General features: G+C 44.2%; 41 protein-coding genes and 3 pseudogenes (1 of these 44 only partly in view). 13 read left to right on the top strand and 31 right to left on the bottom strand.

Annotated features, from left to right (window positions below; translation table 11 throughout):
• Positions 1-160 precede the first annotated feature (160 nt).
• Positions 161-1,126 carry an aromatic acid exporter family protein gene (locus FXF62_RS04635; protein ID WP_149517840.1) on the top strand — a complete coding sequence of 322 codons (966 nt, stop codon included), beginning with the start codon at positions 161-163 and terminating at the stop codon, positions 1,124-1,126.
• 277 nt (positions 1,127-1,403) lie between these two features.
• Here the strand turns inward: FXF62_RS04635 and FXF62_RS04625 are convergent, their stop codons facing one another.
• From FXF62_RS04625 to pnp, 7 genes are all read right to left on the bottom strand, one after another.
• Complete coding sequence (locus FXF62_RS04625; RefSeq protein WP_149517839.1) at positions 1,404-3,251, bottom strand: APC family permease; 1,848 nt, start codon at positions 3,249-3,251, stop codon at positions 1,404-1,406.
• Between the two features lie 402 nt (positions 3,252-3,653).
• Positions 3,654-4,046 carry a Mini-ribonuclease 3 gene (locus tag FXF62_RS04620; RefSeq protein ID WP_149517838.1) on the bottom strand — a complete coding sequence of 131 codons (393 nt, stop codon included), beginning with the start codon at positions 4,044-4,046 and terminating at the stop codon, positions 3,654-3,656.
• The gene (gene cysS / locus FXF62_RS04615) at positions 4,039-5,382 is read right to left on the bottom strand and encodes a cysteine--tRNA ligase (RefSeq protein ID WP_149517837.1); all 1,344 of its coding nucleotides are present in this window, start codon (positions 5,380-5,382) and stop codon (positions 4,039-4,041) included. The genes FXF62_RS04620 and cysS overlap by 8 nt, the downstream gene beginning before the upstream one ends.
• A gap of 17 nt (positions 5,383-5,399) precedes the next feature.
• Positions 5,400-5,921, bottom strand: coding sequence for a dihydrofolate reductase family protein (locus tag FXF62_RS04610; RefSeq protein WP_149517836.1), 522 nt, complete (start codon positions 5,919-5,921; stop codon positions 5,400-5,402).
• A gap of 26 nt (positions 5,922-5,947) precedes the next feature.
• The gene (locus tag FXF62_RS04605) at positions 5,948-6,715 is read right to left on the bottom strand and encodes a nucleoside phosphorylase (RefSeq protein ID WP_149517835.1); all 768 of its coding nucleotides are present in this window, start codon (positions 6,713-6,715) and stop codon (positions 5,948-5,950) included.
• Positions 6,716-6,840: 125 nt separating this feature from the next.
• The gene (gene cysE / locus FXF62_RS04600; RefSeq protein ID WP_149517834.1) at positions 6,841-7,458 is read right to left on the bottom strand and encodes a serine O-acetyltransferase; all 618 of its coding nucleotides are present in this window, start codon (positions 7,456-7,458) and stop codon (positions 6,841-6,843) included.
• A gap of 88 nt (positions 7,459-7,546) precedes the next feature.
• Positions 7,547-9,745: a polyribonucleotide nucleotidyltransferase gene (gene pnp, locus FXF62_RS04595; RefSeq protein ID WP_149517833.1), complete on the bottom strand. Its 2,199-nt coding sequence runs from the start codon at positions 9,743-9,745 to the stop codon at positions 7,547-7,549.
• A gap of 383 nt (positions 9,746-10,128) precedes the next feature.
• Between pnp and pepF the strand changes: the two genes are divergently transcribed.
• Positions 10,129-11,925, top strand: coding sequence for an oligoendopeptidase F (gene pepF, locus FXF62_RS04590; protein ID WP_149517832.1), 1,797 nt, complete (start codon positions 10,129-10,131; stop codon positions 11,923-11,925).
• 85 nt (positions 11,926-12,010) lie between these two features.
• On the opposite strand, the gene FXF62_RS10855 is transcribed toward pepF, so the two are convergent.
• A complete protein-coding gene (locus FXF62_RS10855; RefSeq protein WP_149517831.1) occupies positions 12,011-12,355 on the bottom strand; it encodes a hypothetical protein in 345 nt (114 codons plus the stop codon).
• Positions 12,356-12,500: 145 nt separating this feature from the next.
• Here FXF62_RS10855 and FXF62_RS04580 point away from each other — a divergent pair.
• Positions 12,501-12,704, top strand: a pseudogene (locus tag FXF62_RS04580) (oligoendopeptidase F); the annotation flags it as partial.
• A 168-nt stretch (positions 12,705-12,872) separates the two neighbouring features.
• On the opposite strand, the gene FXF62_RS04575 reads toward FXF62_RS04580, so the two are convergent.
• Positions 12,873-13,262 carry a nuclear transport factor 2 family protein gene (locus FXF62_RS04575; RefSeq protein ID WP_000106199.1) on the bottom strand — a complete coding sequence of 130 codons (390 nt, stop codon included), beginning with the start codon at positions 13,260-13,262 and terminating at the stop codon, positions 12,873-12,875.
• A gap of 150 nt (positions 13,263-13,412) precedes the next feature.
• On the opposite strand from FXF62_RS04575, the gene FXF62_RS04570 reads away from it, so the two are divergent.
• Positions 13,413-13,760, top strand: a complete 348-nt coding sequence (locus FXF62_RS04570; protein ID WP_001133065.1) for a winged helix-turn-helix transcriptional regulator — start codon at positions 13,413-13,415, stop codon at positions 13,758-13,760.
• Positions 13,761-13,905: 145 nt separating this feature from the next.
• Positions 13,906-14,574 (top strand): MIP/aquaporin family protein, encoded by a 669-nt coding sequence (locus tag FXF62_RS04565; RefSeq protein ID WP_149517830.1) that lies wholly within the window; start codon positions 13,906-13,908, stop codon positions 14,572-14,574.
• A gap of 95 nt (positions 14,575-14,669) precedes the next feature.
• Here FXF62_RS04565 and trxA read toward each other — a convergent pair whose 3' ends face one another.
• Both trxA and FXF62_RS04555 read right to left on the bottom strand, forming a co-directional pair.
• Positions 14,670-14,984 (bottom strand): thioredoxin, encoded by a 315-nt coding sequence (trxA, locus tag FXF62_RS04560; RefSeq protein ID WP_149517829.1) that lies wholly within the window; start codon positions 14,982-14,984, stop codon positions 14,670-14,672.
• Between the two features lie 14 nt (positions 14,985-14,998).
• Positions 14,999-15,220 (bottom strand): DUF4649 family protein, encoded by a 222-nt coding sequence (locus FXF62_RS04555; protein ID WP_062123090.1) that lies wholly within the window; start codon positions 15,218-15,220, stop codon positions 14,999-15,001.
• A 238-nt stretch (positions 15,221-15,458) separates the two neighbouring features.
• Here FXF62_RS04555 and hslO point away from each other — a divergent pair, with 238 nt between their 5' ends.
• Both hslO and dusB read left to right on the top strand, forming a co-directional pair.
• Entirely contained in the window at positions 15,459-16,331 is an 873-nt protein-coding gene (gene hslO / locus FXF62_RS04550; protein ID WP_149517828.1) for an Hsp33 family molecular chaperone HslO, read from the top strand.
• Positions 16,318-17,295, top strand: coding sequence for a tRNA dihydrouridine synthase DusB (gene dusB, locus FXF62_RS04545; protein ID WP_149517827.1), 978 nt, complete (start codon positions 16,318-16,320; stop codon positions 17,293-17,295). The genes hslO and dusB overlap by 14 nt, the downstream gene beginning before the upstream one ends.
• Positions 17,296-17,506: 211 nt before the next feature.
• On the opposite strand, the gene FXF62_RS04535 is transcribed toward dusB, so the two are convergent.
• The 9 genes from FXF62_RS04535 to FXF62_RS04490 all read right to left on the bottom strand — a co-directional run bounded on the left by FXF62_RS04535 (position 17,507) and on the right by FXF62_RS04490 (position 25,885).
• Positions 17,507-18,268, bottom strand: coding sequence for a hypothetical protein (locus FXF62_RS04535; protein ID WP_149517826.1), 762 nt, complete (start codon positions 18,266-18,268; stop codon positions 17,507-17,509).
• A gap of 390 nt (positions 18,269-18,658) precedes the next feature.
• Positions 18,659-19,447: an NUDIX domain-containing protein gene (locus tag FXF62_RS04525; protein ID WP_149517825.1), complete on the bottom strand. Its 789-nt coding sequence runs from the start codon at positions 19,445-19,447 to the stop codon at positions 18,659-18,661.
• 57 nt (positions 19,448-19,504) lie between these two features.
• Complete coding sequence (gene pnuC / locus FXF62_RS04520; RefSeq protein ID WP_149517824.1) at positions 19,505-20,320, bottom strand: nicotinamide riboside transporter PnuC; 816 nt, start codon at positions 20,318-20,320, stop codon at positions 19,505-19,507.
• Between the two features lie 21 nt (positions 20,321-20,341).
• Entirely contained in the window at positions 20,342-21,400 is a 1,059-nt protein-coding gene (locus FXF62_RS04515) for an AAA family ATPase (RefSeq protein ID WP_149517823.1), read from the bottom strand.
• A gap of 185 nt (positions 21,401-21,585) precedes the next feature.
• Entirely contained in the window at positions 21,586-21,987 is a 402-nt protein-coding gene (locus FXF62_RS04510; protein ID WP_149517822.1) for a DUF4430 domain-containing protein, read from the bottom strand.
• On the bottom strand, positions 21,971-22,453 hold the full coding sequence (locus tag FXF62_RS04505; protein WP_149517821.1) for an ECF transporter S component: 483 nt from the start codon (positions 22,451-22,453) through the stop codon (positions 21,971-21,973). The genes FXF62_RS04510 and FXF62_RS04505 overlap by 17 nt, the downstream gene beginning before the upstream one ends.
• 84 nt (positions 22,454-22,537) lie before the next feature.
• On the bottom strand, positions 22,538-22,978 hold the full coding sequence (locus FXF62_RS04500) for a GNAT family N-acetyltransferase (protein ID WP_149517820.1): 441 nt from the start codon (positions 22,976-22,978) through the stop codon (positions 22,538-22,540).
• 14 nt (positions 22,979-22,992) lie between these two features.
• Positions 22,993-25,422, bottom strand: a complete 2,430-nt coding sequence (locus FXF62_RS04495) for an ATP-dependent Clp protease ATP-binding subunit (protein ID WP_149517819.1) — start codon at positions 25,420-25,422, stop codon at positions 22,993-22,995.
• A gap of 4 nt (positions 25,423-25,426) precedes the next feature.
• Positions 25,427-25,885 (bottom strand): CtsR family transcriptional regulator, encoded by a 459-nt coding sequence (locus tag FXF62_RS04490; RefSeq protein WP_149517818.1) that lies wholly within the window; start codon positions 25,883-25,885, stop codon positions 25,427-25,429.
• Between the two features lie 288 nt (positions 25,886-26,173).
• Between FXF62_RS04490 and FXF62_RS04485 the strand changes: the two genes are divergently transcribed.
• The gene (locus FXF62_RS04485; RefSeq protein WP_062005058.1) at positions 26,174-26,524 is read left to right on the top strand and encodes a hypothetical protein; all 351 of its coding nucleotides are present in this window, start codon (positions 26,174-26,176) and stop codon (positions 26,522-26,524) included.
• Positions 26,525-26,788: 264 nt separating this feature from the next.
• Positions 26,789-27,661 (top strand): AraC family transcriptional regulator, encoded by an 873-nt coding sequence (locus FXF62_RS04480; RefSeq protein WP_149517817.1) that lies wholly within the window; start codon positions 26,789-26,791, stop codon positions 27,659-27,661.
• A gap of 311 nt (positions 27,662-27,972) precedes the next feature.
• On the opposite strand, the gene FXF62_RS04470 is transcribed toward FXF62_RS04480, so the two are convergent.
• The 11 genes and pseudogenes from FXF62_RS04470 to rpsO all read right to left on the bottom strand — a co-directional run bounded on the left by FXF62_RS04470 (position 27,973) and on the right by rpsO (position 39,819).
• The gene (locus tag FXF62_RS04470) at positions 27,973-30,084 is read right to left on the bottom strand and encodes an ATP-dependent Clp protease ATP-binding subunit (RefSeq protein WP_149517816.1); all 2,112 of its coding nucleotides are present in this window, start codon (positions 30,082-30,084) and stop codon (positions 27,973-27,975) included.
• Positions 30,085-30,515: 431 nt separating this feature from the next.
• Positions 30,516-31,280, bottom strand: coding sequence for an amino acid ABC transporter ATP-binding protein (locus FXF62_RS04465; RefSeq protein ID WP_149517815.1), 765 nt, complete (start codon positions 31,278-31,280; stop codon positions 30,516-30,518).
• 12 nt (positions 31,281-31,292) lie between these two features.
• Positions 31,293-31,979 carry an amino acid ABC transporter permease gene (locus tag FXF62_RS04460; protein ID WP_149517814.1) on the bottom strand — a complete coding sequence of 229 codons (687 nt, stop codon included), beginning with the start codon at positions 31,977-31,979 and terminating at the stop codon, positions 31,293-31,295.
• A gap of 3 nt (positions 31,980-31,982) precedes the next feature.
• Entirely contained in the window at positions 31,983-32,675 is a 693-nt protein-coding gene (locus FXF62_RS04455) for an amino acid ABC transporter permease (protein ID WP_149517813.1), read from the bottom strand.
• Positions 32,676-32,696: 21 nt separating this feature from the next.
• The gene (locus FXF62_RS04450; RefSeq protein WP_149517812.1) at positions 32,697-33,581 is read right to left on the bottom strand and encodes a transporter substrate-binding domain-containing protein; all 885 of its coding nucleotides are present in this window, start codon (positions 33,579-33,581) and stop codon (positions 32,697-32,699) included.
• Between the two features lie 15 nt (positions 33,582-33,596).
• The gene (locus FXF62_RS04445; protein ID WP_149517811.1) at positions 33,597-34,595 is read right to left on the bottom strand and encodes a uroporphyrinogen decarboxylase family protein; all 999 of its coding nucleotides are present in this window, start codon (positions 34,593-34,595) and stop codon (positions 33,597-33,599) included.
• 251 nt (positions 34,596-34,846) lie between these two features.
• Positions 34,847-35,836, bottom strand: a pseudogene (locus tag FXF62_RS04435) (LLM class flavin-dependent oxidoreductase).
• A gap of 171 nt (positions 35,837-36,007) precedes the next feature.
• On the bottom strand, positions 36,008-36,538 hold the full coding sequence (locus FXF62_RS04430; RefSeq protein ID WP_262881586.1) for a hypothetical protein: 531 nt from the start codon (positions 36,536-36,538) through the stop codon (positions 36,008-36,010).
• Positions 36,539-36,638: 100 nt separating this feature from the next.
• A complete protein-coding gene (gene glmS / locus FXF62_RS04425) occupies positions 36,639-38,450 on the bottom strand; it encodes a glutamine--fructose-6-phosphate transaminase (isomerizing) (RefSeq protein WP_149517809.1) in 1,812 nt (603 codons plus the stop codon).
• A gap of 223 nt (positions 38,451-38,673) precedes the next feature.
• Positions 38,674-39,087, bottom strand: a complete 414-nt coding sequence (locus FXF62_RS04420) for a YjdF family protein (protein ID WP_149517808.1) — start codon at positions 39,085-39,087, stop codon at positions 38,674-38,676.
• Positions 39,088-39,549: 462 nt separating this feature from the next.
• Positions 39,550-39,819, bottom strand: a complete 270-nt coding sequence (gene rpsO / locus FXF62_RS04415) for a 30S ribosomal protein S15 (protein ID WP_001018251.1) — start codon at positions 39,817-39,819, stop codon at positions 39,550-39,552.
• 274 nt (positions 39,820-40,093) lie between these two features.
• Here rpsO and FXF62_RS04405 point away from each other — a divergent pair, with 274 nt between their 5' ends.
• From FXF62_RS04405 to FXF62_RS04390, 4 genes and pseudogenes are all read left to right on the top strand, one after another.
• A complete protein-coding gene (locus tag FXF62_RS04405; RefSeq protein WP_149517806.1) occupies positions 40,094-41,020 on the top strand; it encodes an aldo/keto reductase in 927 nt (308 codons plus the stop codon).
• 162 nt (positions 41,021-41,182) lie between these two features.
• Complete coding sequence (locus FXF62_RS04400; RefSeq protein WP_149517805.1) at positions 41,183-42,361, top strand: BaiN/RdsA family NAD(P)/FAD-dependent oxidoreductase; 1,179 nt, start codon at positions 41,183-41,185, stop codon at positions 42,359-42,361.
• A 36-nt stretch (positions 42,362-42,397) separates the two neighbouring features.
• Positions 42,398-42,919 (top strand): DUF1697 domain-containing protein, encoded by a 522-nt coding sequence (locus FXF62_RS04395; RefSeq protein WP_149517804.1) that lies wholly within the window; start codon positions 42,398-42,400, stop codon positions 42,917-42,919.
• Between the two features lie 9 nt (positions 42,920-42,928).
• Positions 42,929-43,304, top strand: a pseudogene (locus FXF62_RS04390) (NUDIX domain-containing protein) (it continues 78 nt past the right edge of the window).

The following is a 43,304-nucleotide window of genomic DNA, read 5'->3' as shown; positions in this document are numbered from 1 at the left end:
GGTACTCTTATCATATCAGGGAATCTTCTTTTTGACTTCTAGAAGTCTCACATCTATTGTAACGCTACACTTCAATTTATACATTGACATATTTGTTCTAACAAGTCTTCGACTAATCATGATATAATAGAAAAAACTTTATTTATATAGAAAGAAGCTCATGCCTCTCCTCCAACGTACCATCAAACTAGCTCTTGCAACATGTCTTGCTGCGGCTCTAGCTGCTTTTTTAGGTCTAAGCAATGCTATATCAGCCGGTATCATTGCCATCCTCAGCGTTTCCGACACCCGCAGAAGCACTATCAAACTAGCCCGCAACCGCCTCTTTTCTACTATTTTAGCACTAGCCATTGGGAGTTTATCTTTCATCCTTCTAGGATTTAACCTTTGGAGCTTAGGGATTTATATCCTACTCTACGTTCCCTTGGCTTATCTCTTTGGCTGGGAAATAGGCATCACACCCAGTACAGTTTTGGTCACTCATCTGTTGCTGGACCATTCTGTTTCTTGGTCTCTTTTGGCCAATGAAATGGCTGTTTTCCTTATCGGAACAGGATTCGCTCTCCTAGCCAACCTTTATATGGCTTCGAACCAGCAAGACATCGAGAACTATCGTATTCAAGTCGAAAAGCAACTGAAGAAAATTCTGTTGCGTTTTGAATATTTTTTGAAAGCTGGAGACGGCCGAAACGATGCGACTCTAATCAAGGAACTAGATACTATCCTTCAAGGAGCCTTACAACTAGTTTATCTGGACCATTCCAACCATCTCTTTCATCAGACCAACTACCACATTCACTATTTTGAAATGCGGCAGGCCCAAAATCGCATTCTAGAAGACATGGCAGGCAACATCAACAACTGCCAGTTGGCAGCCAGTGAGAGCTTGATTTTGGCCCGTCTGTTCTCCAAGACAGCCCAACAGCTCAGTCAAGAAAATCCTGCTCACGAGCTGGTTGAAGAAATCGAAACCTGCTTAACTGTTTTTCGCGAACGCCCGCTCCCTAAGACCCGGCAAGAATTTGAAACTCGTGCCACGCTCCTACAACTTTTACGAGATTTAGAGACCTTTATTAAACTTAAAGTGGAATTTTATCAAAATTACCAAAAGGTACAAGCAAGTTAGCTCTGCGCTATTTCCAATAAATAATAAAAAGGAGGCTGGGACAAAAGTCCTAGCCTCTCAATTGTCTTTGGATTGTCGAGCAAGACGCAGTGGTTGAGTGGGCTCTACTACGCTGATTTTATCAGCTTTTACGANGGTTGAGTGGGCTCTACTACGCTGATTTTATCAGCTTTTACGACCCTACTCAACTGTGCGGAGGTGGGACGACGAAATCGAATTCTAACGAATTACCGATTTCTGTCCCACTCTCTTTTTCTCATTAATCAAGAGCAACCGCTCATTCTTTTAAGTGATAAGAATAGCTTGCAACCACGACATCCTCATACCATTTCAGATAGTATTTCAATTTCAAGCTCATCTGGTTATGCAGAACATTTTGCCATCTCTTTTTAGGTATAAACTGAGGTACTAGGACCGTCACTGTTCGGCCTTCTTTTTTGGCTCGTTTGGCCACTTTAATCACATACTGAACTGTCGGACTGATGATATTGCGGTAGCTAGTCGTGACTGTCTCAAAGCGAATATCTGGGAAGTAGTCAGCAAATTCCTCGGCGACTTCAGCATCTTTTTCAGCAGTTTCTGCTGTTGAAACATGCATTGCCACGACTTCATCTCCGATACTGCGAGCATAGCTCATCGCACCAACACTGACTCGGGTGACATTCCCGACCAGGACAATTACTGTATTACCAGTGTAGTTCTGACGCTCGATATGGTCATGCAATCTCAACTGTTTAGCGACTCTATTATAGTGCTGCTTGATAGATAAAAACAGCCAAGTCAAGACAATGATAATAGGGAAGAAAGGCCAAATATCTTGAAGACGGAACAAGAGCAAGATAAGAACAATCCCGTAACAAATGATCGCTCCAAGGATATTCGCAATCGAATGCTTCAAGAAATTATTTCCATATTTTTTCTTCCAATGGACAACCATACCAGTCTGTGAGAGAGCAAAGGGTACGAATACACCAATGGTGTACAGGGGAATCAAGCGCTCTGTATTTCCCTCAAAGATACACAAAAGAGCAATGGCACCAAAAGCCAAAGTGAAAATGCCATTAGAATAGCTGAGACGATCTCCTTTTTCCATGTACATATGTGGCATGTATTTGTTCTTAGCCATATTGTAGGAAAGCATAGGAAAGGCTGAAAAGCCTGTATTGGCTGCCACTGCTAAGATCAAAGCAGTTGACAATTGGAAAACATAGAACAAGATGCGACCAAGGGGAGAGCTTCCCAAAATCGCTTGTGCCATCTGAGCCAATATCGTTACACCTTTGACAGGCACGATGCCAATCCAATAATTCAAGAAGGTAATGCCCGCAAACATGATGCCTAGGATTAAAGCCATAATCGAAAGGGTAGCTGCGGCATTATGAGCTTTTGGTTTCTTGAAAAAGGGAACCGAATTGGAAATAGCTTCCACTCCTGTCAAGGAAGCAGAGCCGCTGGTGAAAGCACGAAGCAGTAAGATCAAACTTACTCCAGCAATCGGACTACCAATCCGCGCGGTTGCGTGATAGTCTAAATTTCCTGTCAAGACCTGCACAAAACCAAAACCAATCAACAATAAGGTGCTGACAATAAAAAGATAGACAGGAATCATCAAGGAAGTAGCCGACTCTTTTAATCCTCGGAGATTCATTAGCATCAACAAGAGAACTAGGAAAATGGAAATATGTAAATTGTAAGGATGTAAGACGGGAATTGCAGAGGTAATTGCGTCCGCTCCAGAAGCGACTGAAACGGCTACTGTCAACATGTAATCTACCAGCAAGCTCCCGCCAGCGATCAAACCTGCCGTTGGAGATAGATTTTCTGTCGTCACCATATAAGCTCCTCCTCCTTGAGGGTAAGCATGGATAACCTGACAATAGGAAACCGTTAAACTCGCTAATAAAACCAATACGACAATTCCTATGGGAAGCGACCACCAAATGGCGCCAATAGAAACAGAAGTCAAGACCAAAACAACCTGCTCTGGTCCATAAGCAATAGAAGATAAAGCGTCACTGGAGAGCATAGCCAAAGCTTGCATCTTGGTCAATAAATGACCATCCTCGCCCTCTTTCCCAGATTTTAATGGGCGTCCAATAAAAAAGCCTTTTAACTTGGAAAACATAAGTTCCTCCTTTAAAAACATGAGCCATTCTACTCCTTTTCGGAAAACATGTCAATACTTTTCCGAAAATAAATTTTCATAAATTTAAACTTCCTACTTTTTATCCAAATGCTTGATGAAAACCATCTCAATAGATATCAACACCATTCTCCAATCTTACTAGCAAAAATGAAGCTGAAGAGGATAGAAATCACAAGAGGAGGAGCCAGAAAGTACTCAAACAATCTATTTAAAGTTTCAAACACACTCTCCTACAAAATCTTCCATTTTTTTCTGGAGACAGCATGCTTGTTTATCAAAAACGAGCTTTATGCCAAGCTCGTTTTTGATATTTAAATTTCTTAAATTTTAGTGATTGTTCATAAAAGAGTTCTATCTCAGAATAAACAAGATGACAATGAATCAGAACGAAGCCTCTATCTTCCGAATACACCAGTCAATCAGCTCCTCCAGTCGCTCAATGGATTCGGTCATATGCAGGTAGCCCATAACCGCCTCAAAGCCGGTCGACATACGGTAGGTGACGATATCTGTATTCTTAGCCTTGGTATGGCTGTTGGCATTGCGGCCGCGCTTATAGATATCCTCTTCCTTCTCCGTCAGAATCCCTTCTTCCAGCATGAGAGAGATGAGATTGGCCTGAGCCTTGGCAGAAACATACTTGGTCGCTTCCCTGTGCAGCTGATTGGGCTTGGTCAGACCTTGAAAAATCAGGTGACGCCGGATATACATGGAGTAGACAGCATCTCCCTCAAAGGCGAGAGCAATACCGTTAATCAGTTTGACATCAGTCACGAGTCCACCTCACTCCGTCCTTGGTATCCAAGAGTTTGATACCCTGAGCGGCCAATTCATCCCGAATACGGTCGGCAGTCGCAAAGTCCCGATTAGCACGCGCCACTTGGCGTTCCTCAATCAAGCGCTCAATGTCCGCGTCCAAGACTTCTTCTACAAAGACGATACCAAAAACTTCTAAGAGCTTGGCAAAAGCTTCCTTAACTTCCGCGGTGTAGTTGCCAGAGTTGATCCACTTGGCTAACTCGAAAACAACTGTGATGCCGTTAGCCGCATTGAAATCTTCGTCCATAGCAGCGGTGAATTTATCCAGAAAGGCCTGAAGCTGAGCAGAATCTGCCTGACCAGTGAAAGGTTGCTCATAGGTATTCTTCAAATACTTAAGATTGGTCGCTGCATCATGAACGGCTTTTTCCGTGAAATTAATCGGCTTGCGATAATGCTGAGTAGCAAAGAAGAAACGCAGCACCTGACCATCAATGGTCTTGAGGGCATCATGAACAGTGATAAAATTGCCTAGAGATTTAGACATCTTGACATCATCTATGTTGACAAAGCCATTGTGCATCCAATAGTTGGCAAAAGTCTGACCCGTCTTGGCCTCTGACTGGGCGATTTCATTGGTATGGTGAGGAAACTCCAAGTCTGCTCCTCCACCGTGGATATCAATGGTAGCACCCAAAATCTCCGTCGACATGACCGAACACTCGATATGCCAGCCCGGACGACCTGCCCCCCAAGGACTGTCCCAAAAAATCTCGCCTGGTTTGGCAGCTTTCCAGAGGGCAAAGTCCACAGGATTTTCCTTACGTGCCGTTTCTTCATCTGTACGACCTGAAGCACCCAGCTCCAAATCTTCCAAGGTTTTATTGGCTAGTTTGGCATAATTGTGCGACTTTTCCACTCGGAAATAGACATCGCCCTCTGACTCATAGGCGTAGCCTTTGTCAATTAAGTCCTCCACAAAGCGGATGATGTTTCCCATAAACTCTACCACCCTCGGATGACGAGTCGCAGGTTTTACACCCAGAGCTGATACATCCTCACGAAAAGCTGCGATGTACTTATCAGCCACTTCTTGGGGTGTGATGCCTTCTTCCTTAGCCCGATTGATAATTTTATCATCTACATCTGTAAAATTGGAAATATAGTTGACTTCAAATCCCCGATACTCAAAATAGCGACGAACCGTGTCAAAAGCTACTGTTGAGCGGGCATTGCCGACATGGATATAGTTATAAACCGTCGGACCACAGACATACATGCTAACCTTGCCCTCCTCAATGGGCACAAACTCACGTAGGCTGCGGGTCATAGTGTCGTAAATTTTAATCAAGCGGTCCACTCCCTTCTCTATTTCTGACTTTTTCGGCTGAAAACCAGCTCTGCAAAAGGACCAAATTGTCTGAGGCTATCCAGTTGGTAAAAGCGCTGCCCTTCCTCTTGGGTAAAGAGGGGAACCCCCTTTCCCAGGATAAGGGGCGCTATCTGAATAATGAGGTGGTCAAAAAGATCCGCATCCAAGAGCGGTCCTACCAAGGAATTACCACCAATCACAAAGACATTTTTGCCTTTGTCAATCTTGTGAACAAAGTCCACCACATCCCCAGCTACTGGCTGGTAATTGCTGACAGGCAGGTGCCTATCATGCGTAAAGACATAGTTTTCCGTAGCTTGATAAAAACTTTCTACATCTTGCAAATCTTGAATTTCCTCAAAGGTCCGCTTGCCCATGATGGTGATATCCATTTGCCTGTAAAAGTCATCATAGCCTGTATCCTCTACAGAACCAAGCTGATGCAGCCAGTCTATCCTGTGCTGGCTGTCTGCCAAGTAGCCATCCATGGTGATACAGCCATAAAAATATACTGCCATTCTTGTAGTTTCCTTTCTAGTTCTGCTCAGTTCCTTTCTAGTTCCTTTGCTATTGCCAAAGCGATAGTGAAAAAAGTCATGGCATCAGCTGTCCGTTCTTCATGGCGGGCATCCCAGGTTCGATTATGATGATCCACATAGTCAGCTGTGTAGAAGAATTGATAGACTTTACTCTTGCGAAATTGGCTCCAAGCCATGATAGCTGAAGCTTCCATGTCCACCACTTGAGCTCCAACAGTCAAGCGACGCTTGACCTTATCAGGCGTTTCCCGATAAAAAGCATCAGTCGTCCAAGACTTGGTACGGATGTGCTCTATATTGTGCTTATCAAAAATAGCTTCCAGCTTAATCAACAGGGATTCGTCATAGGCGACTTCATCACCCGGTGGGGCATAGTGATAACTAGTTCCTTCATCTCGCAAAGCAGCAGCCGGCAGGATAATCTTGTCCGCCTCAATTGAACGATCCAAAACGCCACAAGAACCTAGAACGATGAAATTCTTGAAGCCTCTGGCCGCCAACTCCTCCAGCTGGCCGACTACCATCGGAGCTCCAATAAGCGCAGTCATGATCGCAACTTGATTTCCATCATAATTATATACATACCAAGGGAATTGACCGTTAAGATTTTTTAAATAGCCTCCTTGATAGACTTTTTCTGACTCAATCAAACGTTGTAGAATTTCTCCGTTAAAGGACAGAATGATAGTTTTACAAATCTCACCCTTGTCCATCATCTGCCTATCTGTCGGTTCAATAACTCCAGCTACATCTTCAAATTCCTCTAATAACATAACTTCTCTTTCTTTAGGACTTCAGCAAAGCCTCTTTCATCTTTTCTATTGAGTTACAGTTTGCCAAATTACTCCTTGGCAAGACCTCCTAAAGTATCTTGTTAGCTGTCCAAAATTGGCCTTTCTTAAAGCTCCGACGAATGGTGGCTGGCTTCGCGGGCATGCTCCAGCTTGTCTAGATAGTATTCCCGTTTCTCCTCTACCTCGTGGATGGTTGGCTCATCTTTCCGACCATGAACACGCACGATCTTAGCCGGAATTCCAACTACGGTCACATCACTAGGCACATCCGCCACGACAACTGCCCCCGCTCCAACTTTAGCATTTTCGCCAATTTCCACTGGCCCAATAACTTGAGCATGGGCTGATATGAGAGCTCCTTTACGAACCGTCGGATGGCGTTTCCCAGTATCTTTGCCAGTCCCTCCTAGGGTCACCCCATGATACAAGAGCACTCCCTTTTCAACGATTGCCGTTTCACCGATAACAAGCCCGCCACCATGGTCAATGAAGACCCCAGACTCAATCTGAGCGCCAGGATGAATCTCAATCTGGGTCCAGAAACGCCAGAATTGACTGTGCATGCGCGCCAGCAGCTTAAAGCCTCTCTTCCAGAGGAAATGAGAAAGACGGTGGGCTGCCAAGGCCTTGACACCTGGATAGGTCAGGATAACCTCCAGCGAAGTACGAGCAGCCGGATCATTTTCTTTTACAATCTCAATGGCTTCTTTCCACCAGCCCATCTTCTTCTCCTTTCATTAGGTAAAATAAGGGAGTAGGCTCCATACAAAGAACTTTGCAAGGTAATTGAGCCTGATCACTCCCTTTTCATTATTCTTCTGATTTAGCTTTAGGGGCTTCTTCATGTTTCTTATGAGAATGCCCTTTTCCCTGATGTGTGTCATGGTCTCTCTTTGGCTTGTCAGGCTTAGGCGGACGTGGCAAGAGAGCTTTCATAGAGGCATCTACACGGCCTTTTTCGTCAATCTTAATGACCTTAACATCAACAAAGTCACCAATTTGTACCAAGTCTTCGACATTGTTGGTTCGAGTCCAAGCCATTTCAGAAATGTGAACCAAGGCATCGGTCTTGTCAAAGAGGTTGACAAAGGCACCGAATTTCTCAATCCGAACAACCTTGGCGTGGTAGACTTCATCTACTTTGGCTTCACGAACCAAGCCAGCAATGATTTCTTTGGCACGGTTAATAGCCGCTTGATCGCTAGAGTAGATGGATACATTTCCTTCTTCGTCAATATCAATCTTAACGCCAGTCTCAGCGATAATCTTGTCGATAGTTTCTCCGCCTTTACCGATTACAATCTTGATCTTGTCCACATCAATCTTGATGGTGTCAATTTTCGGAGCAGTTGGAGCCAACTCAGGACGTGGAGCTGGAATAGTCGCTTCGATGACATCAAGGATTTCAAAGCGGGCTTTCTTGGCTTGAGCCAGAGCTTCTGTCAGGATTTCCGCTGTAATTCCTTCAATCTTGATATCCATTTGCAGGGCTGTAATCCCTTCGCGAGTACCAGCCACCTTAAAGTCCATATCGCCAAAGTGGTCTTCCAAACCTTGAATATCGGTCAGAACTGTGTAGTTGCTGCCGTCTGAAATCAAGCCCATAGCAATTCCGGCAACCGGCGCCTTAATCGGCACACCACCAGCCATAAGAGCAAGAGTGCCCGCACAGATAGAAGCCTGTGAGGAAGAACCGTTTGACTCCAAGACTTCTGCTACCAGACGGATAGCGTATGGGAATTCTTCCAAGCTTGGCAAAACTTGCTCCAAGGCACGTTCCCCAAGAGCACCGTGTCCAATTTCACGACGACCTGGTGCACCGTAACGACCTGTCTCTCCGACAGAGTATTGCGGGAAGTTATAGTGGTGCATGAAGCGTTTCTTGTATTCTGGATCCAAGCCGTCAACGATTTGCGTTTCCCCCATTGGTGCCAATGTCAAGACGGAAAGGGCTTGGGTTTGCCCACGAGTGAAGAGACCTGATCCGTGCACGCGAGGAAGGAAGTCAACCACCGCATCCAAAAGACGGATTTCATCGACCTTACGACCGTCAGGGCGGACCTTATCTTCGGTAATCAAACGGCGCACTTCCGCATGCTCCATTTGCTCCAAGATTTCAGCCACATCTCGCATGATACGGTCAAATTCCTCGTGGTCCGCGTATTTTTCTTCATAAACTGCTGTGACTTGGTCTTTGACAGCCTGAGTTGCTGCTTCACGCGCCAGCTTTTCTTCCACCTGAACAGCCTTTTGCAAGTCACTGTTGTAGGTTGCGACAATCTCTGCCTGCAGCTCTTCATCGACATGAAGCAATTCTACTTCTGCTTTTTCTTTACCGACCGCTGCAACAATTTCTTCTTGGAAGGCAATCAATTCTTTGACCGCTTCGTGCCCTTTGAGAAGAGCTTCCAGCATGATATCTTCAGACAGTTCCTTGGCTCCAGACTCTACCATGTTGATAGCTTCTTTAGTACCAGCCACTGTCAGTTCCAAAAGTGAAACTTCTCTTTGTTCCTTGCTAGGGTTGATGATGAATTCACCGTCTATATAGCCGACCTGAACTCCTGCGATAGGGCCATTAAAAGGAATATCTGAGATAGAGAGAGCCAGAGAGCTACCGAACATCGCTGCCATTTGAGGAGAAGCATCTTCGTCATAAGAAAGAACGGTATTGATAACCTGAACTTCATTGCGGAAACCTTCCGCAAACATAGGGCGAATCGGACGGTCAATCAAACGAGCCGTCAAAGTCGCATCTGTTGACGGACGACCTTCACGCTTCATAAAGCCGCCAGGGTATTTCCCAGCCGCATACATTTTTTCCTCATAGTTGACCTGCAATGGGAAAAAGTCACCCGTAGCCATCTTTTTGGACATGGTTGCCGCAGTTAAAACGGTGCTTTCTCCATATCGAACAACGGCGCTACCATTTGCCTGCTTTGCAACCTGACCGGTTTCAACTACCAACTCACGGCCTGCAAAAACGGTTTTAAAAACTTGTTTTGTCATAAAGACTCCTTGCCGAGCATATGCTCTAATTTTTTCATACGCCTTGGCTACAAAGATCAAGATATTAAGACCGTCAAAAGCTCATAGCATAATCACAGCTGACAACTAACCTTCTCAGGATTTTAGCTTTGATATCATGGTCTTAGTAGTTTATTATATCCTCATCTTTGTATCAAGCACGTACAGACCCTATTTTACCACAATTTCAGCCAAAAGAAAAAGGCCGGAAATGGCTTTTTTCTATAAAAGTGCTGAAAATCTATTTTTCTTTTTTCTACTCAGACAGCTAAAGTCATATTTCCTTAATTTTTTCCTATGAGCAAGGTATTCTGAAGGATTTTTTGCTATACTGAATATAGTTATTTAATCAAAAGGAGTAAACTATGGAACAAAAACATCGTTCTGAATTTCCAGAAAATGAACTCTGGGACCTAACCGCCCTTTACAAAGACCAAGAGGACTTCCTGCGGGCAATTGAGAAGGCCAGAGAGGACATCCAGAAATTCGTCCGTGATTACCAAGGCAAGCTTAGTACTTTCGAAGATTTTGAACGGGCTTTTGCTGAGCTGGAGCAGATTTATATCCAAATCAGCCACATCGGCAACTACGGCTTCATGCCACAGACCACTGACTTTGGCGACGAGAGCTTTGCGCAGATTGCCCAAGCAGCCATGGAGTTTGAGACGGAAGCCAATGTCGCACTCAGCTTCTTTGACGACGCCCTGGTCGGTGCAGATGAAGCTGTCTTAGAGAGATTAGGTCAAGAGCCCCATCTGACTTCAGCCATTCGCCAGGCTAAAATCAAAAAAGCCCACTATCTGGGAGCGGATGTCGAAAAAGCCTTGACCAATCTGGGCGAGGTCTTTTACAGTCCACAGGATATTTACACTAAGATGCGGGCTGGCGACTTTGCTATGGCTGACTTTGAAGTAGACGGAAAAGTTTACAAAAACAGCTTTGTCACCTATGAGAATTTCTATCAAAACCATGAAAATGCAGAAATCCGCGAAAAATCTTTCCGCTCTTTCTCAGCAGGGCTTCGTCAGCACCAAAATACCGCTGCTGCTGCCTATCTGGCTCAGGTCAAGTCTGAAAAACTACTAGCTGACATGAAGGGCTATGACTCTGTCTTTGACTATTTGCTGGCTGAGCAAGAAGTTGAACGCTCTATGTTTGATCGGCAGATTGACTTGATTATGAGCGAATTTGCCCCAGTAGCTCAGAAATACCTCAAGCATGTCGCAAAGGTCAACGGACTTGAAAAAATGACCTTTGCCGACTGGAAGCTGGACTTGGACAGCGAGCTCAATCCCGAAGTTAGCATTGACGATGCCTACGACCTGGTCATGAAGTCAGTCGAGCCACTCGGACAAGAATATTGCCAAGAAATCGCCCGCTATAAAGAAGAACGCTGGGTCGACTTTGCGGCCAATGCTGGAAAGGATTCTGGAGGCTATGCTGCTGATCCTTATCGGGTTCACCCTTATGTCCTCATGAGCTGGACTGGTCGCATGAGCGATGTCTATACTCTGATTCATGAGATTGGCCACTCCGGTCAGTTCATCTTCTCCGACAATCACCAAAGCTACTTCAACGCCCACATGTCCACCTACTATGTGGAAGCACCGTCTACCTTTAATGAGCTCCTGCTCAGTGATTATCTGGAGCGCCAATTTGACAACCCTCGCCAGAAACGCTTTGCTCTGGCTCACCGTCTGACAGATACTTACTTCCACAACTTCATCACTCACTTGCTGGAAGCTGCCTTCCAACGCAAGGTCTATACTTTGATTGAAGAAGGCGGAACCTTCGGCGCAAGTAAACTCAACGCTATCATGAAAGAAGTCTTGACGGACTTCTGGGGAGATGCCGTTGAGATTGACGACGACGCTGCCCTGACTTGGATGCGCCAAGCCCACTACTACATGGGACTCTACAGCTACACTTACTCAGCTGGTCTGGTCATCTCTACCGCCGGCTACCTACATTTGAAAAATGACGAAAATGGTGCCCGTGACTGGCTTGAACTGCTCAAATCTGGCGGCAGCAAGACTCCGCTTGAGTCAGCTATGATTATCGGAGCCGATATTTCAACGGATAAACCACTCCGCGACACCATCCAGTTCTTGTCAGACACAGTTGAGCAGATTATTGCCTACAGTAAAGAGTTGGAGGAATAAAAAACAGACTGAGACATTTTTGTCTCAGTCTGTTTTTACATAATTCAATAAATCTGTCCCTAAAATGACATTTGAAGCTAAATTTTTAAAAAAGTTTAAAGAAATATAGATAAACCAAAATATAGATTGTAAAACAGACGCTAAATATAAGCCACCTGATCCAGAACTGTGACTTGCTATAATTTTTAGCACGTAGGAGGCCAATAAAGAACCAAATCAGGCCCCAAAAAAACATTCCCAACAGTTGAGGAGCATAATATGAAATCAAAACCAAGCAAACAAGGACAAAGCTTAATACAGCCATGATGCTTTTTTCCGTTATTTGCGACCGAGGAATCATCCAGCCCACAAAGAAACAGAAAATTGGCACCGCAATAAACGGAGTAAAAACCATCAAAATAAAGCCAAACTGCGATAATGACTCAAGCATAAACAGCGCCCTTTCTATACCTTGTAATTTACCTTCTTCCTATTATAACCTAAAAATTTTATTTTCAAACAAAAAAACTGGAATATATCATTTTTCTTAAATCGATAGAGGACTAATGAGGCAAGCTAGGGGCGTGAGAGACACCAGCTACCTACACCTGAAAAATGACGAAAATGGTGCCCGTGACTGGCTAGAACTGCTCAAATCTGGCAGCAGCAAGACTCCGCTTGAGTCAGCTATGATTATCGGTGCAGATATTTCGACAGCTAAACCACTGCCCGACACCATTCAGTTCTTGTCTGATACGGTTGATCAGATTATTGCATACAGTGCTGAGTTGGGAGAGTAAATTAAAAGAGTCTGGGACAAAAGTCTAACCTTAAATATAAAAAGCGAACAAAACGAGTTATCTGACACTCAGAATACTGTCTTGTTCGCTTTTTTTCTAATCTATCGATTTTAAAAATTTATAATAAAGAATTCCTAAAATCAAAATTTTTGGTCCCGGCCTCTTAAATTATCCCCAAAAGCTATCTTCTTCAGCTTGATCTGAAGAGAAGAGCCAAACTTCTTTGATTTTTCCGTCTTCAATACGGAAGAGGTCAATCCCGTTCATATTGAGTTCAGTACCATCAGCACGTGTTCCGAGAAAAGTAACATTAGCTGCGATTAAATCCTTATTGTCAGAAACCCAATTTGTTATCACCTTAAAGGTTCCATTAGTTTTCTCAGCAAATGTAGCTAGGTGAGATCCTAGCTTGTCCTTACCAACAACTGAACCAGATATACTATGATTACCAGGTTGATGCCAGACAATATCATCTGCCATCGTTTCAAAGACACCAGGAAAGTCACCAGCAATTAAAGCTTGGTTATAAGCATTGAAAATTTCTAAGTTTGTTGACATATCTATTCTCCATTTCTTTTTTATGATATAATTGTAACAGTTACAATCGAAAAAACAAGTAGACACTTTTTCAATAGCTAGTATCAAAAGTAGTACTATTGTTGATACTAAAAGATAAATTTTTTTAAAAAAATAGAAAGAAGATATTTTATGCCAAATAAAGTGAGTGAGTATGGTATTTGTCCATTTGCGACAACGCAAAGGGTTTTAACAGGGAAATGGGCACTGGTAATCATTTATCAGTTGAGTACGGGTACCAAACGATTTAAAGAATTGCAGAGATTATTGCCTGGGATTACTCAAACTATTTTGACCCGTCATCTCCGTCAATTAGAAAAGGATAAGATTGTTCAACGAAAGGTCTATGCGGAAGTTCCCCCACGAGTTGAGTACAGCTTAACCGAAATGGGACAGGAATTCAGAGTTGTTTTAGATGCTGTCGAAAACTGGGGTCTGGATTATATTAAGTTGCTAAATGCTAATGAGATAGGCAACTGATAAGTCCCATAGAGCGAATGTATTTTTTATCGAATCCCTCAATTAAAAGACAGTAAGGCAAACCAGTAAATTTCCAATCAATTTTCTTGAAACCCTTTCCTTCTTTTGATAGACTAATACATAGTTTTGAAAAAGGAGACTTATCATGAAAAAATTTGTCGCTGAATTAATCGGTACGTTCATGCTTGTGTTCATCGGAACAGGAGCCGTTGTTTTTGGAAATGGTACAGAGGGTCTGGGACACCTTGGAATTGCCTTTGCCTTTGGTTTGGCAATCGTGGTTGCAGCTTTCTCAATCGGAACTGTTTCAGGTGCTCACTTGAACCCAGCTGTTTCAATCGCTATGTTTGTAAACAAACGATTGTCATCAAAAGATCTTGTAAACTACATCCTTGGACAAGTGGTTGGAGCTTTCCTTGCGTCAGGTGCGGTCTTCTTCCTCTTGGCTAACTCAGGTATGTCAACTGCTAGTCTTGGTGAAAATGCCTTGGCAAACGGTGTAACTGTCTTTGGTGGTTTCCTGTTTGAAGTCATCGCAACTTTCTTGTTTGTTTTGGTGATCATGACCGTGACTTCAGCAAGTAAGGGAAATGGTGCGATTGCTGGTTTGGTCATTGGTTTGTCATTGACAGCTATGATCCTTGTGGGATTGAACATCACTGGACTTTCAGTAAACCCAGCCCGTAGCTTGGCACCAGCTGTCTTGGTAGGTGGTGAAGCCCTTCAACAAGTATGGATCTTCATTCTTGCACCAATCGTTGGTGGCGTTCTTGCAGCTCTTGTTGCTAAAAACTGCCTTGGCACAGAAGAATAATAAACAAAAAGAGCCTTGCTCCTCAAATTGAAGAACAGGGCTTTTTCTATGCAAACAAAAAAGCACTCCCTTTTTGAATGGGGAGTGCTTTGCTTTTAACTCAATTCAGCAACGATAGCCTTGATTTGTTCTGCTGTGTGAACACCTGCAACTTGCTTGACCACTTGGCCGTCTTTTTTGAAGAGAAGGGTTGGGATGGACATGATTCCAAAGGCACGAGCTGTGTGTGGATTTTCATCTACATCCATTTTGACGATTTTCAAGACATCTTCTGAAAGTTCTTCAGACAATTTATCCAAGATTGGACCTTGCATACGACATGGGCCACACCAAGTTGCCCAGAAGTCTACCAAGACCAATCCGTCTTTTGTTTCTTGTTCAAATGTTGCATCTGTAATTGCTTTTGCCATTGTAGTTCTCCTTTTTAATTATATTGGCTTAAATCTTGTTTCATGAGATAGAAGAAAACATCTCCATAAGTCCCATGGTAGTCCAAATCATGACCATTGTAAGTTAATTTTTGCACAGTGTAGTAATCCGCGACACCGATCAGGCAGGCATGTTGAGAACGTTCAAAGTCTTCATAAGACTCGAAAGTCATCTTCCTTTCTGACTTAGCTGCGTCTAGATAGGTAATTTCAATCATAAGCTCTCCTTTTTGATTCAATTCGTAATTCTATGTTTTTATTGTAACTGATTATATTACAATTGTCAACTCAAACGCATCCGCCATTGTCAGAACTCAGATAGTCACCTTAAAATCATAATTTGTCAATCTTCTCCTTTTTGTTTGACTTGACCAAAGTACAATGCAAGAAGAAATCTGAAAGAAAAACAAGCACAAAGGCTACGTTTGTTTTTATTTTTGTGTTAAAATAAAAGGTATGGACAAAATTATCAAAACTATCTCAGAAAACGGTTCTTTTCGGGCCTATGTGCTGGACAGTACAGAGACCGTTCGGACCGCTCAAGAAAAACATCAAACTCAAGCAAGTTCTACCGTAGCACTCGGCCGCACACTGATTGCCAGCCAGATTCTGGCTGCAAATGAAAAAGGCCAGACTAAGATTACCGTCAAAGTTCTTGGTACCAGCTCGCTAGGCGCAATCATCACCGTGGCAGATACCAAAGGCAATGTCAAGGGCTATGTGCAAAATCCCGGTGTCGATATTAAAAAGACAGCCACTGGCGAAGTTCTAGTTGGCCCTTTTGTCGGCCAAGGCGAATTCCTCGTCATCACGGACTATGGTACTGGCAATCCTTACAACTCCATGACGCCACTCATCTCTGGCGAAATCGGCGAAGACCTGGCCTTTTATCTGACTGAGAGCCAGCAAACTCCTTCTGCCGTTGGCCTCAATGTTCTCTTGGATCAGCATGATAAAGTCAAGGTTGCCGGCGGTTTCTTGGTACAAGTTCTGCCTGGTGCCAAGGAAGCTGAAATCGCCCGCTTTGAGAAGCGGATCCAAGAAATGCCTGCTATCTCAAGACTGCTGGAATCCGATGACCATATCGAAGCTCTGCTGGCTGCCATCTATGGTGATGAGCCATACAAACGCTTGTCTGAAGAGGAAATTCGCTTCCAGTGTGATTGCAGCAAAGAGCGCTTCATGAATGCCTTGGCTACTCTGCCAAAGGCTGACTTAGAAGAGATGCGTGATCAAGACCACGGGGCTGAAATCATCTGTCAATTCTGCCAGACAGCCTACCACTTTGACCAAAATGACTTGGAGGAACTGATTCGTGACAAATCTTAATACCCCTTTTATGATTGGAAATGTTGAAATTCCTAACCGTACGGTTCTGGCGCCTATGGCCGGCGTAACCAACTCTGCTTTCCGAACCATTGCCAAAGAGCTGGGAGCAGGCCTGGTCGTTATGGAAATGGTCTCTGACAAGGGCATCCAATACAACAACGAAAAAACCCTCCACATGCTTCACATTGATGAGGGTGAAAATCCAGTCTCTATCCAGCTTTTCGGAAGCGACGAGGACAGTTTGGCTCGCGCAGCGGAATTTATTCAAGAAAACACCAAGACAGATATCGTCGATATCAACATGGGCTGCCCGGTCAACAAAATCGTCAAAAACGAAGCTGGCGCTATGTGGCTCAAGGATCCTGAAAAAATCTATAAAATCATCAACAAGGTTCAGTCCGTTTTGGATATCCCTCTGACAGTCAAGATGCGGACGGGTTGGTCCGACAGCTCACTGGCTGTAGAAAATGCTCTGGCAGCCGAAGCAGCTGGCGTTTCAGCCTTGGCCATGCATGGCCGTACCCGTGAACAAATGTATACAGGCCACGCAGACCTTGAGACCTTGCACGATGTAGCCCAAGCTTTGACCAAGATTCCATTTATCGCAAATGGTGACATCCGTACGGTCCAAGAAGCCAAACAGCGTATCGAAGAAGTCGGGGCTGACGCTGTTATGATTGGTCGCGCAGCCATGGGTAATCCCTACCTCTTCAACCAGATCAACCACTACTTTGAAACTGGAGAAATTCTCCCTGATTTGACTTTCGAGGACAAGATGAAAATCGCCTACGAACATTTGAAACGATTGATTAACCTCAAAGGAGAAAACGTAGCCGTTCGTGAATTCCGCGGACTCGCTCCTCACTACCTTCGTGGAACATCTGGTGCAGCTAAACTTCGCGGTGCCATTTCAAAGGCCAGCACATTGGCAGAGATCGAGGAACTCTTGCAACTCCAACATTAAAGAAATAAAAATGAGAGTGGGACAGAAATCGGTAATTCGTTAGAATTCGATTTCGTCGTCCCACCTCCGCACAGTTGAGTAGGGCTGTAAAAGCTGATGAAATCAGCCTAGTAGAGCCCACTCAACCACTGCGTCTTGCTCGACAATCCAAAGACAATTGAGAGGCTAGGACTTTTGTCCCAGCCTCTTTTTTTTGCAAATTTCTTCTCACTTATTTGATCAATTGAACACTAGCTACTTTACCGTCAGCGCCAGTAGTGATTTGGATGCCCAATTTAGGAGCAGATGGCTCAGCAGAACCCAGCTGAGCTGTATAGCGACCATCATCCAAAGTATAGGCATATGAAGCAACATGGTAAGTATTGACAGTTCCATTTGCTGACTTGACACTAAACTGTCCGCCTGCTGAAACAGTCACTGTACTGCCTCCTGCATCCGTCCAACTACCAGCAGCTGCAGAGAAATCTCCATCGACCATATTCAAAACGCCTTTATAACGAGCATTTGTTTCTGCCTGCTTGTTTTGAAGCTGACGATCAGTAGCTGGATTTTGAGCTGGTTGACTCGGTTGGGCTGGCTGAGTTGCTTGATTTGGTTTAGTTGGTTGAGTCGGCGTATTTTGTTGACTAGGAGCTTGTTGAGATTGGCTTGGTTGAGCCTGTGTATTTTGTTGACTTTGAACTTGCTGATCCACTCCTTGTTGTGTTTGATTTTGTGAAGGTTGAACGGATTCCACAGCTTTCTGTACTTGTTCTGCTTGCCCTACTGTTTCATTTGAAGAAGCATTGCTGCTGGCTTTTGGAGCGCTGCTAGCTTTGCTAGATGAAGCAACTTTAGAGCTAGAAGAAGTTTGTACTGTCTTATTAGCACTTGTGCTAGTCTTGCTTTCTTCTTTGTGACCACAAGCCCCTAAAAGTAAGCTAGAAGCTAGAACAGTAGCAGCCATCAATTTTGTATAAGTCTTAGTTTTCATCTTTTCTTCTCCTTTGTAACATTCGGAAATCTTTTTGTAATATTATTGTAACACTCGTAATAAAGTATGTCAACTAGATAAATGGAATTTTTCAAAAATTTTTGAAGCAAATAGCATCCGGAACTTAGGCCTCCTCTCTTCTTCAGCAGATATGTCGCTACTTTTATATTCGTAATAAAAATAAAAAAAGAGGCTGGGACAAAAGTCCTATCCTCTCAATTGTCTTTGGATTGTCGAGCAAGGCGCAGTGGTTGAGTGGGCTCTACTACACTGATTTCATCAGCTTTTACAGCCCTACTCAACTGTGCGGAGGTGGGACGACGAAATCGAATTCTAACGAATTACCGATTTCTGTCCCACTCTCAAGTAAAATATATCATCAATTTTCTTTTAACACGTTTTTTCTGTCTTCAGTTTATAAACTTTTCTTGGTTTCTTCTTTGGCACGCGCTTAACGCCTGCCTCCTCCAAGTATTCTCCAAATTTAACTAGAAAATTATTGCTGACGATGGGGCGTCTAGGCGTGATGAGATTGACCAACTCAGTCCCTTCATAGACAGTAAAGGGTGATTCCAGCAGATGGAGAAAAGTTGGATTCCAGTCCAGTCGTCCTTGAATGCGCTTGATAGATTCCAGCAGGATTTGGTAGTGGTCAAAGGCAAAGTCCTCTGCTGTTAGAAGGCGCTCGCCATCCCTAAAACTCCTTGTCTTAAAGTCCACATCAAGGAAGGTGACTTCCTTAGCATCATCACCAGCCTTGACTTGGTTGATAGCAATTGCCGGCAGATAGACCAAATGGGCAATGGTGATGACCCAACCGCGCGGATCGCGTCCTGGAGTAGAGACCGTCATCAACTGCTCCACTTTTTCTAGCGGTATATCAAGATCCACTTCTTCCTTGACCTCCCGAATGCAGGCTTGATAGGCATCCTCATGTTTATCCACAAAGCCTCCAACCAAGGCATATTTATTCTGATAGGGGTGGGCCTTGCGCTTGATAACCAAGAGTTTCAACTGGCCTTCTACGAAGCAGTAGGCCACCATATCCGCTGTTACGCTGGGCGTCTCATACTTAGGCAAATCCTGTGTCTTGTACCATGCCAAAAAGGCGGACTCATCCGCCATTGTTTCGTAATACTCTTTTTCCGACATTCCCGCTGGGATATCCTGTTTGGTCATGAATTTTTCTTCCTTTCCTAAGCTATCTTTTCTATCAAAAATCCTCCAAATCTTGCTCTAAGCTTTCTTCACTGCCTTGGTCCACTGATACCAGCCGACGATACTATTGAGGGTATAAACCCAGTACATAGCCTGAATGTGAAGATTGCTGCCCCACCAGAGGTAGATACTGAAGAGATTGGTTGCAATCCAGAAAATCCACTGCTCGCGATAGAGACCCGTCATGAGAAGCTGACCAATACCATTAGTCGCATCTGTCACACTATCGCGGAAAGGCCGGTGACTGTGAATGCTCTTATAGGCAAAGCCCATACCAATCCAAATCAGAGCGGTCAAGGCCAAATATTTAAGCCAGCCACGCCAGTCTAACTTCTTAGCCTCAAAATGAGAAGGCTCTTCCTTATCTTGCTCATTAACCCGATTGGACAGCCAAGTATAAAGGCCGATTGGCTGCATGATAAAGAAGTAGATTGTTGTCAGCACTTCTCCATAAAAGCTAGCCTGAAAGGACAAGATGAGATAAATGGCCGAATTAACAGCCCCAAAGAGGTAATTGCTAGCCCGCCCCTCAGCTACTAGGATGACGCAGACGATGCCTGTCCAGGAAGCAAAGAGTCCCAACCAGTCATGTTGCTCCTGCCCACTGGTAAACTCCAGAATGAAGGGCAGACTAGAAAGAGCAATCAAGTAGAGCCATTGAGTCAAGCTACGCCCGCCAAATAAATCCTGCCAGAGCAATTTGGCGATACCGCTAAAGCCCTGTTCTTTTGCTGCTGCACAGACATTCTGGAAATTCCGAGCAAAGGTTTGAGATTTTTGTTTTAGTCCTGCGTAGAGAGCTGCAGGAGAGAGTTTTTGATTTTTTACTACCATTCTATTTTACCACTTTCTTTTTTAATCTGCTTGATAAATCTTGTTAATCACTTCTTTAGCCGCCTGATAATTGTCCAAATAACTACCAGTTAGATAAACCGTCGGAATATGAGCTAAACAATCCTCTTTCAGCTTTTTCAAATAGCTAGAAAAATCACTGCGGATAGCCTCGTCTGCCATGCTCATATCACGAAAGCCATCGTTGACATAGGCTCCGACCGGCTCAGCAAAGAGAATCAAATCCCATTTTTCCTTGGCCAAAATGCTAGCAAAGAGGTTGTCAAAGGTCTCTGTCTCCTCGTCTTGAGCCGGACTTTCTTTCAGATAGTAATCATAGTAGGCCTTGGTTACCAACGAATTTGTATCAGCTACGACTAGACCACGGTTGGCGCTGCTGTCAATCAAGCGGGAAGTCTGAGCATATTGTCCCAAGAGCAGATAATAGTAGTCCTTAGGGGTCAACTCATCGTCTCGCACGTTATTTTGAATCTGATATTCTCGAGCATATTCCAGACTAACCGGAGCATCATAAAAGCGAGCCAAATCCTTGGCCAAGGTCGTTTTACCATTGCTGGCGCTACCCATAATCAGCACTTTCTTGGTAAAGTGACGGCGGAAAGGTTGGGCGATATATTTCCAATAAAGGCTAGGATTTTCCCGAATCATCGTAGCTGAAATCCCAAACTGGCGCTCCTGCAAAGAAGTTTTGAAGCCACGCTTTTCTAACTCCGCCTGATAATCAGGCTCTCCTACAAAGAAAATCAACTCCTCGTCTTCTGCATCATAGCCTACCAAGTCCAATAAAGCTGGCAACCACTGAGCCCAGCCCAGAGGATAGCGAGGGAAAGACGTTTCGTCTAGTTTATAAACCTGAGTCAGTTCATCATCTGCGAAGGTCTCACGCGTATAGCGGAACCGCTTCTGCAAAGATAGACCTACTTCCTCGCCACGGTCTCCCTGATAACCAGAAACCACCACGCGCACCTTGTCATAAGAACGCTTAGCCTTCTGAATCAAATCGATATGCCCCTGATGCAAGGGAGCAAAGGTTCCAAAGATGATTGCAATTTGTTTTTTCATGATTTCACCTTTTTATTATTTTTTATAATTTATTCTTTCTATATTTTTATTATAAACTATATTTTTATTTTGTCAATAGTTTTTTATAAAATTTTATAAAAATATTTTTCAGACACTTTAAAACTGTATCGAGGGTACAAAAAAAGAATCTAATGTCTAAGCATCAGATTCTATTTATAAAAGATTTATTGCTGATAGACTTCTTGGTAGAATTCTAGCTTGTCTCCATCCTTGAGCGTGATTTGATTGGCGCCCTTAGGAGCCATTTCTCCATTGACCTTAAACATCCAGTAGAGACCTTTTGCTTCATCCTGAGCATGTCCGTCAATCGAAGTGATAAAACCTTCTTTTTCTTCGACCTTATAGGCCTTCTTCAAAGCATCCATCGCTGTCTTTCCTTCTTCAACAGCCACCGTTTTCTCGCTCTTCTCCTGACCTTCTGGTGCAATACTGATGCTAATTTTCAGTTCCTTTTTGACGGAAGAAGCAGCCGAACTAGAGCTGGTATCAGTCTTTGTTTGGCTATTACTACAACCCACTAAAAAGAGAGCAAAGGCAAGCGTAAGCAAGCTAAAGATTTTTTTCATGATAAAGTCTCCTTAAAATAAAATACAAGATAGGATAAAAGAGCATGGTTGAGCAGGCATGAGCTAGATTGAAGCCTGCTCCTGCCGCCACATAAGTCCACCAAGGCATTTGATAAATCAAAGCTGTGATACCATCAATCACAAGACCATAGCTAAAGGCTAAAAGCAAGGCCAACATACTCTGGCCAAACAAGCCTAGTCGCCGATACAGCAGGTACCATAGACAAATGACCACCGCAAAGGATAAGATCTGGAAAAGGACCCAAGGCCCCATTCCAAAGAGGAAAGAAGATACAAAGATACTGATAGACATGACCAGAAGCGAGCCCTTCAAGTCCTCAAAATCCACCAAGAGAAAATACAGCGCTGTAATCGGCTTGATATTGGGCAGGCCGGCAAAGGCATAGCGAAGCACGACGCAGAGCGCTGCTAGAAGAGCGATTCGAGTAAGGTAACGAAGAGACACAGTTTCTGCCTTTCTAAACGATATTCTTCAGCATGATAACACGGTTCTGATTAGCCTAGCAAGAATGCTAAGTAAATCAGCTTTTTATGTATCCTGTCGAATCATCTCCGCCCGTTCCTGATTTTGGTAGAGTCGATCATTTCTAGCTGAAAATCCCATCTTTTCCCAAAAGAGGTTGGCCTGTTGATTTTTTTCAAAACCGACTAGTGATACTTTATGGATGCCAAGTTTTTTCACTGCTGACAAGGCCTGTTCGACCAGAGCCTTTCCTACTCCTTTTTTCCGAAAATATGGATGGACAGCCACATGATAGATATAAGCTCGGTAGCCATCCGTTCCGATCAAAATAGTGCCGATAAAGCTCTCATCCTCTAAGGCAACTAGACAGGTTTCAGGATTGCGCTTCAAAAAACGGACGATCTCTTCTTCAGAGTTATCTAGACTATCGAGTACCATGTCAGGGTAAGAGACCCACAACTGGTAAACAGAGGCATAATCCTTTTCTGCCATCACACGAATTTCCATTGAACACATCCTCCCTAAGCCATTTCAAATTTGAGTTGGCCAGCCTTGACTCCAACCTTAAGCGTTTGACCCGCCGCCAAATCTCCAGTCAAGAGCAACTCAGACAGCTTGTCCTCCACCTGCGTCTGCAGGGTACGGCGCAGCGGCCGCGCCCCCATTTCTGGATCGTAACCTTCCTGAGCCAGCAATTTCAAGGCACTAGCTTGGAATTTAAGCACGATGCCTTGCTCTGCCAGACTCCTAATCAACGGTTGCACCATAATCTTGACCACTTCCTGCATATCCTCAGCAGACAGACTGTGGAAGACCACCTTTTCGTCAATCCGGTTGATAAATTCAGGCCTGTAGGTCTTTTTCAACTCTTCCAGAATGCGTTTTTCCATATTGGCCTGATCAAAGCGGATGTCACGCGCCCCAAAACCAACCGTCTTATCATCCCGCAGGGCCGTTGCCCCCAGATTGCTGGTCATGATAATGATGGTATTGGAGAAGTCCACCTTACGGCCCTTGCTATCGGTCAGCTGGCCGTCATCCAAGACCTGCAAGAGGACATTGAAAATATCTGGGTGAGCCTTTTCTACCTCGTCAAAGAGGAGAACAGAATATGGACGGTTGCGCACCTTTTCCGTCAATTCGCCACCTTCCTCATAGCCTACATAGCCTGGGGGCGCCCCGTTGAGACGACTCGCTGCGAATTTCTCCATATATTCACTCATGTCGAAGCGAATCAGGGCTGATTCATCATCAAAGAGAACTTCTGCCAGGGCCTTAGCCAGCTCTGTCTTCCCGATACCCGTTGGCCCTAAGAACATAAAGGAACCAATTGGGCGTTTGCCAGTGCGAATGCCTGATTGATTGCGACGAATAGCTCGGCTGACAGCCGAAACTGCCGCATCCTGTCCGATGACCCGCTTGTGCAGTTCTTTTTCCAAATTGAGATATTTTTTGGCATCTGTCTGAGTTAATTTCTGCACAGGAATACCGGACAAGCGACTGAGAGTCTCTAAGATATCCTCTGCTTCTACCTTCAGCTTGTAAACAGTTGGCTCCTGCTCTTTTGCCAGTAGCTGGCCGACTTTTTTCAACTTTCCAGCCATCAAAGCCTGGTCCACAGGCGTCAGATCCGACTCTTTATAATTCTGGGGTCCTTTATTCTGCACTGTCGCACTGGCCTCATCCAAAAGGTCAATGGCAGAGTCTGGCAAATGCTTGCTGGTCAGGTAGCGATGAGCATACTTGACCGCTGTTTCAATGGCCTGGTCACTAATCTGCACCTTGTGGTGATCCTCATAGCTCTTTCTCAGACCTTGCAGAATAGCAATGCTGTCGGCCACAGTAGGTTCTTCAATAGTGACCTTGGCAAAACGCCGAGACAGAGCAGCATCTTTTTCGATATGTTTCTGATACTCTTCCTGCGTCGTAGCACCAACTGTTCGCAAGGTTCCCCGAGCCAGAGCCGGTTTCAGGATATTGGCCGCATCCAAGGTCGAGTCAATCCCGCTACCAGAGCCCATAATAGTATGCAGCTCATCGATAAAGAGGATGACATGGCCGTCTTCTTCGATGTCATTGATAATGTTGTTCATCCGCTCTTCAAAGTCTCCGCGGAAACGAGTCCCAGCGACAACATTCATCAAGTCTAATTCCAAGACGCGCATTTTAGCAAGTTCCGCCGGAACCTGACCAGCTGCCACGCGTTGAGCCAAGCCTAGCGCCAAAGCCGTTTTACCGACCCCCGCATCACCGACAAGTACTGGATTATTTTTTGTCTTTCGGCTGAGGATCTGAATCATCCGAGAAATCTCTTCGTCCCGCCCGATGACTGGTTCCAGACGACCAGCCCGAGCCAACTCTGTCAAATCCCGAGTATAGTCTTCCAGACCACTGCTAGTTGAAGGAGGCATGCCCATCATATTTGCCATGGTTTGCTTGGCAGAGGCCGTGTTTTTATTTAGTGAGCGAATAGACTTGATTTCCTCTCTGCCCCAGCCAGCACGCTGCTCTAAAACCTTTCGCAAATCACTAAATCGAGGGGCTGAACTTTTATCATCATAGCCGAAGCCTGCAGCTTCTAACACACGGGCTGCCAAGGTCCCACGATCAAATAGCATGGCTAGGAGCAGGTGCTCTGTGCCTAGGCTTCTAGCATGGACGGCTTCTGCAATCTGCCCTGCTTGAGCAAAGAGTTCCTCCAAACGGTGAGAGAAAGGCAATAAGTCAAAACCGCCTTGTTTTTGATACTCTTTTCCAGTAATGTCAAAGGCTGCTTCTTCCAGTTTATCCACTTCAATAGGGAATTCATTTAGAGCCGAGCCTGCCACGCTGTAGGGATTATTAGCCAGAGCCATCAGCACCTGCCACGATTCTAAATAATCTGTAGCAAAATGACCGGCTAAGAGCTGAGCCGCCTCCAAGCTTTCTACCAAAGCTTTTGAATAATTCATATTCTTAATTTCCTTTTCTATCTAATTGCTGCAAAATTTTCCGTAACATTCTGGCTCGAATCCTCGGAGCATCTGTCCCCAAGACAGCATCGCTGGCACTCGCTAGGAGCAGATCTCCTTCACGCTGGCTGATAATTTTTTCATCAAAGAGCAGCTGCAAAACATCTGAAAAAACTGGCTGGCTGAGCGACTCACCGACATTGGTCAACAAATCAGACAGCATCTGGTGCCGATCGGAAAATTCAATCTTACCAATCCTGATATAGCCACCGCCACCACGCTTGCTCTCCACGGTATAGCCCCGACTCTCCGTAAAGCGTGTCTTAATCACATAATTGATCTGACTCGGAACTACCTGAAAAACATCAGCTAACTCACTGCGCTTCAGCTCGACCATGCCCGCCTGCGCCAAAATTCTTTTGATGTATTCTTCTATACTATCCGAGGTATTTTTGATGCCCATGATATACCTTTCTATCTGTTATATCTAAAAATAAGCATTCAAGTCTTCTCTAACATTGACTATCTTTGACTATTATACCGAAAAAATCTATTTTTTGAAAGAAAAAGAAGTCCCAGAAGACTTGAAAATATCTGATAATTCAGAGTAATGAAAAAGATTGACAAGCTGAGTAAATATGATTGTAAACGCTTGCTTTTTGCTTTTAAAGACTTATAATAAAGGTGTGAAAGTGTGGTGTTTACACCATCAACCGTATCCAAATAATCATCATCAAAAGGAGGTTTTCCAATGAAAATAAATTGGCTCAACTATACCCATCATGTACTTAGCTGCCTGTTTGTCACTCTGAGTATCTTGACAATTTTTTCTGCCGAGTACGTCGTTTTCCCAACGAGCCTTCTTCTAGGCTGTCTCCTAATCCCTCTACTATTTGAGCAGCATTTATTCAGTCGCCGAATGACTTGGAGTCTTAGCATCTTCTTTGCCATTCTTGCCTTTGCCCTTCTCTTTATCATCAAAACCAATCATATCTCCCTTAGCTATCCAGCAACAACCCTTCTTCTTTTTGTACTAGCAAGCCTGAGTTTTTCAAACTCCTTTATCCTTCACAAACATAAAGAACAAAAGGCCGCTAGATAACACAGCACAAAAAAGTGTGGAAGCAACATGAGCTCGAAAGAGCCATGGATTCCACACTTTTCTTATTCTATAAGGAGCTGGATGGTAGCCAAATATTCTTAAATGATTCGTCCACGCTGCCAGCCTAAACTAGGATTTCAGAAAATTTTCTTCTCTTTATTTTCCTACTTTCATTTTCTTTTTAATTATATTATAATAGTTGGCAAATACATTTTCTAATCTAATTACTTTAAAAAATGATAGTATTCTACGAAGGAGGGCACCATGATGGATTTGGGGCAGTTGCACAAAACTACTGAATACAAGAATCAAGGAACCCCCTATTCCCTAACGCGGACCATTACGGAAAACGGCCAACCTGATATCCTTTTCCACTGGCACACAGATGTTGAAATCATTTATGTCCACGAAGGAAGCGCTCAATTTCATATCGACGATCATTATTTTAATAGTAATAAAGGCGATATTGTCCTGATTCGTCCCAATGCTCTCCACTCCATTCATCCGATTGAGCAACAACGCCACTACATGGATGCCATTAACTTTCACTTGGACTTAATGGGCTATTCGGCCATGGACCATGCTAGTATCCACTATCTACAGCCTCTCTACAACGGACAACTGGACTTTGTCCACGTCATTAAACCGACTGACCAAGCCTATGCGGAAATTCGTCAATGCCTGCTGGCCACTATGGAAACAGGTTATTGTCAAAAGAAATACTATGAATTTGAACTTAAGGCTCAGCTCAACCAGCTCTTCTACTTGCTCTTTGAAAACGACTATATCGTTTCCAAGGAGCTGTCTGCCGAGGGCTACCGCAAGGAAGAGAAAATCCGCTCCATCATCGACTATATCAATGAACATTATCAGGAAGAACTCTCTATTGATCAGCTGTCTGGCATCTGCGGCTACAGTCCAACGCACTTCATGAATTTCTTCAAAAAACATCTGGGCGTTTCCTGCATTGAGTACCTGATTCAATTTCGCCTGCGCAAGGCTGCCGAGCTCCTCCAGCACTCCACTCTGTCAGTTCTAGAAATCTCAAGCCAGTCTGGTTTTAATAACCTTTCTAATTTCAACCGGCAATTTAAAAAATACTATCAAATGACACCGAGTCAATATAGAAGAAAGTAAGAAAATCTCCAGTCAGCTGATTGGAGATTTTTTATCTGGACACCAAGATCAAAAATGCTCCTGCGAGGCAAGGAAATGACTTTGACAGGATTGACTAAAAAAGAGAGTGGGACAGAAAGCGGTAATTCGTTAGAATTCGATTTCGTCGTCTCACCTCCGCACAGTTGAGTAGGGCTGTAAAAGCCGATGAAATCAGTCAGCGTAGTAGAGCCCACTCAACCACTGCGTCTTGCTCGACAATCCAAAGACAATTAAGAGGCTAGGACTTTTGTCCTAGCCTCGCTTTACGAAATTTTGAGATTGCTCGATCCTTATTCTGCTGATTTTTCACGGATCACCAAAGTTCCATCTTCCATATCTGCAGTCAGGTGCTTAGCATCTAGGTTATCCAAGTGGAAGTCAGTCACCTTGTCACGAATTTGCTGCTCGATGACACGGCGGAGTGGACGAACACCCATGACTTGGTCATAACCAGCATCACGCAGGAACTCCTTAGCTGCATCAGATACAGCCAGATCAATTTCCTTCTTGCTCAAGGTTTGATTTACTTCAACCAGCATGAGATTCACAATTTCCATCAAATCTTCTTTCTTGAGATGAGAGAACTCGATGACCGCATTAAAACGATTGAGAAACTCTGGGCGGAAATAATGTTTGAGTCGATCCATCAGCTCAGGCTTTTCTGCATCCTCTTCCAGACCTGCTTCATAGCCAAATCCTGCATTGGAAGTTGCAATGATAACCGTATTCTTGAAGTTGACTGTGTTTCCTTGACCATCCGTCAAACGACCATCATCCAGAACTTGAAGGAGAAGGGTAATCACTTGTGGATCAGCCTTTTCAATCTCATCCAAGAGAATGATAGAGTATGGATTGCGGCGCACGCGCTCGGTCAGAGTGTTGTTGTTGTCATCATAGCCGACATAACCAGCAGTCGTACCAATCAGCTTGGAAACAGCGGTACGGTCAGAGTACTCAGACATGTCCAGACGGATAATGGCCTCTTTAGTACCGAACATATCCAGAGCCAGTTGCTTAGCCAACTCAGTCTTACCAACCCCTGTCGGACCAACGAAGAGGAAGCTGCCGATCGGACGGTTACCTTCGTCAAAGCCTGCACGGTTACGGCGGATGGCTCTAGCCACAGCTTCTACAGCCTTGTCTTGGCCAATAACTTTGGCTTTGAGGCGGTCATTCATCCCCTTGAGGCGCTCAATGTCGCTGGCACCCATCTGAGATACCGGCACTCCCGTCATCCGCTCAACAGACTCAGCTACATCGTTGACTGTCGCCGTTACCTTCATGTCCTCGGTGTGGTTTTGAATTTTCTTTTCCAGCTCTTCAATGCGGGTCTTGGCATTCAGAGCTGCTTCATAATCTTCTTTCTCAACAGCCGCTTCCTGCTTGTCTTTTTGCTCTGCGATTTCCCGCTCAACCGCATGGACATCCGTCACTGGATGTTGGGCTGCCAAGTGGGCAGCAGTCACATCGACCAGGTCAATGGCCTTGTCTGGCAGGCTCCGTTGAGGAATATACTGAACAGAGTAGTCCACAGCCGCTTTCAGCACTTCATCCGGCAGGATGACATTGTGGTGCTTTTCATACAAGTCCCGAATGCCTCGAAGGATCTGATAGGTATCCTCAGCAGACGGTGCATTGACCTTAACTTCATTGAAACGACGAGCTAAAGCTGCATTTTTAAGAATGGTATTGCGGTACTCGTCCTGAGTAGTAGCCCCGATAACAGTCAGTTCACCACGCGAAAGCGCTGGTTTGAGAATATCCGCCAGTCCTTTAGAACCACTGTCTCCGCCAGTAGATCCTGCGCCCAGAATTTGATGGATTTCGTCAAAGAAGAGGATAACATTCCCAGCTTCCTTGACTTCCTTGACCAAGTTTTGGATATTTTCTTCAAAGCTACCACGATATTGAGTACCAGCTTCTAAGCCAGAAATATCAACAGAAATAATTTCCTTGTTCTTGATGGCCGCTGGCACGTCGCCATTGACGATAGCCTGAGCCAATCCTTCTACGACAGCGGTCTTTCCGACACCTGCATCTCCGACCAGAACTGGATTGTTCTTAGTCCGACGGGAAAGGATTTCAGCTGTTTCTTGGATTTCCTTATTGCGTCCAATGACCGGATCCAACTTGCCTTCACGCGCTTCTTGAGTCAGATTGCGACCTAGCTTAGCCAGAATGCCATCTTGCTTAGGCCCATGCGCTCCAGCTTGCAAATCCTGTTCGCTGGCCATATGACCAGGAAGCTTTCCAGTAGCTCGGTACTGAGCAAACTCTTCCGGTGTGACCTCTCTACCATTGATCAAGTAGCGTCGATGTTCGCTATTGTAGCCACCCATACGTCCCATGAGTTGGTTGAAAAGGTCATCCATACTGTTAAAATTGTTGTAATTGTTGTTCATAGCATTGCCTCACTTTTTTATATTTTTCTTTACATAATTTTTATTTTTACCAAAATTTCAGATAAGAAATCTTTTCCTTATCCACTATAAATATTCATTTGGGAGATCTTCTCCTATCTATTACTTTACATAACTTATTTGATTTCCAAAAATCAAGACTGAGTCAGTCTCTGTTTTTATGAGTGAATCAAATCTTATTTAAAAGAAGATAATTTTACATAATTTTTAATCCTCCCAAAAATAATCGCCTACTGGCTATTTCCTCATCTTCTGAATAAATTCTGTGTAAACTTTTTGTTTACAGTTGTAATTATACACTCTTATTTCCCACTTGTCAATAGGTTTGAGTAAAAAATTTACATAATTTTTTTAAAATCAAAAAACTTCCTCCACATAAAAACATGAAGAAAGCTTCTCTATTTTGATACAAGTTAAATCATATATTCTACACTATAGCTGGCATCCGACAAAATGCGGGATAGAAACTGCTTGGTCCGCTCTTCCTTGGGACTGGTGAAGAATTCCTGTGGAGGATTTTCTTCTATTATATGACCACCATCCATAAAGATGACATGGTTGGCCACATCACGGGCAAAGCTCATCTCGTGGGTCACAACGACCATGGTCACTCCCTCCTGAGCCAGCTGTTTCATGACACTGAGAACTTCACCGACCAGTTCCGGATCTAGAGCCGAAGTTGGCTCATCCAGCAGGATGACATCTGGCTTGACGGCAATGGCACGGGCAATCCCAATCCGCTGCTGCTGGCCGCCTGATAGCTGAGAAGGATAGTAGTCCTTGTAGGCTAAAAGTCCCACGCGCTTCAAAGACTCTTCTGCAATCTCAAGCGCTTCTTCCCTCGATATCCTACGAGCTATCACTAAGCCCTCTAAGATATTTTCAAGGGCAGTTTTATTAGCAAAGAGGTTATAATGCTGGAAGACAAAGGCCGTCTTTCTGCGTATTTCCAAAATTTCCTTTTTGCTAAGTTTAGCCAAATCATAGTCCTTACCAGCCAAAGTCAGCTGGCCGCCATCCGCTTTTTCTAAATGATTCAGACAGCGCAGAAATGTTGTTTTCCCAGATCCTGAGGGACCAAGAATTACCACAACGTCGCCTTGATTGACCCTGAGACTGACATCTGCCAGCACCTGGTGCTCTCCAAATCGTTTGGAGATATGTTTTACTTCTAACATAATCTTTCCTTCCTAAGCAAGAGCGTAGCGCTTTTCCAAGTCCCTAAACATCCACTGAATCAAGCCACAAATAATGAGATAAATAACAAAAATCACCAGGTAAGACTCTGAATACTGGTAAGAATGGGAGGCTTCTATCTTAGCCAAGGCTGTGATATCCTTGACCGTCATGACAAACACCAGCGAAGTTCCCTTGACTAGATTGATAACCAGATTGGCCAGATTGGGCAGGGCAGAACGCAGAGCCTGGGGAAAAACAATCCTCCGATAAGCTTGAAAATTGGTTAACCCAATCGCCTGAGCCGCCTCCAACTGTCCTTTATCCACCGTCAAAATGGCAGAGCGCAGGATTTCCGATAAACTCCCTGTTGTCATTAAGCTATAGATGATGAAAGCATAGTAAAGCGGATTAAACTTAAAGACATCTACCTGACTGCCCAGACTTTTGAATACTTGATTCAGTAAGCTAGGAAAAAGACTGTAGAAAAAGAGAATGAGCAAAATAGGAGGCGTTGCCCGAATGAAGGCCAGATAAACCACCGAAAAAGTCCGAACACCCCGAACTTTATAAATCTGTCCCAGAGCTAGAAGCAGAGCCGGAAGAAAGCTGAGCAGAATAGCCACTACCATAATGGTCAAGGTTATCGGTATGCCTTTCAACGTTACCAGAAAGGTATTTACAATATAATTCAAATCCATGCTTTACCTCTCCTTGACTGTCAGACTTTTTTCCAGAAGCTGGGAAGCCAGCGAAACCACTAGGGCAATCCCCCAGTAAATCAAGGCCACCGCTGTATAGGTTTCGAGGGAATAATTGCCTAGATTACGACTGATAAGATTTTGCCCCGCTCCCATGACATCAACTGCTCCAATCGTATAGGCCAGCGCAGCATCCCGCATGAGATTAAGAAAGGCGGTAGTCAAATTGGGCAGGGCGATGCGAAAAGCCTGTGGCAGAATGATCCGCAGAAAAGTCTGCACTGGTGTCAAGCCAATACTGAGTCCTGCCTCGGTCTGTCCCTTGGGAACAGCAAGATAGGCTGCCTTGAAGACTTCTGCAATCATAGCCGCAAAGAGCAAAATCATGGTAATAATGACAAACACAGTCCGCGACCAATGATTGATATCCAGCCCTAGCCACCACTTTAAAAACTCTGGAATGCCATAGAAGACCAAGAAGAGCAAGACAATAGGCGGTGTACACCTAAGGATAAATATATACCCTCTAGCCAGACCAGCAAAAGTCGGCTCCTCCGCAACTTGAGCCCAGGCCAACAGGCCGCCTAGCAAGGAGCCAATTAAAACCGTCACGAACATAATCCATAAAGTAGTCGGTAAGGCCTGTAACAAACCAGGCAGTAGACCAAAAACACGGGACAAATCATAAACGACCATACGGTCTCCTTTCTCCAGCTTTTAGTCTTTATCTACATAAGAAAAGACATCTTCACCAAAGTATTTTTCCGATAATTTAGAGAGTGTCCCATCTTTCTCCAGCTCTTTAATAGCCTTTTCATAGGCTTTGGCAAACTCTTCATTCTTTTTATCTTTATGAATGAGTGGATAAGTAGGGATACCCTTATAAGGGAACCAACTCAACTGGTCCGCATACTGATGGTAGGAACCTGCCTTGTCTGTGACAGCTTTTTCAAAGGACAATTTAATATCAAAGAAGGCATCATAGCGACCTTCCAAGACCCAGGCATAGGCATCCGCTATCTGAAAAGACTCTGCTGCGGTCAACTCAATTGGGCTAGCGCTGTGCTTTTTGTTATACTCTTCAATCACCGTCCATTGAGCATTCTGTGGTGAAATCGGCACCAATTTCCCTTTTTCTTTGGCAAAATCATCAATATTTTTAAATTTATTTGCGTCTGCTTTTCGAATGGTGAAGCCGATGATACTAGCTCCGATAGGACTTTCTGGAATGATAAACTTCTTAGCCCGCTCTTCGGTGTACCAAGCTCCCTTGGTTCCGATATCATATTTCCCAGATTCCAAACCAATCAAAAGATCCTCGTCACTGGTGCCAGTATATTCGAACTGATAATCTGGCAATTTTTCATCAATGGCCTTGAGTACAGCCACTTCATACCCATCTGACTTGCCTTTTTCGTCCAAAAAGTCGTAAGGAACATAGTTTTGCGTATGAGATACTTTTAAAGTCGTGACCTTATCACTGCCTGATGTCGAACTACTCGCCTTGCTGGATGAAGCCCCCGTCAAGGTCCGTCCCAAATAAGTCGCAACGACAACAGCAATCACAGCTACTCCACCGATAATCCATTTTTTCTTACTCATTCTTTCATCTCCTTTTTATGCTAAACTCGCTGCTTGGCGAACCCACTCAATCCGCTCTGGATCAATATCACTTGGGATGGTGCAGTCAGCCCCGATAATCAAAGCATCCTTGCCAGCCTCTGCTATCAAGCGCTTGGTCTCGTCTTGAATAGCCGCTTGACTGCCCGTGTAGAGCAGGCCAGTCTTGCCATTTTCAAAGCCACCAAGAACAGTCCGACCGCCGAATAATTTGCGACCTTCTGCCAAACTGATGCCTTCTGGTCCAACTGCCCAGTTAATAACCTGAGCTGGATAATCTGTGAAAAGATGAACGTCATTTCGCGCGCCTTCGTAGCCACAAATATGCAGAATATTTACTCCGCCAGCTGCATTGGCTGCTTCCAGCACCGCCAATTCACTAGGAGCAATAAAAGTCTTATAGTCTTCAGCCGACACCCGCGCATCCTGAATGCTCTGAACGCTGAGGTAGATTCCATCCGCACCAGCTTCCTTGATAATGCGTTCTGTCAGAGCCGCAATATCTTGAGCAATTACATCCAGCACCCGCTTTGTCACTTCCGCATCCTCTGCTAGAAAATCTGCAATGATGTCATCCCCTCCAGCGACCTTGCCAACCAGCCATTTGAAATAGGTTACCGGCGCAAAAATATTGTAAATAGCGACCAAGTCCTCTGTGAAGCTAGCCCTAATCTTTTGAACCAACTCCACCTGCTCACTAATCCAAGGGTGGTCAGCGCCTAAAGGCTCAATATCTGCTAACTCCTTGATAGATTGGACCTTTTTCAAGCGCTCGTTAGGATAAGCAAAATAACCATCGCTCATCAACTTGACAAAGTCTGGCTTGACTTCTGATAGAAACGCTTGATGGCCCGCCAGGTTTTTCTCAATAATGGCCTGATTTCCAAAACCAGCCAGCCACTCCTCCTCGCTGGTAAAGTGATGCCAGAAACCAACTGGTACTCGATCAACTTTTTCTCCCTTAAAAGCTTTTAAAACCAACTCTCTTTTAGACATATCTTGCTCCTTTTCAATTTGATTGCTATTATCATATCACTGAAAAGTAAGCTTTCCAAATATATATTTCCTATCAGCCCGATTAAAAATATTTATAAGAGTAAATTAAAAAAGCTAGCTCGAGCTAGCTTTACCAAGGTTTTTCAGCTTTCGATGAAAAACCTTTTTTTCTTACTATTTTTAGAAAGACAAGATATATATTTTCTATGGGAGAGATAGGCAATCTTTATCAAAAGACCTCTACTTCGATCTTACTTACCCTTAGCTGCAAAATACTCCCGCACAAGCGGTGCAACCTTGGTGCCAAAGAGTTCGATAGACTGGAGAACCTGCTCATGCGGAAGCGATCCCAACGGCAGATGCAGCATGAAGCGGTCCAGTCCCAGCTCCTCTATCATCTTGATCAATTTCTGAGCGACCTTTTCAGGACTGCCTACAAACATGGCCCCCTCTGGCCCTACCTGATCTAGGTATTGCTCATAGGTCATCTCCCGCCAGTGAGGGCGGTCCTTGGAGATAGCGTCCACTACCTGCTTGGTCGGATGGAAGTAAGTCCGGACCGCCTCCTCATTGTCCTCCATGACCCAGCCCCAAGAGTGGGCAGCGATTTTCAACTTCTCATCTGAGTGCCCACTTTCCTGCCCAATCCAGCGATACGCATCCAGCAGGGGCTTGAAGCGCTTAGGCTGTCCACCGATAATGGCATACGCAATTGGCAGGCCCTTCTGGGCTACCTTAATGGTGGACTCGACATTGCCCCCCGTCGCTACCCAAACTGGCAATGTTTCTTGCACCGCTCGTGGGTAGACTTCCCGATTGTCAATAGTCTGCGTCAGCTTGCCCTCCCAATTCAACCGCGTCTCGGCACTGGCATAGAGGAGCAGATCCAGCTTTTCATCAAAAAGCTCTTCATAATCCTTCAAGTCATAGCCAAAGAGCGGAAAGGACTCGATAAAAGATCCACGGCCAGCCATGACCTCTGCTCTGCCATTTGACAAAGCATCAATCGTCGCATACTGCTGGTAGACTCGGATAGGATCCAAGCTCGACAAGACACTGACAGCACTAGTCAAGCGAATCTTCTCTGTCTTGACCGCACCAGCCGCCAGCACAATCTCCGGTGCAGAGACGGAAAAATCCTCTCGGTGATGCTCTCCAATACCATATACGTCCAGCCCTATCTTGTCTGCCAGCTCAATCTCTGCTACCAGCTACCGAATGCGTTCATCATGACTGTAAATCTACCCAGTCGCTTCCAGAGCAGTTGTTTCACAAAATGTTGAAATTCCTAATTCTACCATTCTGTTTCCTCGCTATCTCTTTTAGTTTTTAGGGTATTTTATCACTAGTTAGTTCTATTTTCAATGAATTTGCTCATTAGAAAAAGCCTAGATGAACTAGACTTTCTTAGTTTATTCTACCTGTAGTTTATTGTCTTTCAATGTTAACTTCGAGTTTTCTGTCAATTCTGTTTGTTCAAAAGTGTAAATCGTCTCACCCTTTGTATCAATCATGTACCAGGCTTGGTCTTTACGGACAACCAGGGCAAGCTCCGTACTATTTGTATCCTCGTTTTTGACAGACAAAGGAAAGGCCTTGTCCACACCTTCCAGAGCTACTTTCTCCCCTGTTTTTAATTCTACTAGGTAGTGTACTCCATCCTTGGTACCAAAACTGTAGTCCGCATTAATCTTTGTGTGGCTATCGTAGTCTTTCATTTGAATGGAAGTTCTATCTATACCTTCAAATGCCTTTTTAAATTGTTCTTTCTGCTCTTCAGCTTTCTTTTGATCTTGGGACTGAACCGTCTCTTGCACCGCAGCAATCCGTTCCATGTTTTGCTTTTTCGCTTGTCTCTCCTGATGGATCAAAATTGTCCTGATTAAGAAAGAACTAGATAAGGCGATACCAACCAGCATAGCAATAATATTTTTTTTCTTCATTTTCTTCTCCTTATAAAAAATTAGAGCCGAGCAAACATACTCCTCACTCAAGTATACCAAGAGAGAGCAAAAAAGTCTAGATGAACTAGACTTTCTTAGCTTATTCTACCGTTACAGATTTAGCGAGATTGCGTGGTTTATCCACATCCAATCCGCGGTGCAAGGTCGCAAAATAAGCAATCAATTGAGTTGGCACCACCATAGAGATTGGTGACAAATAAGGGTGAACTTGGCTCAGGACAATATCGTCTCCATCCTTAGCCACATTTTCCTCCGCAATGGTCAACACTTTGGCTCCACGCGCCACAACTTCAGAAACATTGCCGCGAGTATGGCTAGCCAAGACCTCGTCTGAAAGCAGGGCTAGGACAGGTGTTCCCTCTTCAATCAGAGAGATTGTACCGTGTTTGAGCTCACCAGCCGCGAAGCCTTCACACTGGATATAAGAAATTTCTTTGAGTTTTAAGCTAGCTTCCATCGCCACATAATAATCTTGACCACGGCCGATATAAAAGGCGCTGCGAGTTTCCGCCAATAAGTCACGAACCTTGCTTTCGATCAATTCTTTATCAGAAAGGATAGACTCGATAGACTGGGCTACGATAGACAGCTCATGAACCAAGTCAAACTTCTTAGCTTTTTCGTTGCCGTTGGCATCACCGACTGCCTTGGCCAAGAAAGCTAGGGCAGCGATTTGCGCGGTGTAGGCTTTGGTTGAAGCTACGGCGATTTCTGGTCCAGCATGGAGAAGCAAGGTGTGCTTCGCTTCCCGAGACAGGGTTGAACCTGGCACATTGGTCACTGTCAGGCTAGGAATGCCCAATTCATTGGCCTTGACTAAGACCTGACGACTGTCAGCAGTCTCACCAGATTGACTGATGAAGATGAAGAGTGGCTTCTTGCTGAGGAGTGGCATAGCATAGCCCCATTCAGAAGAAATACCTAATTCTACTGGCGTATCCGTCAGCTCTTCCAGCATTCGTTTAGAAGCGTAACCAGCATGATAAGAAGTTCCAGCAGCAATGATATAAATGCGATCCGCTTCTTGGACTGTCTTGATGATGGCAGGATCAATCAGCATCTGATTATTTTCATCCGCATAGGTGCTGATCAGCTTCCGCATCACGGTCGGCTGCTCGTCAATTTCCTTCAGCATGTAGTAAGGATAAGTGCCTTTGCCGATATCAGACAAATCCAGCTCAGCTGTATAGCTACCACGTTCAAGAACGTTACCATCGTAATCTTGTACTTCTACGCTATTTGCAGTCACGATAACCAACTCTTTATCATGGATTTCCATATATTCGCTGGTCTCACGAATCATAGCCATAGCATCGGAACAGACCATGTTATAGCCTTCGCCCAAGCCAATCAAAAGCGGAGATTTATTTTTGGCAACGTAGATCGTAGAAGGATCTTGGGCATCTACTAAGGCAAAAGCGTAAGAACCTTCGATAATGTGAAGAGCCTTGCGGAAAGCGTCAAGAACAGAGAGGCCGTCTTCTTCCGCAAATTTCCCAATCAGATGGACTGTAATTTCTGTATCTGTCTGCCCTTTAAAATCATGGCCAGCAAGATAGTTATTTTTGATATCCAGGTAATTTTCAATCACACCGTTGTGAACCAAAACAAAACGACCTGTCTGAGAAGTGTGAGGATGGGCGTTATTCTCACTTGGTTTTCCGTGGGTTGCCCAGCGCGTATGCCCAATACCTGTCGAACCTGCTACATCCATGCCAATCTTAGCACGAAGATCTGCAATTCGGCCAACAGACTTGACTAGGCTAGATTTTTCTCCTGTTGTCACAAAAATTCCAGCCGAATCATAGCCTCGGTATTCTAACTTTTCAAGTCCTTGCATCAAAATATCTGTTGCATTGCGATTTCCCACAACTCCGACGATTCCACACATAGATTTATTTCTAGCCTTTTGCTGGTAAAAGGCTAGTTCCTCCTTTATTAAAAATTGGTATAGTCTTATTTATCTTTTTATCGAGAGACAAAAACATTATACACACCGATTTGATATTTGTCAACATAAAATTGGTATAGTTTTGAGATGAAAAAAATATATTTAAGAATCAAAAAAGCCTCCCGTCGGAAGACCTTTCCTATAGGAATAAGCAAAACTAGGTTCAATGCCCCTTGTGCTTTTCCAATCGTTTTTGCTGTTTGAGTTCGAATTTCCTTTGCTTAGCCAGTTCTTTCTGCTGCTTGCGCTTGACCCGAGCGATTTGCTTTTGCTCTTCAAATTGCAGCTTCAGCGCTTCCTGAGACTTTGAAGAACGTGAAGCCATCTGCTCTTTTTTAGCCTGTCTCTGCTGGCGTTTAGGACTGATGGACTTAGTCTTCTCCTTCACCCTGATGCTGGGACCAAACTGCAACCGATGATAATAACGGTTTAGAAAATCCAACAATTCCTGCGTGCTAGGCTCTACACCAAAGGTGACTCGGCAAACTCTATAAGATTGAGCATGTTCCTGCTCGAAAAGACCGTGCCAAAATCCCTCTTCAAAATAAACTGTCAGCGTCATTGAAATCTTATCCATGACAGCACCTCCTTTAAAAAATCCCTAAGAATGGACAACCAAGGAGGAAGGTTACTGACAAAAAATGGTTTTTTGCGTCTGGACTACCAACCAGAACTGTGTTTTTATCTTAGTAGCTACAGTCTAGCAAGATTTTATGAAAAATTCAAGGAGAGCTAAAAATTGTACTGATCGAAGACAAAGTAAGACTAACGAAAAACCTCTGAATTCAAAAAGTAATTTTGAGATTGTTCTAAAATCTTAATGAAAACAAAAAAATCTCCCCGAAGGGAGAAGATCTGGTTTATTTTACCTTATAGTGCGAGAAACCGTAACCGAAGATCATACTTGAGTATATCGAGATAAGGTGACAACATAAAAAGCCCTCTGAGATCAGAGAGCTTTATTCTTGCTGGATAAAACGTTTATAGACTAGGCGACGAGACGAAGTCAACGAAGTATAGAAACGTTTTAGACGCAAGATTAACGACGAAGTCCAAGAGAGTTGATCAACTCACGGTAACGGTTAACGTCGTTTTTACGCAAGTATGCAAGCAAGTTACGACGGCGACCGATTTTCTTCATCAAACCACGGTAAGTAGCGTGGTCTTTTTTGTGTTGTTTGATGTGTTCGTTAAGGTGGTTGATTTCCCAAGTAAGGACAGCAACTTGAACCTCTACTGAACCTGTATCACCTTCGTGACGCGCATATTGTGCGATGATTTCATTTTTTTTCTCTTTTGAGATTGCCATGATAAGCTCCTTTTCTTTACGCTTCATCCGAGTGGCAGGCTTGGCAATTCCTGCAACCAAGAAGAAGTTATTTGTCTTTAAGACATTCCTATTCTATCAGGAAGCCAAGTTTTTGTCAAATCTTCTAATTTTCCGACAAAGTCAGCCAAATTTCACTAGCCAAAATGAGGATTTTCTACACATTTGCTCCAAGGCTCGATCTAGCTAGTCGCTTTTTGACTTTGGAGCGGGTTTAGCTTATACTGAGATTAAAATGATACGAGGAGAAGAGCTTATGAAATATCTTGAATTTGGAGAAAGCAAGCGAGAAATTTCCCAGATTATCATGGGACTGATGCGAATCGCCCAAATGTCCCCCAAAGAGGTGGAAGAACTGGTCGAAACAGCCTTGTCAGTCGGGATCAATGCTTTCGATCTCGCCGATATATACGGTGGAGGCAAGTGTGAAGAAATTCTGGGACAAGTGCTTAAAAATCGACCTGACCTGCGGGCTAAGATGTGGATTCAGTCCAAGGTGGGAATCCGCATAGAAGAATTCACCTACTTCGACTTTTCCAAAGACCATATCCTCGAAGCAACGGATGGTATTTTACAGCGTCTAGGTGTAGACCATCTGGACTCTCTGCTCCTGCATCGACCTGATGCCCTGATGGAGCCTAGTGAAATCGCTGAAGCTTTCGATCTGCTCAAATCTCAAGGAAAGGTTCTTGATTTTGGAGTGTCCAACCAGAATCCTATGATAATGGAACTTCTCAAAAAAGAGGTCAAGCAGCCCTTGGTGGCAAATCAGCTCCAATTGAGCGCAGCTTTTTCACCTGCTTTTGAAGCTGGCTTCCACGTCAACATGGAGGGCACAGCCGCAAATATGCGCGACGGTAGCATTTTCGAATACTGCCGCCTCAACGACGTCGTGATTCAGGCTTGGTCTGTCCTCCAGCACGGCTATTTCGAAGGCGTTTTTGTCGGTTCGGTTAAATACCCCAAGCTCAATGCCGTCCTAAACCGACTGGCCGACAAATACCAAATATCACCATCGGCAGTGGCTATTGCTTGGGTACTACGCTATCCAGCCCACATGCAGGCGGTCATCGGCACGATCAAGCCCAGCCGCATCATCGAATCAGCCAAGTCAGCAGATATTGAACTGACTAGAAAAGAATGGTACGAAATATACTTGGCCTCTGGAAAAGATCTTCCTTAAGAAATGATCCTAAAATCCGATTAATTTTTTACCAAGATGCTGGCTAAAGGACTGGCAGAAAAGCTGTCTAGAGCATATCTACTATATAGCTTAAAGGGCAAAATCACCTTGCACAAGATTAACTAGCACATAAAATTCCTATTTCACGAAAGGAAAAAATATATGAACCATTTCGATACAATCATCATCGGCGGAGGACCGGCTGGCATGATGGCTGCCATTTCCAGTTCTTTCTATGGACAGAAGACCTTACTCCTTGAGAAAAATAAACGATTGGGCAAGAAACTAGCCGGAACGGGCGGCGGGCGCTGCAATGTGACCAATAACGGAAGCCTAGATGACCTCATGGCCGGTATTCCAGGCAACGGGCGCTTTCTTTACAGCGTCTTTTCCCAGTTTAACAACCATGATATCATTAACTTTTTTACCGAGAATGGTGTCAAACTCAAGGTCGAAGACCACGGCCGTGTTTTCCCAGCGACAGACAAGTCCCGCACCATTATCGAAGCTTTGGAAAAGAAGATTGCAGAGCTAGGCGGCACTGTCATCACCAACACCGAAATCGTCTCCGTTAAAAAATCTGATGAGCTTTTCACTGTCAAATCCAGCGACCAGGCTTGGACCTGTCAGAAATTAATTGTGACGACTGGCGGCAAGTCCTACCCTTCAACTGGCTCGACAGGCTTCGGACACGATATCGCCCGACACTTCAAGCACACAGTAACTGACCTGGAAGCCGCTGAAAGTCCTCTTCTGACTGACTTCCCTCACAAAGCGCTTCAGGGGATTTCGCTGGACGATGTGACTCTAAGCTATGGCAAACATGTCATCACCCACGACCTGCTCTTTACCCACTTTGGCCTATCCGGTCCGGCTGCTCTGCGCTTGTCTAGCTTTGTCAAGGGCGGCGAAACCATCTATCTGGATGTCCTGCCACAGATGAGTCAGCAGGATTTGGCAGACTTTTTAGAAGAACATCGGGAAAAATCGCTGAAGAACTGCCTGAAAATCCTCCTACCCGAGCGAATGGCAGAATTTTTTGCCCAGCCCTTTCCCGAGAAAGTCAAACAACTCAATCTCAGTGAAAAAGAAGCTCTCATCAAGCAAATTAAAGAACTGCCCATCCCTGTCACTGGCAAAATGTCCCTGGCCAAGTCCTTTGTCACCAAGGGTGGCGTTAGTCTCAAGGAAATCAATCCTAAAACTCTGGAAAGCAAGCTCGTTCCCGGTCTCCACTTTGCCGGCGAAGTCCTAGACATCAATGCCCATACGGGCGGCTTCAATATCACTTCTGCCCTCTGCACCGGCTGGGTGGCAGGCTCAAATCCAATATATAAATAATTTAATGGCTAAATACCAAATAAGAAAGGAAGTCCTTTGGAACATATTATTTTACTAAGAGGTGTTACTCCTAATGGAAAGAATGCTATCCCCAAAATGTCTTATTTGGTAGATATTTTGACAGAAGCTGGTTTTCAACACGTTCGAACCTATATTCAAAGTGGGAATATCATTCTTGAAAGTGACTTAGATTTAGAAGAAATACGAGAATGCGTTCATACTCTGATAAAGGAAAAAATTGGGGCCGACTTAAAAATGGTTATCAAGAATAAGAATGATCTCGAAAAGATTATTCATGAGAACCCGTTTAGAGAAGACTATCTTCATGATCGTATACATGTGATTCTTTATCAGGGATTTATCCAAAGTCTGCCACTAGAAAGATTGAAAGCTGACTATGACGAGGAAGAAATTTGTCTAGGCGATCACTGTCTCTACCTCTATCTCCCTAGAACTGCCAAACGAAAAAAGCTCAATACCAACTATCTTGAAAAACTTTTTGGCGTGGATCTAACTATGAGAAAGTTAAACGTAATAGAAAAATTACTAACAAAATAGGAGAACAAGATGAACAGACGCGAAACCGTTGAATTCGTCAACATGTGCATGATTTATGACGGAGAAAAAGTTCTTGTCCAGGATCGAGTTAGTACCGACTGGCCTGGCATCACCTTTCCCGATGGGCATGTAGAGCGCGGGGAATCTTTTACCGATGCAGTTATCAGAGAAGTCAAAGAAGAAACTGGACTTACCATCTCCAAACCTCAACTTTGCGGCATCAAGGATTGGTATGATGATAAAGATTTTCGCTATGTCGTCCTACTCTACAAGACTAAGCACTATTCTTGTGCTACAATCCTCAGACGAAGGAAAGGTCTGGTGGGAAGATTTACAAAATCTATCACATCTGAAACTTGCAACCGAAGACATGTCAGATATGCTG

Source organism: Streptococcus cristatus (assembly GCF_008369405.1).
Lineage (GTDB): Bacteria > Bacillota > Bacilli > Lactobacillales > Streptococcaceae > Streptococcus > Streptococcus cristatus_G.
This window is presented reverse-complemented; position numbering and strand designations above follow the sequence as displayed.

Coding starts and splice junctions, on each gene's coding strand:
- FXF62_RS04420 (WP_149517808.1), bottom strand. CDS start 39,087: ATGGATAAGATTTCAATGACGCTGACAGTTTATTTTGAAGAGGGATTT.
- FXF62_RS04495 (WP_149517819.1), bottom strand. CDS start 25,422: ATGAATTATTCAAAAGCTTTGGTAGAAAGCTTGGAGGCGGCTCAGCTC.
- FXF62_RS04460 (WP_149517814.1), bottom strand. CDS start 31,979: ATGGATTTGAATTATATTGTAAATACCTTTCTGGTAACGTTGAAAGGC.
- FXF62_RS10855 (WP_149517831.1), bottom strand. CDS start 12,355: ATGCTTGAGTCATTATCGCAGTTTGGCTTTATTTTGATGGTTTTTACT.
- FXF62_RS04405 (WP_149517806.1), top strand. CDS start 40,094: ATGAAATATCTTGAATTTGGAGAAAGCAAGCGAGAAATTTCCCAGATT.
- FXF62_RS04470 (WP_149517816.1), bottom strand. CDS start 30,084: ATGAACAACAATTACAACAATTTTAACAGTATGGATGACCTTTTCAAC.
- FXF62_RS04480 (WP_149517817.1), top strand. CDS start 26,789: ATGATGGATTTGGGGCAGTTGCACAAAACTACTGAATACAAGAATCAA.
- FXF62_RS04555 (WP_062123090.1), bottom strand. CDS start 15,220: ATGATTGAAATTACCTATCTAGACGCAGCTAAGTCAGAAAGGAAGATG.
- FXF62_RS04565 (WP_149517830.1), top strand. CDS start 13,906: ATGAAAAAATTTGTCGCTGAATTAATCGGTACGTTCATGCTTGTGTTC.
- pnuC (WP_149517824.1), bottom strand. CDS start 20,320: ATGGTAGTAAAAAATCAAAAACTCTCTCCTGCAGCTCTCTACGCAGGA.
- rpsO (WP_001018251.1), bottom strand. CDS start 39,819: ATGGCAATCTCAAAAGAGAAAAAAAATGAAATCATCGCACAATATGCG.
- pepF (WP_149517832.1), top strand. CDS start 10,129: ATGGAACAAAAACATCGTTCTGAATTTCCAGAAAATGAACTCTGGGAC.
- trxA (WP_149517829.1), bottom strand. CDS start 14,984: ATGGCAAAAGCAATTACAGATGCAACATTTGAACAAGAAACAAAAGAC.
- FXF62_RS04570 (WP_001133065.1), top strand. CDS start 13,413: ATGCCAAATAAAGTGAGTGAGTATGGTATTTGTCCATTTGCGACAACG.
- FXF62_RS04455 (WP_149517813.1), bottom strand. CDS start 32,675: ATGGTCGTTTATGATTTGTCCCGTGTTTTTGGTCTACTGCCTGGTTTG.
- FXF62_RS04465 (WP_149517815.1), bottom strand. CDS start 31,280: ATGTTAGAAGTAAAACATATCTCCAAACGATTTGGAGAGCACCAGGTG.
- FXF62_RS04525 (WP_149517825.1), bottom strand. CDS start 19,447: ATGACCAAACAGGATATCCCAGCGGGAATGTCGGAAAAAGAGTATTAC.
- glmS (WP_149517809.1), bottom strand. CDS start 38,450: ATGTGTGGAATCGTCGGAGTTGTGGGAAATCGCAATGCAACAGATATT.
- cysE (WP_149517834.1), bottom strand. CDS start 7,458: ATGGGCTGGTGGAAAGAAGCCATTGAGATTGTAAAAGAAAATGATCCG.
- FXF62_RS04535 (WP_149517826.1), bottom strand. CDS start 18,268: ATGAAAACTAAGACTTATACAAAATTGATGGCTGCTACTGTTCTAGCT.
- FXF62_RS04510 (WP_149517822.1), bottom strand. CDS start 21,987: ATGAAAAAAATCTTTAGCTTGCTTACGCTTGCCTTTGCTCTCTTTTTA.
- FXF62_RS04625 (WP_149517839.1), bottom strand. CDS start 3,251: ATGTTTTCCAAGTTAAAAGGCTTTTTTATTGGACGCCCATTAAAATCT.
- FXF62_RS04515 (WP_149517823.1), bottom strand. CDS start 21,400: ATGAAAAAACAAATTGCAATCATCTTTGGAACCTTTGCTCCCTTGCAT.
- FXF62_RS04635 (WP_149517840.1), top strand. CDS start 161: ATGCCTCTCCTCCAACGTACCATCAAACTAGCTCTTGCAACATGTCTT.
- FXF62_RS04605 (WP_149517835.1), bottom strand. CDS start 6,715: ATGTTATTAGAGGAATTTGAAGATGTAGCTGGAGTTATTGAACCGACA.
- FXF62_RS04490 (WP_149517818.1), bottom strand. CDS start 25,885: ATGGGCATCAAAAATACCTCGGATAGTATAGAAGAATACATCAAAAGA.
- FXF62_RS04400 (WP_149517805.1), top strand. CDS start 41,183: ATGAACCATTTCGATACAATCATCATCGGCGGAGGACCGGCTGGCATG.
- pnp (WP_149517833.1), bottom strand. CDS start 9,745: ATGACAAAACAAGTTTTTAAAACCGTTTTTGCAGGCCGTGAGTTGGTA.
- FXF62_RS04485 (WP_062005058.1), top strand. CDS start 26,174: ATGAAAATAAATTGGCTCAACTATACCCATCATGTACTTAGCTGCCTG.
- FXF62_RS04445 (WP_149517811.1), bottom strand. CDS start 34,595: ATGTCTAAAAGAGAGTTGGTTTTAAAAGCTTTTAAGGGAGAAAAAGTT.
- hslO (WP_149517828.1), top strand. CDS start 15,459: ATGGACAAAATTATCAAAACTATCTCAGAAAACGGTTCTTTTCGGGCC.
- FXF62_RS04575 (WP_000106199.1), bottom strand. CDS start 13,262: ATGTCAACAAACTTAGAAATTTTCAATGCTTATAACCAAGCTTTAATT.
- FXF62_RS04610 (WP_149517836.1), bottom strand. CDS start 5,921: ATGGCAGTATATTTTTATGGCTGTATCACCATGGATGGCTACTTGGCA.
- FXF62_RS04500 (WP_149517820.1), bottom strand. CDS start 22,978: ATGGAAATTCGTGTGATGGCAGAAAAGGATTATGCCTCTGTTTACCAG.
- FXF62_RS04430 (WP_262881586.1), bottom strand. CDS start 36,538: ATGAAGAAAAAAAATATTATTGCTATGCTGGTTGGTATCGCCTTATCT.
- FXF62_RS04450 (WP_149517812.1), bottom strand. CDS start 33,581: ATGAGTAAGAAAAAATGGATTATCGGTGGAGTAGCTGTGATTGCTGTT.